General features: G+C 71.8%; 62 protein-coding genes and 1 tRNA gene (2 of these 63 running past the window's edge). 27 read left to right on the top strand and 36 right to left on the bottom strand.

All coding sequences use genetic code 11. The features are described from left to right. Positions 1 to 412: the beginning of a hypothetical protein gene (locus tag DEJ04_RS09710; protein WP_111046949.1), read on the bottom strand. The gene continues 449 nt to the left of window position 1, outside the view; 412 of the gene's 861 nt are visible here — the first part of the coding sequence; the start codon lies at positions 410 to 412; its stop codon lies off the left edge, out of view. Then, positions 412 to 1,056, bottom strand: coding sequence for a SatD family protein (locus DEJ04_RS09705; protein WP_111046948.1), 645 nt, complete (start codon positions 1,054 to 1,056; stop codon positions 412 to 414). Before DEJ04_RS09705 ends, DEJ04_RS09710 begins: the two co-directional genes overlap by 1 nt. Positions 1,057 to 1,141: 85 nt before the next feature. Here DEJ04_RS09705 and DEJ04_RS09700 point away from each other — a divergent pair. From DEJ04_RS09700 to DEJ04_RS18410, 6 genes are all read left to right on the top strand, one after another. After that, a tRNA-Val gene (locus tag DEJ04_RS09700) sits at positions 1,142 to 1,214 on the top strand. 258 nt (positions 1,215 to 1,472) lie between these two features. Then, on the top strand, positions 1,473 to 1,664 hold the full coding sequence (locus tag DEJ04_RS18610) for a hypothetical protein (RefSeq protein ID WP_220035561.1): 192 nt from the start codon (positions 1,473 to 1,475) through the stop codon (positions 1,662 to 1,664). 194 nt (positions 1,665 to 1,858) lie between these two features. Next, positions 1,859 to 2,101, top strand: a complete 243-nt coding sequence (locus tag DEJ04_RS09690; RefSeq protein WP_111046947.1) for a hypothetical protein — start codon at positions 1,859 to 1,861, stop codon at positions 2,099 to 2,101. A 119-nt stretch (positions 2,102 to 2,220) separates the two neighbouring features. After that, the gene (locus tag DEJ04_RS09685; protein ID WP_111046946.1) at positions 2,221 to 2,760 is read left to right on the top strand and encodes a GNAT family N-acetyltransferase; all 540 of its coding nucleotides are present in this window, start codon (positions 2,221 to 2,223) and stop codon (positions 2,758 to 2,760) included. Between the two features lie 89 nt (positions 2,761 to 2,849). Further along, positions 2,850 to 3,515: a hypothetical protein gene (locus DEJ04_RS09680; RefSeq protein WP_111046945.1), complete on the top strand. Its 666-nt coding sequence runs from the start codon at positions 2,850 to 2,852 to the stop codon at positions 3,513 to 3,515. Between the two features lie 67 nt (positions 3,516 to 3,582). After that, complete coding sequence (locus tag DEJ04_RS18410) at positions 3,583 to 4,122, top strand: hypothetical protein (protein ID WP_181437786.1); 540 nt, start codon at positions 3,583 to 3,585, stop codon at positions 4,120 to 4,122. Positions 4,123 to 4,265: 143 nt separating this feature from the next. Here the strand turns inward: DEJ04_RS18410 and DEJ04_RS09670 are convergent, their stop codons facing one another. Next, positions 4,266 to 6,437, bottom strand: coding sequence for a phosphocholine-specific phospholipase C (locus DEJ04_RS09670; RefSeq protein WP_111046944.1), 2,172 nt, complete (start codon positions 6,435 to 6,437; stop codon positions 4,266 to 4,268). Positions 6,438 to 6,676: 239 nt separating this feature from the next. Between DEJ04_RS09670 and DEJ04_RS09665 the strand changes: the two genes are divergently transcribed. After that, positions 6,677 to 7,438, top strand: coding sequence for a GntR family transcriptional regulator (locus DEJ04_RS09665; protein WP_111046943.1), 762 nt, complete (start codon positions 6,677 to 6,679; stop codon positions 7,436 to 7,438). Positions 7,439 to 7,522: 84 nt separating this feature from the next. Here the strand turns inward: DEJ04_RS09665 and DEJ04_RS09660 are convergent, their stop codons facing one another. Continuing rightward, positions 7,523 to 8,851, bottom strand: a complete 1,329-nt coding sequence (locus DEJ04_RS09660; protein ID WP_111046942.1) for a nucleotide disphospho-sugar-binding domain-containing protein — start codon at positions 8,849 to 8,851, stop codon at positions 7,523 to 7,525. Between the two features lie 234 nt (positions 8,852 to 9,085). On the opposite strand from DEJ04_RS09660, the gene DEJ04_RS09655 reads away from it, so the two are divergent. From DEJ04_RS09655 to DEJ04_RS09635, 5 genes are all read left to right on the top strand, one after another. Next, positions 9,086 to 10,585 (top strand): FAD-dependent oxidoreductase, encoded by a 1,500-nt coding sequence (locus DEJ04_RS09655; protein WP_111046941.1) that lies wholly within the window; start codon positions 9,086 to 9,088, stop codon positions 10,583 to 10,585. A gap of 49 nt (positions 10,586 to 10,634) precedes the next feature. Then, positions 10,635 to 11,882 carry a cytochrome P450 gene (locus DEJ04_RS09650; RefSeq protein WP_220035560.1) on the top strand — a complete coding sequence of 416 codons (1,248 nt, stop codon included), beginning with the start codon at positions 10,635 to 10,637 and terminating at the stop codon, positions 11,880 to 11,882. Between the two features lie 46 nt (positions 11,883 to 11,928). Continuing rightward, complete coding sequence (locus tag DEJ04_RS09645) at positions 11,929 to 12,615, top strand: hypothetical protein (protein ID WP_111046940.1); 687 nt, start codon at positions 11,929 to 11,931, stop codon at positions 12,613 to 12,615. 211 nt (positions 12,616 to 12,826) lie between these two features. Further along, a complete protein-coding gene (locus DEJ04_RS09640) occupies positions 12,827 to 13,813 on the top strand; it encodes an endonuclease/exonuclease/phosphatase family protein (RefSeq protein ID WP_146248687.1) in 987 nt (328 codons plus the stop codon). Between the two features lie 127 nt (positions 13,814 to 13,940). Continuing rightward, the gene (locus tag DEJ04_RS09635) at positions 13,941 to 15,299 is read left to right on the top strand and encodes a cation:dicarboxylate symporter family transporter (protein WP_111046938.1); all 1,359 of its coding nucleotides are present in this window, start codon (positions 13,941 to 13,943) and stop codon (positions 15,297 to 15,299) included. 15 nt (positions 15,300 to 15,314) lie between these two features. Here DEJ04_RS09635 and DEJ04_RS09630 read toward each other — a convergent pair whose 3' ends face one another. Next, complete coding sequence (locus DEJ04_RS09630; RefSeq protein WP_146248686.1) at positions 15,315 to 15,827, bottom strand: hypothetical protein; 513 nt, start codon at positions 15,825 to 15,827, stop codon at positions 15,315 to 15,317. Between the two features lie 100 nt (positions 15,828 to 15,927). On the opposite strand from DEJ04_RS09630, the gene DEJ04_RS09625 reads away from it, so the two are divergent. Further along, positions 15,928 to 16,803 carry a hypothetical protein gene (locus DEJ04_RS09625; protein ID WP_146248685.1) on the top strand — a complete coding sequence of 292 codons (876 nt, stop codon included), beginning with the start codon at positions 15,928 to 15,930 and terminating at the stop codon, positions 16,801 to 16,803. 45 nt (positions 16,804 to 16,848) lie between these two features. Here DEJ04_RS09625 and DEJ04_RS09620 read toward each other — a convergent pair whose 3' ends face one another. Continuing rightward, positions 16,849 to 17,505 (bottom strand): TetR/AcrR family transcriptional regulator, encoded by a 657-nt coding sequence (locus tag DEJ04_RS09620; protein ID WP_111030226.1) that lies wholly within the window; start codon positions 17,503 to 17,505, stop codon positions 16,849 to 16,851. A 188-nt stretch (positions 17,506 to 17,693) separates the two neighbouring features. Between DEJ04_RS09620 and DEJ04_RS09615 the strand changes: the two genes are divergently transcribed. Then, positions 17,694 to 18,851: an alpha/beta hydrolase gene (locus DEJ04_RS09615; protein ID WP_181433111.1), complete on the top strand. Its 1,158-nt coding sequence runs from the start codon at positions 17,694 to 17,696 to the stop codon at positions 18,849 to 18,851. A 74-nt stretch (positions 18,852 to 18,925) separates the two neighbouring features. Here the strand turns inward: DEJ04_RS09615 and DEJ04_RS09610 are convergent, their stop codons facing one another. The 4 genes from DEJ04_RS09610 to DEJ04_RS09595 all read right to left on the bottom strand — a co-directional run bounded on the left by DEJ04_RS09610 (position 18,926) and on the right by DEJ04_RS09595 (position 21,840). After that, the gene (locus DEJ04_RS09610) at positions 18,926 to 19,192 is read right to left on the bottom strand and encodes a hypothetical protein (RefSeq protein WP_111046934.1); all 267 of its coding nucleotides are present in this window, start codon (positions 19,190 to 19,192) and stop codon (positions 18,926 to 18,928) included. A 152-nt stretch (positions 19,193 to 19,344) separates the two neighbouring features. Beyond that, complete coding sequence (locus tag DEJ04_RS09605) at positions 19,345 to 20,304, bottom strand: aldo/keto reductase (RefSeq protein ID WP_181437785.1); 960 nt, start codon at positions 20,302 to 20,304, stop codon at positions 19,345 to 19,347. 167 nt (positions 20,305 to 20,471) lie between these two features. Beyond that, positions 20,472 to 20,897, bottom strand: a complete 426-nt coding sequence (locus tag DEJ04_RS09600; RefSeq protein ID WP_111039627.1) for an OsmC family peroxiredoxin — start codon at positions 20,895 to 20,897, stop codon at positions 20,472 to 20,474. 49 nt (positions 20,898 to 20,946) lie between these two features. Continuing rightward, positions 20,947 to 21,840, bottom strand: coding sequence for an enoyl-CoA hydratase/isomerase family protein (locus DEJ04_RS09595; protein WP_111046932.1), 894 nt, complete (start codon positions 21,838 to 21,840; stop codon positions 20,947 to 20,949). Positions 21,841 to 21,939: 99 nt separating this feature from the next. Here DEJ04_RS09595 and DEJ04_RS09590 point away from each other — a divergent pair, with 99 nt between their 5' ends. After that, a complete protein-coding gene (locus DEJ04_RS09590) occupies positions 21,940 to 22,545 on the top strand; it encodes a TetR/AcrR family transcriptional regulator (protein ID WP_111046931.1) in 606 nt (201 codons plus the stop codon). Positions 22,546 to 22,822: 277 nt separating this feature from the next. Here the strand turns inward: DEJ04_RS09590 and DEJ04_RS09585 are convergent, their stop codons facing one another. From DEJ04_RS09585 to DEJ04_RS09570, 4 genes are all read right to left on the bottom strand, one after another. Then, a complete protein-coding gene (locus DEJ04_RS09585; RefSeq protein ID WP_258371343.1) occupies positions 22,823 to 24,031 on the bottom strand; it encodes a glycosyltransferase in 1,209 nt (402 codons plus the stop codon). Positions 24,032 to 24,151: 120 nt separating this feature from the next. After that, entirely contained in the window at positions 24,152 to 25,489 is a 1,338-nt protein-coding gene (locus DEJ04_RS09580) for an ABC transporter substrate-binding protein (RefSeq protein ID WP_111046929.1), read from the bottom strand. 56 nt (positions 25,490 to 25,545) lie between these two features. Beyond that, positions 25,546 to 26,376: a carbohydrate ABC transporter permease gene (locus DEJ04_RS09575; protein ID WP_111033542.1), complete on the bottom strand. Its 831-nt coding sequence runs from the start codon at positions 26,374 to 26,376 to the stop codon at positions 25,546 to 25,548. Continuing rightward, positions 26,376 to 27,221 carry a carbohydrate ABC transporter permease gene (locus DEJ04_RS09570; protein WP_231495659.1) on the bottom strand — a complete coding sequence of 282 codons (846 nt, stop codon included), beginning with the start codon at positions 27,219 to 27,221 and terminating at the stop codon, positions 26,376 to 26,378. The genes DEJ04_RS09575 and DEJ04_RS09570 overlap by 1 nt, the downstream gene beginning before the upstream one ends. Before the next feature lie 382 nt (positions 27,222 to 27,603). On the opposite strand from DEJ04_RS09570, the gene DEJ04_RS09565 reads away from it, so the two are divergent. Further along, entirely contained in the window at positions 27,604 to 28,503 is a 900-nt protein-coding gene (locus DEJ04_RS09565; protein ID WP_111046928.1) for an inositol monophosphatase, read from the top strand. Between the two features lie 83 nt (positions 28,504 to 28,586). Here DEJ04_RS09565 and DEJ04_RS09560 read toward each other — a convergent pair whose 3' ends face one another. The 4 genes from DEJ04_RS09560 to DEJ04_RS09545 form a co-directional block, all read right to left on the bottom strand. Next, the gene (locus DEJ04_RS09560; protein WP_181437784.1) at positions 28,587 to 28,793 is read right to left on the bottom strand and encodes a substrate-binding domain-containing protein; all 207 of its coding nucleotides are present in this window, start codon (positions 28,791 to 28,793) and stop codon (positions 28,587 to 28,589) included. Then, entirely contained in the window at positions 28,790 to 29,611 is an 822-nt protein-coding gene (locus DEJ04_RS09555; protein WP_181437783.1) for a LacI family DNA-binding transcriptional regulator, read from the bottom strand. The genes DEJ04_RS09560 and DEJ04_RS09555 overlap by 4 nt, the downstream gene beginning before the upstream one ends. Before the next feature lie 2 nt (positions 29,612 to 29,613). Beyond that, positions 29,614 to 30,264, bottom strand: coding sequence for a 2'-5' RNA ligase family protein (locus tag DEJ04_RS09550; protein ID WP_111046926.1), 651 nt, complete (start codon positions 30,262 to 30,264; stop codon positions 29,614 to 29,616). 158 nt (positions 30,265 to 30,422) lie between these two features. Further along, positions 30,423 to 30,887, bottom strand: coding sequence for a DUF2231 domain-containing protein (locus DEJ04_RS09545; RefSeq protein WP_111030218.1), 465 nt, complete (start codon positions 30,885 to 30,887; stop codon positions 30,423 to 30,425). 124 nt (positions 30,888 to 31,011) lie between these two features. Here DEJ04_RS09545 and DEJ04_RS09540 point away from each other — a divergent pair, with 124 nt between their 5' ends. The 3 genes from DEJ04_RS09540 to DEJ04_RS09530 are packed head-to-tail and all read left to right on the top strand — an operon-like array spanning position 31,012 to position 33,777. Further along, complete coding sequence (locus DEJ04_RS09540) at positions 31,012 to 31,731, top strand: VIT family protein (RefSeq protein WP_111030217.1); 720 nt, start codon at positions 31,012 to 31,014, stop codon at positions 31,729 to 31,731. A gap of 1 nt (position 31,732) precedes the next feature. Further along, positions 31,733 to 32,416, top strand: coding sequence for a response regulator transcription factor (locus DEJ04_RS09535; RefSeq protein ID WP_111046925.1), 684 nt, complete (start codon positions 31,733 to 31,735; stop codon positions 32,414 to 32,416). Between the two features lie 50 nt (positions 32,417 to 32,466). Beyond that, positions 32,467 to 33,777, top strand: a complete 1,311-nt coding sequence (locus DEJ04_RS09530; RefSeq protein ID WP_146248684.1) for a HAMP domain-containing sensor histidine kinase — start codon at positions 32,467 to 32,469, stop codon at positions 33,775 to 33,777. A gap of 99 nt (positions 33,778 to 33,876) precedes the next feature. On the opposite strand, the gene DEJ04_RS09525 is transcribed toward DEJ04_RS09530, so the two are convergent. The 4 genes from DEJ04_RS09525 to DEJ04_RS09510 form a co-directional block, all read right to left on the bottom strand. Then, positions 33,877 to 34,896, bottom strand: a complete 1,020-nt coding sequence (locus DEJ04_RS09525) for a LacI family DNA-binding transcriptional regulator (protein ID WP_111046923.1) — start codon at positions 34,894 to 34,896, stop codon at positions 33,877 to 33,879. Between the two features lie 138 nt (positions 34,897 to 35,034). Beyond that, positions 35,035 to 36,126, bottom strand: a complete 1,092-nt coding sequence (locus tag DEJ04_RS09520; protein ID WP_111046922.1) for a tyrosine-protein phosphatase — start codon at positions 36,124 to 36,126, stop codon at positions 35,035 to 35,037. 169 nt (positions 36,127 to 36,295) lie between these two features. Then, positions 36,296 to 37,102, bottom strand: coding sequence for a trypsin-like serine protease (locus tag DEJ04_RS09515; protein ID WP_111046921.1), 807 nt, complete (start codon positions 37,100 to 37,102; stop codon positions 36,296 to 36,298). Positions 37,103 to 37,105: 3 nt separating this feature from the next. Further along, complete coding sequence (locus tag DEJ04_RS09510; protein ID WP_111046920.1) at positions 37,106 to 37,603, bottom strand: hypothetical protein; 498 nt, start codon at positions 37,601 to 37,603, stop codon at positions 37,106 to 37,108. A 189-nt stretch (positions 37,604 to 37,792) separates the two neighbouring features. Between DEJ04_RS09510 and DEJ04_RS09505 the strand changes: the two genes are divergently transcribed. Beyond that, positions 37,793 to 38,446, top strand: coding sequence for a helix-turn-helix domain-containing protein (locus DEJ04_RS09505; RefSeq protein WP_111046919.1), 654 nt, complete (start codon positions 37,793 to 37,795; stop codon positions 38,444 to 38,446). Between the two features lie 45 nt (positions 38,447 to 38,491). Here the strand turns inward: DEJ04_RS09505 and DEJ04_RS09500 are convergent, their stop codons facing one another. Together DEJ04_RS09500 and DEJ04_RS09495 are read right to left on the bottom strand one after the other, a co-directional pair. Beyond that, entirely contained in the window at positions 38,492 to 39,019 is a 528-nt protein-coding gene (locus DEJ04_RS09500) for a hypothetical protein (RefSeq protein ID WP_111046918.1), read from the bottom strand. A 129-nt stretch (positions 39,020 to 39,148) separates the two neighbouring features. Beyond that, the gene (locus DEJ04_RS09495) at positions 39,149 to 39,661 is read right to left on the bottom strand and encodes a hypothetical protein (RefSeq protein ID WP_111046917.1); all 513 of its coding nucleotides are present in this window, start codon (positions 39,659 to 39,661) and stop codon (positions 39,149 to 39,151) included. Positions 39,662 to 39,794: 133 nt separating this feature from the next. On the opposite strand from DEJ04_RS09495, the gene DEJ04_RS09490 reads away from it, so the two are divergent. Then, positions 39,795 to 40,166 (top strand): tRNA-dihydrouridine synthase, encoded by a 372-nt coding sequence (locus tag DEJ04_RS09490; protein WP_258370571.1) that lies wholly within the window; start codon positions 39,795 to 39,797, stop codon positions 40,164 to 40,166. Beyond that, positions 40,166 to 41,470, top strand: a complete 1,305-nt coding sequence (locus DEJ04_RS09485; RefSeq protein ID WP_111030207.1) for a glutathionylspermidine synthase family protein — start codon at positions 40,166 to 40,168, stop codon at positions 41,468 to 41,470. Before DEJ04_RS09490 ends, DEJ04_RS09485 begins: the two co-directional genes overlap by 1 nt. Positions 41,471 to 41,476: 6 nt before the next feature. On the opposite strand, the gene arr is transcribed toward DEJ04_RS09485, so the two are convergent. The 6 genes from arr to DEJ04_RS18405 form a co-directional block, all read right to left on the bottom strand. After that, positions 41,477 to 41,899 carry an NAD(+)--rifampin ADP-ribosyltransferase gene (gene arr / locus DEJ04_RS09480; RefSeq protein WP_071244431.1) on the bottom strand — a complete coding sequence of 141 codons (423 nt, stop codon included), beginning with the start codon at positions 41,897 to 41,899 and terminating at the stop codon, positions 41,477 to 41,479. 20 nt (positions 41,900 to 41,919) lie between these two features. Next, positions 41,920 to 42,312 carry a hypothetical protein gene (locus DEJ04_RS09475; protein WP_111046916.1) on the bottom strand — a complete coding sequence of 131 codons (393 nt, stop codon included), beginning with the start codon at positions 42,310 to 42,312 and terminating at the stop codon, positions 41,920 to 41,922. Continuing rightward, complete coding sequence (locus DEJ04_RS09470; RefSeq protein WP_111046915.1) at positions 42,309 to 42,881, bottom strand: TetR/AcrR family transcriptional regulator; 573 nt, start codon at positions 42,879 to 42,881, stop codon at positions 42,309 to 42,311. The genes DEJ04_RS09475 and DEJ04_RS09470 overlap by 4 nt, the downstream gene beginning before the upstream one ends. Continuing rightward, positions 42,874 to 43,722, bottom strand: coding sequence for an alpha/beta fold hydrolase (locus tag DEJ04_RS09465; RefSeq protein ID WP_111046914.1), 849 nt, complete (start codon positions 43,720 to 43,722; stop codon positions 42,874 to 42,876). The genes DEJ04_RS09470 and DEJ04_RS09465 overlap by 8 nt, the downstream gene beginning before the upstream one ends. A gap of 73 nt (positions 43,723 to 43,795) precedes the next feature. After that, the gene (locus tag DEJ04_RS09460; protein WP_111046913.1) at positions 43,796 to 44,638 is read right to left on the bottom strand and encodes an SDR family NAD(P)-dependent oxidoreductase; all 843 of its coding nucleotides are present in this window, start codon (positions 44,636 to 44,638) and stop codon (positions 43,796 to 43,798) included. Positions 44,639 to 44,709: 71 nt separating this feature from the next. After that, on the bottom strand, positions 44,710 to 45,057 hold the full coding sequence (locus DEJ04_RS18405; protein WP_181437782.1) for a cyclophilin-like fold protein: 348 nt from the start codon (positions 45,055 to 45,057) through the stop codon (positions 44,710 to 44,712). Between the two features lie 353 nt (positions 45,058 to 45,410). Here DEJ04_RS18405 and DEJ04_RS09450 point away from each other — a divergent pair, with 353 nt between their 5' ends. Continuing rightward, the gene (locus tag DEJ04_RS09450) at positions 45,411 to 46,610 is read left to right on the top strand and encodes an MFS transporter (protein WP_258371342.1); all 1,200 of its coding nucleotides are present in this window, start codon (positions 45,411 to 45,413) and stop codon (positions 46,608 to 46,610) included. 53 nt (positions 46,611 to 46,663) lie between these two features. Further along, positions 46,664 to 47,239 (top strand): GrpB family protein, encoded by a 576-nt coding sequence (locus DEJ04_RS09445; protein WP_111046910.1) that lies wholly within the window; start codon positions 46,664 to 46,666, stop codon positions 47,237 to 47,239. Positions 47,240 to 47,264: 25 nt separating this feature from the next. On the opposite strand, the gene DEJ04_RS09440 is transcribed toward DEJ04_RS09445, so the two are convergent. Beyond that, a complete protein-coding gene (locus tag DEJ04_RS09440; protein WP_111046909.1) occupies positions 47,265 to 48,224 on the bottom strand; it encodes a nuclear transport factor 2 family protein in 960 nt (319 codons plus the stop codon). A gap of 239 nt (positions 48,225 to 48,463) precedes the next feature. After that, on the bottom strand, positions 48,464 to 48,934 hold the full coding sequence (locus tag DEJ04_RS09435) for a MarR family winged helix-turn-helix transcriptional regulator (RefSeq protein ID WP_017885670.1): 471 nt from the start codon (positions 48,932 to 48,934) through the stop codon (positions 48,464 to 48,466). A 63-nt stretch (positions 48,935 to 48,997) separates the two neighbouring features. Between DEJ04_RS09435 and DEJ04_RS09430 the strand changes: the two genes are divergently transcribed. Next, entirely contained in the window at positions 48,998 to 49,525 is a 528-nt protein-coding gene (locus tag DEJ04_RS09430) for a phenolic acid decarboxylase (RefSeq protein WP_017885669.1), read from the top strand. 2 nt (positions 49,526 to 49,527) lie between these two features. Then, positions 49,528 to 50,352: an alpha/beta hydrolase gene (locus DEJ04_RS09425; RefSeq protein ID WP_111046908.1), complete on the top strand. Its 825-nt coding sequence runs from the start codon at positions 49,528 to 49,530 to the stop codon at positions 50,350 to 50,352. Here DEJ04_RS09425 and DEJ04_RS09420 read toward each other — a convergent pair. Together DEJ04_RS09420 and chrA are read right to left on the bottom strand one after the other, a co-directional pair. Continuing rightward, on the bottom strand, positions 50,330 to 50,722 hold the full coding sequence (locus tag DEJ04_RS09420; protein WP_111046907.1) for an arsenate reductase ArsC: 393 nt from the start codon (positions 50,720 to 50,722) through the stop codon (positions 50,330 to 50,332). The two genes, DEJ04_RS09425 and DEJ04_RS09420, sit on opposite strands and share 23 nt — an antisense overlap. A gap of 14 nt (positions 50,723 to 50,736) precedes the next feature. Continuing rightward, positions 50,737 to 51,957 carry a chromate efflux transporter gene (gene chrA, locus DEJ04_RS09415; RefSeq protein ID WP_111046906.1) on the bottom strand — a complete coding sequence of 407 codons (1,221 nt, stop codon included), beginning with the start codon at positions 51,955 to 51,957 and terminating at the stop codon, positions 50,737 to 50,739. Positions 51,958 to 52,002: 45 nt separating this feature from the next. Between chrA and DEJ04_RS09410 the strand changes: the two genes are divergently transcribed. Continuing rightward, positions 52,003 to 52,671 carry an ArsR family transcriptional regulator gene (locus DEJ04_RS09410; protein ID WP_111046905.1) on the top strand — a complete coding sequence of 223 codons (669 nt, stop codon included), beginning with the start codon at positions 52,003 to 52,005 and terminating at the stop codon, positions 52,669 to 52,671. 165 nt (positions 52,672 to 52,836) lie between these two features. On the opposite strand, the gene DEJ04_RS09405 is transcribed toward DEJ04_RS09410, so the two are convergent. Continuing rightward, entirely contained in the window at positions 52,837 to 53,994 is a 1,158-nt protein-coding gene (locus tag DEJ04_RS09405; protein WP_146248682.1) for a glycosyltransferase family 4 protein, read from the bottom strand. Between the two features lie 538 nt (positions 53,995 to 54,532). Further along, positions 54,533 to 54,660 carry the 3' portion of a hypothetical protein gene (locus DEJ04_RS09400; RefSeq protein ID WP_110863897.1) on the bottom strand. The gene runs 370 nt beyond the window's last position, so only the last 128 of its 498 coding nucleotides appear in the window; its start codon lies off the right edge, out of view — the gene reads right to left on this strand; it ends in the stop codon at positions 54,533 to 54,535.

Raw genomic sequence — 54,660 nt, 5'->3', positions numbered from 1 at the left:
GCGGCACGGCTCCGACGAACGACGGGCTGGCGTCACGCTGCCAGTCGACCACGAAGCCGGACGCGTCGGCAGCCGGTGCCCAGAGCAGCAGCACGGCGACGGCGACCGCGAGCAGGACGGCCGGCCAGGACCCCGAGCGACGGAGCCAGGGGAGTGCTCGATCGCGACCGCCGGGCGCGCCACCGGAGCGCACCGGGATCGTCGTCGCGACCCACAGGGCCGCGAGGACGACCGCGACCAGCACCGACCAGACGGCGAGGCCGAGGCCGAGCACCGCCACAGTCGCCACGGCGGCCCAGAGCAGGACGATCACCGTGGTGGTCAGCACGCGCCGAGGTGCCGCGTCGGTCCCGGTCCGTGCGCGGACGACGTCGGCGAGCCCGACGAGGGTCAGGAGGACTCCGGCGAGCATCAGCGGCCCCCGTCCCCGAGGACTCGCAGGCCCTCGACCAGGGCGGCGACGCCCGACTTCTGCACGGACTGGGACACCGCCGACGGGGTGATGCCCTCGTCCGCGGCGATCTGCGCCTGCGTCCGGCCCTGCACCAGACCGAGTGCGATCCGGCGGGCGCGGGGTGCGAGTCGCGAGACGACGTGGTCGCGGCTGAGGAAGTAGGCGTTCACGAGTCGCTCCGTCGTTCCGTGGCGGTCGTCGGCGTCGTGGTACCAGGACCGCAGGAACGCGGTCCGGCCGTCCTCGCGCCGGTGGGTCTCGTTGATGGCGTCCCGCGCCGACCACCAGCCCGGACCGTCCTGCAGCGGGCCCGCGCCGCCGGTGCCGATCGTCCGGACCTGCCCGCGGCCGATGCCGAGGCGGATCTGCACGGTCGGGGGGAGTGCGAGGGTCGCGGCCGTGGTGGCCAGGAGTGCGTCGGTGAGCGTGGCGTAGATGACCTGGAACTCGTCGCCGACCGTGGCGCGGAGGGGGTCGAGTGCGGTGACGTCCGCGGTACTGTCGAACGCGCGCTCGACGTCCTGCTGGGCTGCGGAGCGGTCCTCGAGCGTGCGGGAGTCCACCAGGTCGACGATCACGGCGATCACGGGCTCGGGCTGCATGGGTTAAGCGTAGAGCTTCATATCGTCGAAAGTAAGCCTGGGGCTAAACTTCATCGACTGCCGTGACGCTCTAGGATCGTCGTGAGGGCCTTTAGCTCAGCTGGTAGAGCGCCACGTTTACACCGTGGATGTCGTCGGTTCGATCCCGGCAGGGCCCACCGAGAAGACTCGGATTCAGTGCGTGGCCGGTCCTCCACCGGGACCGGCCAACGACCCGTCAGTCGCCGAGGGGCCACAGCCATTCGGCTTCGAGGTGGCCTTCGACGAGGTCCGCGAGCTTGCCGAAGTAGTTGCGCCTACGACGTCTCGCCCACGGCGGCTGTCTACTGCGGCACGAAGGTCGCAGCACGGGCGATCACCGAGGGGCTTCACCAGGAGTCACCGCGCGGGATCCGTGTCACCACCGTGTCACCACCGTGTCACCAGGAGTCACGGAGTCCGAGCTCGCCGAAACGATCACCGACGCCTCCGCCGCCGCCGCGATGGTCGTCTACCGTGCCGAGTCGATCTCCGCCGACGCGATCGCCCGCGCCGTCTCCTACGCGGTGGCCGAGCGACCCGACGTCGACGTGAACGAGATCGTCGTGCGGCCTGCGGCCCAGCGTTGAGTTGCTCCGCAGTGTCGCAGCGAGCCGCCGGGCGAGGCGTGGCGGGTGGCCGTCACCCCGGAGGGGCTACGACGCAGGTCACGAGTGCAACAGCGCTCAGGGCGATCGCCCACCGGCGTGAGGCTGTTCGACGCGTCATTGGATCACGGTGGCGGTCCTCGGCGATCACCCTGGCGTCCGGTAGCGTCAGCGCCATGACGGAGATGCAGCGACGCAGTCTGCTGGAACGGCTGACCGGCAAGCCCCTGCCGTGGCTCGCCTGGGTGTGGGCGGTCATCGCGCTGGTCTGGCTCGTCCTGGCCGTCGTCGAACCGTCCCGGTTCCACATGCAGATGGCGGTCCTCTGGATCATCCTCGCCGCCGTGCAGATCGGCTCGGTGTCCTACGCCCGTGCGCAGGCGCGGAAGCGTGCTCGGAACGCAGGCGACAACTCGTAGCCGGCCCGACGCAGGCGCCCAGAGCACGCCCGCGCCCGGAGCACGCCCACGCCCGCCCAGTGCATGAGCGTGCGCAGAGCTCGGCGAGATGCCTGTGTGCTGCGTGAGAGCATGCGGTCGTGACAGACGAACCCCTGCTCGAGATCCGGTCGGCGTCCGAGACGGACGCGGCGTCCGTCGCTGCGGTCGTCGTCCGTGCGTACGCTAACGAACAGGGTTGGGTCAGCGACGCCGAGCTGGTGACCGGGGAGCGGACGACCCCGGACCAGGTGCGTGCGATGATCCGTGCCCCGCGGTCGGTGGTGCTCGTCGCGGTCCACGACGCCACCATCGTCGCGACCTGTCACCTGCGGGCCTCCGACCGGGCGACCGCGCACCTGGGGATGCTCGCTGTGGACCCGGCGTGGCAGTCCCGAGGCATCTCCCGGCGGCTCCAGACCGCGGCGATCGCGTACGCCGAGGAAGTCTTGGCGTGCGAGTCCGTCGAGCTCGAGGTGCTCAGCGTGCACGAGGGACTGCGACGCGTGTACGAGCGAAGCGGGTTCATCGCGACGGGGGAGACCCGACCGTTCCCGGCACACGTCGCTCGCGTCGCGGGGCTGCACTTCGTCGTGCTCAGGAGATCGCTCGGCGCGTCTGGACAGACCCCGGACGTGTGACCCGGGCGGCGCGCCGCCGCCGGGACCCGTAGGCTCCAGGCGGACCCACCGGTGCACGGGGCGCACGGCGGGATCCGAGGGGGAACCACATGTCCATCACATCCAGGATCACCACCGCGGGGACGGCGACCGTGATCGTCGTGCTCGCGCTCTCCGGCTGCGCCGGGACCGGCACCACGGCACCGGGGACGGAGCGGGCGGCAACGCAGTCGTCGACACCGACGCAAGCGCCGACCCAGGCACCGACGGAGACGCCGACCGCGCCGGCCACCGTCGACTCGGCAACGAAGGACCTCACGTTCGAGGACGGCGACGCGCTCTCGGCGAGCACGCTGCCCGCCTTCGGGCTCCAGGTCTCGGCACTCGACGGCTGGGAGCAGACCGGCGAGGACCCGACCACCGGGTCGCGGGAGTACACGAACGCCGACGGCTCCGTGGCGACGATCACGCAGCAGCGGCTCACCGACCTCGACCCGACGATCGGGGACCGTGCCGCCACCGAGCAGCTGTTCACGGCTGCGGGGCTCCCGGCCGACCGGCTCGAGGAGCAGCTGCTGCCGACGATCACCGGCGGCACCGCGCAGTTCCTGTCGATCGCCGGGCACAACACGGACGGGTCCTGGTCGGCGACGGTCGCACGCGCCTTCGCGAAGCCCGGAGCGGCGCTCATCGTGAAGGTCCGGACGACCTCGCAGGATGCGCTCCGTCCCGACCTGCACGACATCCTGGTCAACGCGCAGGTGGTCGTCGCCTAGCGAGTCGAGCTGGTGCGTCGGGGGCGCCGCGACGGGCGCCCCCGACGGGTCCCTATGCTGAGTCCTCGTGCGTCGCTCCGTCCGTCTCCTGACCGTCATCGTGATCGTCGCCCTGTTCGCCGTCGGGGTCCTTGCGGCAGTGGTGTTCATCCAGCGTGTGCTGGCGGATCCGGCAAGCGACGTCGCGTGGGTCGGCACCGTCCGGGCGATGGGGTTCATCGTCATCGGGGTCATGCTGACACTGCTCGGACGGCGAGGGCTGCCCGCGGCCGTCGACGCGATCAACTTGCTCGCCGACGCCGGTCCGGTGCGGCCGCTCACGGTCGTGGTGTGGGTCGTCCTCGGCGCCACCATCTACTCGATCCTGCGCGGCTGGACGGTGATCGTCCCCGTCGCGGCCGTCATCGGTGCGATCGTGGTGGCGTTGCCGTTCGTCGAACGCTTCCTGGACGCGGCGCTGGCCCGACAGGCTGCGCGAGCCGACGCCGACGCCGACGCCGACGCCGACGCCGACGCCGACGCCGACGCTGACGCCGACGCCGCCGACGCCGACGCCGCGACGCCGGTCACACCGGTGGCACCCGCCGGGACCGCCGCCGACGCGTGAGACGGCAAGCGAGACGGCACGCGGGACGGACGTGTGACGGTCACGAGACGGGACGGGAGGCCCGGTGCCAGCTGGCACCGGGCCTCCCGTCTGTCGTGGACGCGGCCTGACCGCCCCTGCCGACCCACGCGGGTCGGCCCGCCTCAGCGCTCCGCGCGCCCGGCGAAGCGGTACCGGAACCCGGGCACACCGTCGGCGGTGACGACCACGTCGTAGTACCCCCACTCGTCGAGCGGCCAGTGCATCGTCTTGTGCCCGGAGCCGCGGACGTGTGCGGTCTCGCGGTGCTCCACGAAGTCGTTGGCCACCAGCACGAAGCGGAGCACGCCCCTGCCGGTGTTCTCGAGCAGGAGCTGCAGGGTGCGCCGACCGCGGGTGTCCCGGACGACTGAGACGTGCGGGACGCCGCCGGTCGCCGGACCACCGACGGCGACGGTGCCGGCGAAGCGCCGGAGGAACCGGTCGGGTCCGTAGACGCTCACGTCGTAGGCGCCGGCGGTCGTCGTGGTGTCCCATGCCCAGTCGGCGGTGGCGCCCACCGGGACGGTCTTCGGGTGGGCGGCGAACGGCATCGCGGTGTTCGGGTACACCAGGAAGTTGACCCCCTGGCGACCGTCGTTCGCGAGCGTCACGGTGACCCGACCGGTCCGGTGGTCGACGGTCGCGTCCGCGTGCTGTCGGTAGGGCAGGCTCCGGCGGCGGACGGTGCCGGGCTCCTGGACGGGCACGGTCTGCGCGCCGATCGCGGGTTCCTCGATGGGCGGCTTCGCCTGGTCGGCGTCGGCGGCCGCGACCAGCGCGCGGGTCTGCTCGATGCCGGGGACGACGTCGGCGCCGGGGATGCTCGCGTCGGGGGCGCTGAAGTCGAAGCAGCTCGTCAGGTCCCCGGAGACGGTCCGCCGCCAGTCGGAGATGTTCGGCTCGCGGACGCCCGTGACGTGCTCGAGGAACTGGATCACGGACGTGTGGTCCGCCACCTGCGAGTTGACCCACCCGCCACGGCTCCACGGGGACACCACGGTCATCGGCACGCGGGCGCCCATGCCGATCGGCAGACCGTCGACGTACTCGTCGGGGGTGCCGGGTTCGGCGAACGGGGGGACGACGTGGTCGAAGTACCCGTCGTTCTCGTCGTAGTTGACGAGCAGGACGGTCGAGGCCCAGGTGTCCGGATTGCTGAAGAGGGCCTGCACGACGGCGTTCGTGTAGTGGGCGCCGTAGTCCGGGCTGGCCGCCGGGTGCTCGCTCCAGCCGTAGGGGGCGACGACGTACGACACGGTCGGCAGGCTGTTGGTCGCGCAGTCCTGCCCGAACTGGCTGAGCAGGTGGGTGACGTCGAGGCCCTTGCCGGAGTTCGGCTTCCACCCGTCGTGCAGCCCGGCACGTGCGGCGAGGTCCTGCTGGGCGGGGTCGGAGGACGCGAGCGCGCGGTGGTACTGCTCGAACAGCCAGAGCGGGTTGTCGCCGTAGTCGCCGACGTACGGGTCGGCGGAGCTGTCGCCGACCTCGTCGTTGGCGTAGGTCTTCCAGGTGACGCCGGCCGCCTGCAGTCGTTCGGCGTAGGTGGTCCAGGCGAACACCGGTTCGTAGTCCGCCGGGTTGTCGGTCGCCGGTCCGCCCTGGGCGCCGCGGGGGTCGATGGTGCCGGACCACTGGTACAGGCGGTTCGGCGTCGTCGGACCGTTGAGCGAGCAGTGGTAGTCGTCGCAGACCGTGAAGGCCCCGGCGAGTGCGCGCTGGTAGGGGATGTCCTCGCTGGTGAAGTAGCCCATCGTCTGGGCGCTCTTCGCGTCGACCCACCGGTTCCAGGCACCGCCGTTCCAGGCGGTGTGCCCACCGCCCCAGGAGTGGTCGAGGCCGTCGGCGTTCTGCGCGTTGAACCGGGTGGTGTCGAGCCGGAACGGCAGCATCGCGCCACCGTCGGTGCGGGCCGCCGCCGGCTGGTGGAAGACGTCGTGTCCGGTCGGCAGCTCGAGCGCCTGCTTGTCCGAGAACCCGCGGACCCCGGGCATCGTGCCGTAGTAGTGGTCGAACGACCGGTTCTCCTGCATGAGCACGACGACGTGCTTCACGTCGGCGATCGTGCCGGTGGGGACGGCACGAGCGGTCGCGGCGCTGGCGCGGTCGGCCGCGCCCGGTCCGAACGCCGACCCTGCGGCGACGCCGGCCATGATCGCTGCTGCGCCGCCGACCAGGACCGTCCGGCGGCTCAGGCCGGGGCGGACCGCTGCGGTGTACGCCGCGTCCGGGGTCAGCGGTGGTGCGGCGTCCAGGCTGACGTCGGGTGCGCCGTGTTCGGGCTTCCTCGTGCTCATCGCGGGCCTTCCAGGTCGTGGGAGTGCGGGCGCTGCGGGGGAGGAGCGCCCGTCAGCATGACAACGAGGTGCGCTGAACCGTGCCTTGCCCGGCCGTGGCGGCGGGGTGAACGCGTCCGGTGGAGTCGGGATCGACCTGTCCAGGTGCGCCGCGCATCAGGGCTGTGGTTCCGCGGTCGCTGCTCCGTGGACTCCGAAGCACCTGGACAGCTCGTGCCGCGGCGGGGGAGGATCACCGGGTGCGACCACTGTTCCGGGACATCGCCGAGGACCTTGCCGACCGGGTGCTCCGCGGTGAGTTCGACGCCACGGGTGTCCTGCCGGCCGAGCACGACCTGGCGGCCGACTACGCCGTCGCGCGCGGCACCGTGCGGAACGCGCTCGAGCTGCTCCGCGACCGGCAGGTCCTGACGGCACGTGCCGGTTCCCGCTGGCGCGTGCGCACCACGACGCTCGGCCACGACGCGGGCGCGCTCGAGTCCTTCGGTCAGCTGGCCAGGGCCCGGGGGCACGAGCCCGGCGGGCGGGTCGTGGCGGTCGAGGAACGGCCGGCCACCGTGCGCGAGCGGCGCCTGTTCCGCGCCGCGCACGACGAGCCCGTCCTGCACGTCGTGCGGGTGCGCTCCCTCGACGGTGTCGACGTCATGCTCGAGCGCACCGCCTACGCGCCGTGGGTCGCCGCCGTCATCCGGACGATCCCGGGCGGGCAGACGTCGGTGTCGGCGACCCTGGAGGACCGGTTCGGCATCCGGGTCGGTGCCGCCGTCACCACCGTGGACGCGCTGCTGGCCGACGACGCCGACGCCGCGCTCCTCGGGGTCCGGCCCGGCGCGGCCCTCCTGCAGGTACGTCGGTCCAGCACCGCCGAGGACGGCCGCCCGCTCGAGGCGGGCGACGACCGGTACGTCGCCGGGACGGTGCCGCTCCGGATCCGGACGGCGTCCGCAACGGCAACGGCACCGGCACCGCGGACCGGCACCGGGCACGACGACGCGGGATGAGACGGACGGGAGGCCCGGTGTCGGCTGGCACCGTGCCTCCCGTCCGTCTCCACTCGACCGCGCAGCGTGGGTCGGCAGGCGGGATCAGCGTCGCTGTGAGCCGTCCGCGGCGGCGGCCGCCGCCAACCCTGCTTCGATGACGTCGACGGGGTCCGGCAGGGCCGCGATCGACGCCGCGACCTGACGGCTGCGGGCGCGGTGGGTCGGCGTCGCCAGGACCTCGCGGACCGCCCGACGGATCGCCGCCGGTCGTGGCGTCCCGGAACGCAGGTTCCGCCCGCAGCCGGCCCACGCGACCCGGGTGGCGACCTCCGGCTTGTCCTCGGTGGAACCGGCGACCACGAGCGGCACGCCGTGTGCGAGGGCACGCTGCACGCCGCCGAACCCGCCGTTCGTGACGACGACGCTGCACCGCGGCAGCAGCTGGTCGTAGGGCAGGAAGGTCGCCACCCGGGCGTTGGCGGGCAGTGCCGTGCCGAGCGCGCGGTCGACCTGGTCGACGGGGCGGCCACCGGTGGTCGCGACGACGAGGACGTCCTCGTCCGCCAGCGCGCGGAGCGTCGGCGCGATGAGCCGGCCGAGGTCGACGGTGTCGATCGTGCCCTGGGTCACGACCACCACCGGAGTGTCGGTGTCCAGGTCGCCCCACCACGCGGGCAGGTCGGCCGCGGGCGTCGGTGCCGCGCGGGCCACGACCGGACCGACGAACCGGACCGAGTCGGGGAGCTCGCGCCGGGGGTACTCGAGCTCCGCGACGCTCAGCTGGAACAGGGTGTCGAACGCGCGGTACGCGAAGTCGAAGGTGTCGATCGTCGACGGCGGTGCCCCCACCTCGGCGAGCACGGCGTCCACCGCTCGACGCAGCGGCCGGGTGAGCACGGGGTGGATCGCGGCGGTGAGCAGTCGGTTGCGCGCGCGAGCCACCGGCCCGCGTCCCGGGGAGAGCGCAGTGCCGAAGGGTGCCGCGTCGACGCTGGTGAGCGTCACCGGGGTGGTCGCGATCCCGAGCACGGGCAGACGCTCCGCGGACGGCAGGGCCAGGTACGGCGCGAGCCCGGTGAACGACGCCTCGCCGAGCACCGCGTCGAAGCGCCCCGCTGCCAGCAGCGCCGTCAGCGCGCGGTACTGGGACGGGATCGCGCGGACGAACATGGCGATGATGCCCTCGCGGACGACGGCGATCCCGCGTGCCGCACTGGCGTCGGCGAGCCGCTCCTGCAGATCGGCGTCGTCGAAGTCGACGTCGGCGGGCAGCGCCACGAACCGGAGCCCGCTGCCGACGACGAGCTCGCGGTACTTGGACCCCGTCAGCACGGTGATCTCGTGCCCGCGTTCGGCGAGGTCGCGGCCCACGTCGACGAGGGGCGCGAGGTGGCCGTAGACGGGCGGGGCGCAGAGCAGGTACGAGGACACGGGGGCCGCTTCCGTCGGGGGATGGCCGGACGTTCGGAGCGTAGGCGCGGCGAGCAGGCGCGTGGCGCGGCACGGACTGGGAGTGGGTGAGAGTCCTCGAGCACACGACGGCACACACGTCGGCGCCTGGCTGACGTACTGCGTCCGCAGTAGCCGGGGCGCTCCCGCTGCAGTACCGCTCGCGCTCCGGATCGGCGCACGCTGAGGACCACCGCACCCCGACGAGAGGACTCCATGGACATCGCAGTCGACATGACGAAGTGCCAGAGCTACGCCCAGTGCTGCTTCCTCGCACCCGGCGTGTTCCGGTTCGAGGGGGAGGAAGCGTTGGTCTACAACCCGAACCCGAGCGACGAGGAACGCTCTCGCGTGCTGGAGTCCGCGGCGGCGTGTCCGGTGCAGGCGATCCGTGTCGGGGGAACGCGCCTCCCGGTTCGGCATGCCGACCCTGCCGTGCGCGGTGCCGCGCCGTTGACGTCCAGCGACGCGGTCGTCATCGTCGGTGCATCGCTCGCTGGCCTCCGAGCCGCAGAGACGGTGCGCGCAGCGGGGTTCACCGGCCAGCTGACGATCGTCGGGGACGAGCCGCACCGGCCCTACGACCGCCCGCCGCTGTCGAAACAGGTGCTCACCGGCGTGGTCGGCACCACCACGACGACCCTCCCGCACGCGGCCGACCTGGACGTCGACTGGCGCCTGGGCCACGCAGCGGTCTCGCTGGACACGTCGGGCCGGGAGGTCGTCCTCGACGGTGGGGAACGCATCCGGTACACCCGGTTGCTGATCGCCACCGGACGTCGCTCCCGGCCGTGGCCCGTCGAGTCCGAGGCCGCCCTGGACGGCGTCTTCGTGCTGCGGACGGCAGACGACGCCGCACGGATCCGCACCCGGTTGGAGGACCGACCTGGTCGAGTGCTGGTGATCGGCGGTGGGTTCACCGGCGGCGAGATCGCGTCGTCGTGCAGCACGCTCGGCATCCCCGTCACCGTCGTCGATCGCGGGCCGGCTCCGATGGTGAAGGTCTTCGGGACCGCGATCGGACGGATGATGGCGGATGTCCAGCGCGAACACGGTGTGGACCTCCGGACCGGCACCGGCGTGGTGTCGTTGCTCGACGACGACAGCGGACGGCTCTGCGGTGCTCGACTCACCGACGGTTCCACCGTCGACGTCGACCTGGCGGTCGTCGCTGTCGGGGCCGTTCCCAACAGTGAATGGCTCACCGGGTCCGGTGTCGCACAGGACGCCGGTGGGGTGCTGTGCGACGTCGCGCAGCGGGCGCTCGACACCGACGGGCAACCGATGGACGACGTCTTCGTCGCCGGCGACATCGCGCGGCACCCGAACCCGTCGGCGGGCCCCGGCCCCTGGACGAGCGAGCACTGGGGCGCCGCGGTCAGCCAGGCCGACGTCGCAGCGCGGAACCTCGTGCACGACGGCAACGTGCCGCACGAGAGCACCGCGGTCTTCTGGACGATGCAGTTCGGCAACGTCCTCAAGGCCGTCGGAGAGCCGTCCGTCGCGGACTCCGCGCAGGTCGCGCAGGGTTCCCTCGACGAGCGATCCGGCGTCGTCACGTTCGGCCGGGACGGACGCCTGGTGGCCGCCGTCGCCGTCAACCAGGCGAAGTGGCTGCCGTACTACCGCGCGCAGATCGCCGCTGGTGCGTCCTTCCCGCTCGAGGACCCGACCGTCGACCCGTCACGGAACCCCGGAGTGGCCGCAGCACGCTAGCGGACCGCTCCCGACACCACCGATCAGAGCCAGACGACAGGAGCAGAACATGATGACGAACAACCCGCACACCGCGTCGACGACGTGGGACACGTTGCTCGAGCAGGACAACCGGCACGACCCCAACCCCCTCTACGCGCAGCTGCGCACCCACCCGGTGCAGCAACTCGACAACGGTGCGTTCCTCGTCACCGGGTACGACGAGGTCGTGCAGCTCATGCACGACCCGCGGATCAGCTCCGACCCCATGGCGAAGCACCGCGCCGAGGGTGCTGATCCGGGCGAACCCGCGCTGACGTCGGCGTTCGTCATGACGGACCCGCCCGTGCACGACCGCCTGCGCCGGCAGACGATGCGCCACTTCGGACCGCCGCACGCCGCCGACTACATCGACGGGCTCCGACAGGACATCGATGCCATCACGAACGACCTCATCGACGGCTTCGCCGGTCGCACCGAGATCGACGTCGTGGAGTCGTTCGCGTACCCGCTGCCCGTCGCGATGATCTGCGACGTGCTCGGCGTCCCCCCGGAGGACGAGCCCCGCTTCCACGCCTGGAGTTCAGCCATCATCGCGCCGCCGGAGGCCACGGACGACGCCGACGCCGCGGTCAAGCGGCGCGAAGCAGACGAGGCCAGCCGTGAGCTGGCTGCGTACCTCGGCGCACTCGCCGAGTCGCGGCGCGGCACACCGCAGGGCGATCTGCTCTCCGGACTCGTCAACGACCACGGCCCCGACGGCCCGATGTCGCAGACGGAGGTGCTCAACACGTCGATCATGCTGCTCGTCGGCGGGCACGAGACCACCGTCAACATGATCGCCAACGGCACCCTGACCATGCTGCGCCACCCCGACACCATCGAGCTGATCCGCGACAACCCGCACACCATCGCGCAGGTGTTCGAGGAGCTCATCCGAGTCGAACCGCCGGCGCAGGTGACCCCGAAGTACATCGCCCTCGCCGACGTCACCGTCGCAGGCGTCACCATCCCCGAGGGCGCACCCGTGTGGATCGCCTGGGCTGCAGCGAACCGCGACCCACGGCACTTCCCCGAGCCGGACCGGTTCGACCCGCACCGCGCGGGCAACGACCACCTGAGCTTCGGCGCCGGGATCCACGCGTGCTTCGGCGCCCCACTGGCCCGGTTGGAGACCCAGATCGCCCTCGCCACCCTGTTCCGGCGGCTCGTCAACCCGAGGCTGGTGCTCGACCCGCCGCCGTACCGCCGCAACGCGCTCCTCCGGGGTCCGAGTGAGCTCCGTGTCACCTTCGACGGAGTCCTTCCCGCCGCCTGACCGGAGCCGTGTCGGCGTCGCGGAGCCCGGGGGCTAGGGTCGCTGCATGACCACACCCGCGGGGGCGAGTTCGGGCAACGGCTACTGGCGCGGCCAGATCGGGGCGACGGCCCTGTTCGGCGTCGGCCTGGTGGCGTGCAGCGTGGTGCTCTTCCGGGTGGACCCCGACGAGCCGGGGCGGGCGGTCCTGCTCGCGTTCGGGGGCCTGCTCTTCCTCACCACGCTCGGCTGGGCGGTCGACGCCGCGACCCGCTCGGACCCCCGACAGCGCGCGCTCTTCGCGTGGGCCATCGCCCAGCACGAGGCCGCGGGGCACGGCAACGACGCCCTCGCGCTGGCCGATGCCGCCCGTGCCCGCGACGGTGCGCTCGACGCCGAGCGGATCCAGGCGCTGCAGGCGCTCCGCCCCGACAACCCGTACCCGGGCGGCCCGCTCGACGGCGACTCGGACGGCGGGACCGTCGGAACTCGCGAGACGGGAGCGAACCGACTCGGGGTCGCGCTCCTCGCGCTGTTCCTCGCGTTGACCGGGCTGTACAGCAGCTGCTGGCCGTCGGTGTTCGTGCTCGGGTGGCCGTTCCAGTTCATCGCGTCGATCCTCGCGGTGGTCGCGATCGTGCGGCCCGGTCGCGGACGCCGACTCGGCGTCGTCGCGGCGACCGTCTCGGTGCTCGGCACCCTCATGACGGTCGGCATGCTCGTGTGGCGCGTGGTCGAGGCGAACGGCAGCTAGCTGCCCGCGGTCGCGCGTGCGGCCCGCGACGTGCGCGGTGACGGACGGGAGGCGCGGTGCCAGCTGGTGTCGCGCCTCCAGTCCGGTGTCGGCCGGCCCACGGCGTGGGCAGGCGCCCCACGTTGCTGCCACTGCTGTGGCCCAGCAGGATCCTCAGCAGGCGGTCGCTGTTCACCGGCAGCCGCGGGTGGCCGTGCGCGAGGATCCAGGGGTGTCTCGTCGTGCGGCTGCTGTCTCGACCACCGTGGTGGTCGCGACCCTGCTGGTCGGTGCCACCTTCGTCGCCGCTCCGTGGCTCGGCATGGGGCGGGCTCCGGTGCTCGCCGCCGTGCTGCCGGCCCGGTCGCTCGTGACCGCGGGACTGGTCGCTGCCGGTCTCGCCCTGGTGCTCGTCGCTGTCGTCCTGCGACGCACGCGACTCGTGCGGCTGGTTGCAGCGTCACTCGGTGTGGTCCTGCTCGTCGTCGCCGTGGCGAACACGGCGGTGCTCGGCGTGCGGGGATGGGACGTGCGGCCGGGCGACGGTGCCCGGGGTGCGCTCCGGGTGTTCGAGTGGAACACCAACGGAGGACTCGTCGGTCCGCAGAGAATCGCCCGTGCGGCGCTGTCCGCACGGGCGGACGTCGTTGTGCTCCCCGACGCGGGCGACCGACGGGCCGCCGCTGCGGTGGCGCGGGCGATGGGGCAGCACGGTCGGCCGGTGCGTCTTTTCATGGGTGGTGCCGGCACGCAGGTGGCGGTGCTCGTCGGGGCCGATCGCGCGTCCGGCGCCTCGATGTCGCCCGGCGTCGATCCGGTGAAGACGATGACGGTGTCCGGGCCGTCGATCCCCACGATCGTCGCCGTGCACGCTCCGCAACCGATCGGGCGGGGCCTGGCGGGCTGGCGGACCGATCTGCGGTGGGTCGGCGAACAGTGCGGCCGCGGCGCTGACGTGGTCGTGTCGGGGGACTTCAACGGATCGGTCGACAGCTTCGATGACGGGCGTCTCGGTTCGTGCCGGGACGCCGCGTCCACCGTGCACGCCGCGGCGCTCGGTACGTGGCCGACGTGGCTCGATCCGCGGCTGGCGATGCCCATCGACCACACCCTGGTCGGTCCGTCGGTCGGAGTCGTCCGGTCGTGGAGCGTGCTGATGAGCCAGGACGAGTCCGGTGCTCGGCACCGGCCGACCCTGACGGTCGTCGGCGGCAGCTGACCCCTGTTCCGGTGGGCGTGCGGCCCTGTTTCGGTGGACGTGCGGCCCTGTTTCGGTGGACGTGCGGCGCGGCAGGTGGGAACAGACTCGCAACGTCGTCGAAACACGCGCGCGGTGGGGTGGATGCATGGACGTCACCACCACGGATCGTGCTCCCGCTCGCTGGTACCACTCGCTGTTCGTGCAGATCGCGATCGGGGTGGCCCTCGGCATCGCCGTCGGGGTCTGCTTCCCCGCGGCCGCGCCGGTGCTCAACGTGGTGGGGCAGGGGTTCATCCGGCTGATCGAGATGGTCATCGCGCCGCTGGTGTTCATCGTCGTGGTGACGGGCATCGTGCACGTCGGTGACCTGCGCTCCGTGGGACGGATCGCCGGCAAGGCGATGATCTACTTCCTGCTCGCGTCGTCGTGCGCGCTCGTGTTCGGCCTGCTGGTCGGCAACCTCGTGCGCCCCGGGGCCGGCCTGCGGATCGACCCGTCGTCGCTCGACGCCTCGGCCGTGGCGGCGAAGACCGCGGGCGGCGCGGCTCCGGACGCGGGGACGTTCATCCTCGACCTCATCCCGTCGAGCGTCGTGAACGCGTTCGCGACCAACGACATCCTGCAGGTGCTCGTCTTCGCGGTGTTCGTCGGCGCGGCGATCGCCGCCATCGGCAGTGACCGTGCGCGGCCGCTCGTGCGGGGCCTCGACCTGTGCCTCGAGGTCGTCTACCGGATCCTGGGCTGGGTGATGCGTCTGTCGCCGCTCGGTGCGTTCGGGGCGATGGCGTACGTCGTGGGGCAGTACGGCATCGACACCCTGGGTTCGTACGGGCTGCTGATCGCCGCCTGCTACGGCGCAGCGGCGGTGTTCATCGTGGCGCTGCTCGTGGGCGGACGGCTGCTGTCCGGGGTGCCGATCTGGCGGTTCGTCTGGCACACCCGCGCGGAGTTCGGGCTGGCCCTGGGCACCGCGTCGACCGAGGCCGTGCTGCCGCGGATGATCACCCGGCTCACCGAGGTCGGCGTCTCCCGCAGTGTCGCCGGGCTCGTCGTGCCGACGGGGTACTCGTTCAACCTCGACGGGGCGGCGATCTACCTGTCGATCTCGCTGCTGTTCCTGACCCAGGCGTTCGGGGTGCCGCTGACGCTCGAGCAGCAGGTCGCCGCACTGGGGGTGCTGCTGCTGACGTCGAAGGGCATGGCCGGGGTGCCGGGCTCGTCGTTCCTGGCGCTGTCGGCCACGGCGACGAGCCTCGGACTGTTCCCCGTCGCTGGCGTCGCGCTGCTGCTCGGTGCCGACCGGATCATGGACGCGATGCGGGTGAGCGTCAACCTGCTCGGCAACTGCGTCGCGACGCTCGTGGTGGCGCGGTGGCAGGGCGAGCTCGACCGTGATCGGGTGGACGCGGTGCTGCGGCCCGGGCGTGGGGTGCGGCCGTCGTCGGAGCCGGAACCTGCTGCGGGTGCTGCGGGTGCAGCCGCGGTGTCGGCACCGGTTCGGTGAGGGCTCTCGGCGCGGTCAGCGTTCGAGGACGGCGCGCTGCTGGTCGTACTGCTGGCGGGTCCGGTGGCCGCCCATCTTGCGGACGACGGCGCCCGAGGGGTCACGCGTGATCCGCCACCAGATCGCGATGCAGAGCGCGTCGACCGGCAGAGGCGTGCCGAGTCCGACCAGGAGCTGCCTGCCGAGGTCCGTCCGCCACGGCAGACCCGAGACCTCGAGCGCGGTGAAGACGAGCAGACAAACCACGATGGTGATCGGGCTGAGCCAGAGCTTCCGCACGGTGCGTTGACGTGCCACGTCGATCTCCGCCAGCTGCGCCAACGGCAGCGTCGAACCGACGTGCTCGCGGGGCTCGCCACCGACGATGACGGCGGCAGGGCCGGGGGTGGTCGCTGTGTCGTCCGCGTCCGTGGCGGGTCGCCACACCACGTCGTCCAGGTGCTCCAGGTCGTCGTCGACGCGGAACCAGCCGCCTTCGAAGCCGTCGGCAGCGGCGTCGGGATCGGCGCGAGGCGTGGTCGTGGTCACGTCGGTCATCTTGGCAGCAACAGGCGCCGCTGGGACACCACCGCTTCGGGGGTGGGGCGAAGGCGTCGCCCGCGGACCCGGGGCGCGTTCTGCTGGCAGGATGGTCCCCGACACCACGGGGGCGGGGGCCGGCATGGGCACGGAACAGCAGGACTGGCGTGACCAGGGGACGGGCCCGACGACGGGGCGAGGGAACGCGATCGCCATCGCACTCGTGCTGCCGGTGCTGCTCGTCGTGAGCTGGGCGGTCCAGATCGGGGCGTACCTGGCGCGCGACTTCGGGTCGATGGACGACCGGCTCGGTGCCGGGGGCGTGTTGGCACGGCTGGTCATCGGCGCCGTGCTCGCCGTGGGGATCCCCGTGGTCGTGCTCGTCGTGCAGGTCCGGGCTCGGCGGCGCGAACCGCGGCACTCGCTGGCCGCCGTGGTCGCGGCGATCGTCGTGCTGGTCATCGCCGTGCCGTGGAACGGCCTGGTCCTGACGTCACAGTTGCGGAGCATGGTCGCCGATGCCCGGCAGTGGGCGCAGCCCGCGACCGCCGCCGAGCGGCACTTCGCCGACGGCGACGCCCGCGCCACACTCGAGCGGATCGGGGACCGCACGGTTCGGATCCTCGGCGGCGACCGGAAGTCCGCCTACCGCGATGGTGAGCGAGCCGGTGGTGCGTACAGCGAGGAGTGCCAGCTGTCGAACGCCCACCAGGGGGTGCGGTGGATGTACTGGTACGACCCGGGGGAGTACACCGACGAGCAGGGCAACGAGTTGCTGCCCGAGGACCACACGTTGATCGAGGGTGCGAACCGCGACGTGGACGGAGTCCGGGAGTACTGGGCGTCCGAGGGCATCGACGCGCGGTCGGAAGAGGACACGGTGCCCGACCAGATCGCGCCGACCGCCGACTGGCTCGAGAGCGGCTCGTCGTACACACGGCCCGGTCCGGACGTCGACTTCCGCACGATCTGCCTCGTGCGCTGACCCGAGAGTCGTCGGGTCGTCGCTCCGGCGCAGTGGATCGACAGCTCAGGTGGGTCGGTTGTTCTGGCCGTAGCCGGTTCGTGACCCCTCGATTGCGCTGTCGAGCATCCGGGTCCAGGTGGCCCTGGACTCTGTGCTGAGGTCCCCGCCCTCGTTCAGGAGCCAGTGGCTCGAGGCGACCGTGACGCCGCTCATGAGCGATCCAACGAGCAGATCGACTTCGAGACGGCTCCAACTCGGGTAGCGGGTGGAGACATGCTCGGCCAGGTGCAGCGAGGTTCGGTCCATGACCTGTCGGAGCAGGGCTTCGTGCCGGGGTGACGCTTCGTCGCCTCGCCCGACGACTGCTCCGACGGACACGATCACGTCGGGCATGCTCGTGGCGCGCAATGACCGAGACACCTCGTCAAAGACAGCGGCACGAGAACCGTCGGTCCCTGGCGCGGCCGCACTCACTTCGTCGAACGTCGCCCACGCAGTCTCGAACTGCTCGACACTCGCCGTCACCAAGACGTCTGACACCGAAGGGAAGTAGTTGAACACCGTCGCCCGAGACATGTCAGCACGCTCGGCGAGTTCTTCGACGGTGAAGGCGGGGCCACCCCGCTCGGCGACCAACGCGATGGCCGCGTCGAGGATCGCGCGTCGTGAGCGGGCCTTCAACATCTCGCGGCGTCCGCGCGGGATTGCAGGGGAACTCATACGCCGAGTGTAACGCCCAAACGCTAGACGGCGTCGATGTTTAGACGTAGTCTCGATTCACCACGTCTGCTTGCATGAAGGGCACCATGAGCACGAACGAGCAGTCACCCCAGTCCCTACCTCCGCAGGACGAGCGGACTGGCGGAGACCGTCCGGCGCGTTTCCGGTGGGCGCGGACTGTCGCTGCCGTGGTCGGCGCCGTCCTGGGGGGCCTTGTTGTCGTCCTCGCTGCCGGGAACCTCGTTCCCGCGACGAGCAACATCGTGACGCTCGGCGGCTCGATGGCCTGGGGCTATTTCGCGCCACACCTGGTGATCGTCAGTGTCATCGCTGTTCTTCTCTGCGTTCCCCTCTGGCGGGCACGGCGACGACCCGTGATCCGGGGCATCGCCTCTGTTCTCGCCCTTGGGGCGCTGGTCGCCTCGACCGGCATCACCGCAGCCCTGGTGCATTCGGCGACGGCGAACGGCGGTTCCGTGAACTTCGCCCGCACTCTGGCGCTGACGAACACGCCCGTGACCCCGACCAAGATCACGACCTACGTCACGGCTGGCGGCAAGGCCCAGCAAGCGCGCATCTACGAACCCAAGGGCGGCCCGAAGGGCGCGCCGGTGATGATGTACATCCATGGCGGCGGCTGGTACGGCGGTACTGCGGAAGAGTCCGACAGTCTCGCGCAGCGGTGGGCCGATCGGGGTTGGTACGTCGTCAACGTCGACTACCGGCTCGCGGACGCCACGCACGCAACATGGGACGAAGCCCCCGCCGACGTCGCCTGCGCCCTGACCTGGACGGACAAGCTGGCGAAGGACGTCGGCGCTGACACCGGCAAGCTGACCGTCATGGGTGACTCCGCAGGCGGCCACCTCGCCATGCTCCTCGGCTGGTCCGCCGCCGCGGGTGCCGCCCCCTCCACGTGCCCCGGAGCTGGCAAGGTCCCCGTTCCCGACGCCGTCGTGGCCGGGTATCCCGTGAGCAACATCGACTACACGTACGACCACGGCGCCTCACCCCTGCCGAGCTTCAACCCGCAGGAGTTCACGCGGTTCTTCCTCGGTGGCGCACCTGCTGATGTCCCCGACCACGTCCGAGCAGTGTCGCCCTCGACCTACCTCAGCGCCGCGATCCCGGCGACTCTCGTCCTGCAGCCCGAGCGAGATGACTTCATCCCCGCCAAGGGCAACGACGAGGTGATGAAACAGGCGAAACAAGCGGGCGCCGACGCGACGATCGTGCAGGTCCCCTTCGCTTGGCACGGATTCGACGCCACAGAGGACAGCATCGGCGGCCAGGTCAAGATGACCGTCACCGAGAACTGGCTGGAGAAGCGCAACCTCGCCCCCTAGGCCACGCCCCGTAACCCGCCTGCTACTGAGGCGGCGGAGCCGCAGGTGTGCCGCGGCTCGTGCGCCCTAGCGGGCTAGCCGCGTTGGAGTTGCGCAGCGACGCGAGACCACTGGTCGTGCTCCCACTGCGCGCACGCGTGCCGGCGCCCTGAGGAACCGAAGTCGTTCTCGACGTTCGCGCTGGCCGTCATGATCGTCTGGCCGTCGATAGCGCGGACCAGGAAGTCGATGTTCAGCACCGAGCCGGTGCCACCGATGTTCTTGTCCGTCACCGTCGAGATCATGCCCGAGTTCAGGCCGGGCTTCGCCGTTGGGTTGGTGAAGTTGTAGAGGGTGGTCACGCGAAAGCTGTCCAAGGAGGCGGATGCCCGGACGCTGCCGCTTTCGGTGTTTGAGCTTGGTTCGGTCCTCCTCGGTCGATCGCCCGCATGGTCGTCGGCTCACTGATCCTCCGGCTGGTTGTCCGGCGTCCATGGGACAGGAGCGCTGAAGGTCACGAGATCGCGAACAGGGTGTCGAGTGCGTCGTCGAGGTTCGTGTCCCAGTCGAAGGCACGCGACTCGTCGACACTGCGCCAGTGGTGCTCCTTGCTGAAAGCGACGATGGGAGCGGTGACAGCGGCGTGGTTGAGCAACCAAGCGAGGGCGAGTCCGGCGGGTGAGATGCCGTGGTCGGCGGCGAGTGTGTCGAAGCGACGTACGGTGTCCATCAGCTCGGCGTCGCCGAGGCGCCGTTCCGCGTGGGGCGCAGTGCTGGCGCGGCTGCCGGTCTGTGGTCGCTGCCCATCGCTGTAGCGTCCCGCAAGGATGCCGTTCGCGAGTGGGGAGAACGGCGTGTACGCGAGGCCTTCTGCTGTGACCAGAGGCAGGACGTCCCGGTCGTCGCTCCGGTCGAGCAGGGAGTAGGAGTTTTGCACGATCTCGGGTCGGTGGAGTCCGAGGCGATCTGCGGTCGCGAGTGCGTCGGCTAGTTGGATGGCGTTCACGTTGGACAGGCCGTACGCGCGGATCCTGCCGTCGTCGACGGCGTCGCTGAACACCGGGAGCGATCGTTCCCAGGGGGTGGAGGGATCGGTGGTGTGCGCGAGGTAGAGGTCGACGTGCCCGAGGGTCTTCGTGCTGTTTGCGAGTTGCCTCCGGATCCGTTCCGGGTCCAGATCCGGCCCGTTCGCGGTCACACCGGTCTTCGTCTGGGTGAGGGTGGAGCTGTCCGGATGCGTCCGGTTCCACTGTCCGATGACGCGCTCGCTCGTGCCTCCTGTGTAGGCGTCAGCGGTGTCGAACGCCGTGAACCCTTCTGCGACCGCTCGATCGAGCAGGGCGAGTCCCTCGTCTTCGGACAATCCGATGCCGGGGCCTGTCGACATGGCGACGCCGCCGATGTTGCCGGTGCCGAGGATGAACGGTCCGAGTTGTTCGCGGCGGCCGGAGTGGGTGGATTCGATCCACGTCATCAGTGTTCCTTTCGCGGCGGCGTCGGGCTCGAGGTCCGGTCGCTCGCCTGTTGCTGGTCTCATCGGTCCCTACGTACGTGCGAGCGCCGCAGCGGAGGCGCTGACGTGCGGGGCCAGCGGCGCGGAGCGGCATCTTGTGGTGCTGTCCGCGCCGCTGTTCGCAGTGCTCAGTCCACGAGGGTGAACGTCATCTTCGGCTCGACCTTGAGGAACCGTGAGATGAGGCACCCCCGTGCCGCGGTGATCGCGAGTCCCTGGAACTGGCCGGGTTCGATGCCGGGCACCTTCGCGCGCATCGTGATCGTGATCGGTCCCGCCTGGGTGACGTCGAGGCTCAGCTCGTTGTCGACGTCGACGGTCGTCTCGATGAACTCCGCGGTGAAGTTACCCCACCCGAACACGTTCGCGAAGGCCTGGTTCAGGCAGCCGGCGTAGGCGACCGCGAGGAGTTCCTCCGGGATCGCTCCGTCTGCGCCCTCGAAACGGCTGGCGAAGTCGTACGGGACATCAGCGAGGGTGTCTGTGCCGGTCGACAACGACCCACGTCCTTCCTTCCACGACCCGCTCCACTGAGCCGTGCCTGCCGCGATCATCGTGCGCCTCGTGCGGACGCCGGCATGGTGGCGTCGTGCAGCTGGTGGTTCATCGCTGTGCCTGGGTGGCGAGCTCGGCGCTGACAGCGCCCATGACCGCCGGCAGGTCCAGGTCGGTCTGCGTGTCCTGTGCCCAGCCGCGAGCGACGAGCAGTCCGAAGCGCTCCTGGGTCTCGGGGCGAGGGATCGCGTCGAGGATCTCGCGGAACGACTGCAGGAGGTCTCCCGCCGAAGGCGGCGCGACGCGCTCGTTCACCAGACGCTTCACGGTCGCGAGCGCGTGCTTGTCGAAGCTCGCGAGCCGTCCGGCCAGGCGATCGACGAAACCATCGAGTTCGGCGTCAGGGAGCGCTCGGTTGATCCACCCGTACTCCGCTGCGGTGACAGCGTCGTAGTCGTTGCCGGATGCCAGGACCTCAAGCGCTCGGGAACGTCCGACCAGCTGCGGCAACCAGTCGAAGCCCCCTCCGCCCGGGACGGCACCGGAGCCGATCTCCGGCTGTGCGAACACGCCCTTCTCGATGCTTGCGAAGCGCATGTCGAGGGCAAGCGCGAACTCGTCCCCGATCCCGCGAGTGCGGCCACGCACCGAGCCGATGGTGATGACCGGGGCGTGTGCCATCCGTGTGACGAAGTCGTGCCAGGTCTCCGGCAGGGACGCGGCACCGGGCACGTCAGGCACGTCGGACATGTTCTGGACGTCGAGCTGCGAGAGGAAGTAGTCAGGATCCGCGCTGTCGAAGACGACGACCTTGAGAGCAGGGTCCGTCTCCATGCGCTCGACAAGGAGACGCAGTGCCGCGTAGACGCTGGGGCCGAGCATGTTCATGGGCGGGTTCGCGAACGTCGCGCGGACGAAGCCCGGGCTCTCCTCGGTGATGTGCAACGGGACGGTGAAACCGGAGTGGTCGTATCGCGGCGTCAGGGTGACGGCTTCAGTCATGGTTCTGCTCCTCGGGATGGCGAAGTACACCGATCGGTGTGCAACCCCACGAACGTACACAAGCTGGAGCCAAACCACAACGATCGGTATACTTGAGGCATGACGACGGAATCAGCTGCACCCGAGAAGCGGTCGCGGAGCGGTCGCGGGGCTCGCGGACGGATCCTCGAGGCAGCGGCGACGCTCTTCTACGAGGAGGGGATCGTCACCACCGGCGTGGAACGGCTCGCCGAGGTCGCGCACGTGTCCAAACGCACCCTGTACGACCACTTTCCGAGCAAGGCCCTGATCGTCGATGAGTACCTCCGTCAGTTCGAGGAATCCGGCATCGACAGTGAGCGGGTCCTCGACCAGGTGCAGCTGAGCCCGCGCGATCGCCTGTTGGGGATGTTCGCCGATCTTCCCGACAACGCCCCCCTCCGCGGCTGTGCCTTCCACAACGCCAGCGTGGAAGCGGCCGCCACGATGCCGGCCGTCGGGGAAGCCGTGATCCGGCACAAGACCGCGTTCCTGGCGAAGCTCACGGCAACCGCCGCGGAGGCCGGCGCGTCGGATCCGGGTTCGTTGGCGCGCCAGATCTCGGTCCTCTTCGAGGGATCGCGGGCGCTGACGACCTCTCTTCAGTCGCGCGACGTCATGGCGGAGGCCCGCGCCGCCGCAGCGGTGCTCATCGATGCAGCGACCGTCTCGTCCGGCAGCCACTGACTTCTTCCGTCAACCTGCTGACGATCCGAGACGTGAGCGACGAGGTGCCTCGATGGCCGCTTCGCGGTCCTGCATCGGCTGTTCAGCTATGAGCTCGGCGCCGCAGGCATACCGACGGCCGCGGAGGAGGGTCATGCGCGGCCGGACAGCGGTAGCGATGCAGGTTGGGAACTCGCGCCGAACTCGCCCGCCGCCGCAGGCGCCGACAGACCCTCGCTCACCAACGAGCTGACCGTCGGACAGCCGCGCCGCCGTGGTGTGGCGGGACCTGCGCTCCTCACCGCGGGGCGGGCGTCCAGCCGACCAGGCGCTCGACGGCGGCCAGGACGACGGCCGGGGGTTCACCTGTCACGATCTCGGTCCGGACCCGTCCGGCTGCGACGCGGAACGTCGGCTCGGTCAGGAGTCGCGACGCGGTGGTGCGGATGTCCTCCGCGGTCGCCGTCGCTGCGTCGAGGACGAGTCCGGCGCCCAGGGCCTCGACGCAGCCGCCGTTCGGCAACTGGTCCGCACCGAGCGGCAGGACCAGCAGGGGCACCCCGTGCGCGAGTGCCCCGGTCACCGATCCGGACCCGCCGTGGTTCACCACGAGGTCCACGAGCCCGAGCACCGAGTCCTGCGGGACGTACTGCTCGATCCGGATCGCTCCCGGCCCCGACGGCACCGGGAAGGTCGTCGGGTCGACCCAGGGTCCGGTCGTCACGAGGATCCGTGCCGGCAGGGCGGCGAGGGCGTCGATGAGCCGAGCGAACAGGTCGCCTGACTTCGTGTTGAACTCGGTGCCGAGCGTGACGTAGACGCGAGGTCCGTCGCCGGCGGCCAACCACGCGGCGGCGTCCGACGGTGGTGACGACCAGGGGTCCGGTCGCATCCGGATGACCGGACCATGCAGCTCCTGCCCGGATCGCATCGACGCCGGGAACGGGATGACGGTGAGCGCGCCGCCGAGCATGTGTTGCTGCGGGTCGGGTCCGAGTCCCGCGCGTCGGCGGAGCGCCTCGAGCGGCGCTCGCACCGCGTCGCGCCAGGTCCCACCGGCCGAGGCGAAGGCCAGGACCACCACGCACGGCACCCCGGCTCGTTCGGCGGCGGTCATCGCGCCGAAGTCGAACTCCCCGCAGACCACGAGGTCGGCCGTCCACCGAGTGACCAGCCGTCCGACGTCGACGACGGCCCCGGCGGCCGCGTCCCCCAGGAACACCTGGGGAACGCGGGTGAGCACCGTGCTCGGGTCGATCGGGGTCAGGGTGCCGGTGCCCGGCCTGCTCGCCGGCAGCTCCACGTCCCGCGGCTGCCGGTGCGAGAACCCGGTCTGTTCGAGGACGGCCTCGCGCGCGCCACTCAGTGCGGTCCGGTGTCCGGCAGCGCTGGCCGCGCGTGCGAGCGGCAGCATCGGCGCGAGGTGTCCCCGCCCCCGTGGGAACGAGAACACGATGCGCAGGGGTTCCGGAGTCCCGTAGCCGGGCCGGCCGTTCGCAGCAGACACCACAGGGCTCCGATCGTCGCGCGGGCTGCCTGCCCGCTTCGTCAGACAACCGTATGGCGAACGACGGTCGTGCTCCATGAACCCTTGGTCAGCCTCGACGGGGCGTGCACTCGGAGTGGGTCACTTGCCAGCGGCCTCGTTGTAGGACTCGATCTGCTTGCCGGCCTGCTGCTCCGCATCCGTCATGGTCGACTCGACGTCGGCACCCTCGACGATCCGGTTGAAGGCGCCGATGACGGTGGCGCGCACCGTCGGGAACGCGCCGGTGATGCAGCCAGCAGCGGCGACGCTCGTGGGGTCGTCGGCGAGCTGCTGGTACATCGTGGCGATGTTCGGGTCGGACAGGGAGCGCTTGCCCACGGTGGTGTCCTGGGCGTCGGTGTTCATCGCGACGTAGCCGGTCGCCTTCGCCCACTCGGCCTGCACGTCCGGCGTCTGGAGCCACTTGGCGAACGTGTACGACGCCTGCTGCTCGGCGGACGAGTGGCCCTTGCCGGAGATCCACAGCGCGTTGCCGCCGATGACCTGCCCGGCGTCGTCGGAGGCCGACGTGGTGGGGAACCGGGCGACGACGGACTTCGAGCCGTCCGGGTCGACCGTCGTGTAGGCGCCGGACGAGGTCAGCAGCATCCCGACCTTGTTGCTCGAGAACGCCGAGTTCTGGACGGTCGAGTCGGTGCCGGGGTTCAGGGCGGCGCCGTCCTGGTAGAGCTTCTGCAGCGTGGTCATGAACTGCACCTGGGTGTCCGAGGTGAGCGAGACACCGGTGACCGGCTTGCCCTTCCGCCCGTTGTCCGGGGTGCAGAAGGGCTGGCCGCCCGAGGCGCTGAGCTCCTCGAGCATCCACGAGTCGCCCATGTTCATGCTCATGCCGTAGCCACCGGTCGCGGCGTGGATCTTCTCGGCCCAGGTCGCGACCTGCGCCAGCGTCTTCGGCGGCTTGGCGGCGTCGAGGCCGGCCTTCGCGACGAGTGCCTTGTTCAGGTAGAGCACGGGCATCGAGACCGAGAACGGCATCGCCGCGAGTGACTTGCCGTCGCTGTAGTACGTCGCGGCGGCCGGGGCGATCGTGTCGGTGCCCGACGTCGATCCACTGATCTTCGCGGGGGACACCGTCTGGCCGGAGTCGATCATGAAGCCGGTCGACACGTCGTTCATCATGAGCAGGTCCGGCGTCGAGCCGGACTGCACCGCCGCCGTGTACTTCGTCTGGACGGCCGCGTAGTCGCCCTGGAACGACGACTTCACGGTGATGTGCTGGTCGTTCTCCTTGTTGAAGCGGGCGACGAGCGCGTCGAGCTCGGTCGCGGGCGGCCCGGACATGGCGTGCCAGAAGTCGACGGTGACGGGGCCGGAGCTGTCCGACGCGGAGCTCGACGTGGAGCACCCGGTCAGGGCGAGGACCGCGACGGCCCCGGTGGCGAGTGCGGTGAGGGCGGTGGAACGACGTGCGGGCATGGTGCGTCCTTCGGGTGTGGGGCGGGCGGGGGTCGGGGAGGGGATCGAGCGTGTCGTCACTTGAGCGCCCCGGCGGTGAGGCCGCCGGCGAGGAACCGCTGGGCGACGAGGACGAGGACCAGGACGGGGAGGGTCACCATGGCGGCGCCGGCGAGGACCACGCCGATGTCGGCGGCCTCGGCGTCGGACAGCTGGGCGATGCCGACCTGCACGGTGCGGTGTTCCGGCGAGTTGGTGACGAGGAGCGGCCAGAAGAACCCGTTCCAGGCGGCCGTCGCGCTCACCAGGGTGACCGAGACGAGCGTCGGGCGGGTGAGCGGCAGGAGCATGGACCGGATGAACCGGAAGTGTCCGGCGCCGTCGAGCACCGCGGCTTCGCGCAGCTCGTCCGGGAAGCTCAGGAACGCCTGGCGGAACAGGAAGATCGTCAGTGCCGAGGCCACGAACGGCAGGAAGACGACCAGGAGCGTGTCGATGAGGTGCCAGGACGAGACGGTCAGGTAGTTCGCGATCAGGGTCGTCTCGCCGGGGATCATCATGCTGGCGAGCAGGACGAGGAACAGGGCACGGGCGCCCCGGAGCCGACAGAACACCAGTGCGTAGGCGGTGATGATGCCGATGACGACCTGCAGCACCGTCTGGGCGAGGGTGACGACGACGCTGTTCAGGAACTGCTGCCCGAGCGGGACGACCTGCGTGGCGCGGACGATGTTGTCGAGCGTCAGGTGGATCGGCACCAGACCGGCGAGGCCCTGGTCCAGGTACCGGGTCGGGGTGAGCGCGCCCTCGAACACGTAGTAGAGCGGGAAGCAGACGACGACGACCGCGATGACGAGCCAGGCGTAGACGAAGACGCTCCGGAGCCGGCGTGCGGTGACGGGGCGCATCAGTAGTTCACCCGCTTCTCGAGCACGCCGAACTGCACCAGCGACAGCCCGAGGACCAGCAGGAACAGCACGACCCCGAGCGCGGCGGCGAGGCCGAAGTTCGCGCTGCCGGACCCGAAGGCCTGCTGGTAGATCGCGTAGACGAGGGTCTTCGAGGAGTCGGCCGGACCGCCGCCCGTGAGGATCTGGATCTGCCCGAAGGTCGTGAGTGCCTCGACGGTTCCGGTCACGACGACGAAGAAGAGCGTCGGCGTGACGAGCGGCAGGGAGATCGACCAGAGCGTCCGCACGGGCCCGGCACCGTCGAGGTGCGCCGCCTCGATGACGTCCTGGTCGATGGCTCCGAACGCTCCGAGCAGGAGCAGCACGGTGAACCCGAGCGACCCCCAGATCGTCACGACGATGACGCTCGCCAGGGCCCACTGCGTGCTCGTCAGGAACGGCACGGGCGCGCCGCCGAACTGGGTGATCACCGTGTTCAGCAGCCCGTTGCCGGGTGCGAGCATCGCCGCGAACGCGACGGACCCCGCTGACACGGACACGACCATGGGTGCCGTCAGGAGTGCGCGGAAGACCGGCAGGCCGCGGAGCTTCACGGTCAGGGGGATCACGACGAGCAGACCGAACACGATGCGGCCGACGACCACGCCGACGCAGAAGACCGCGGTGGTCAGCATCGTCCGTCCGAACGCGGGGTCGGTGAACGTGCGGACGTAGTTCTGCAGCCCCACCGAGCCCGCCGGCTGACCGAAGATGTCGGTGCCCTGGGTGCTGAGGACCAGGACGCGGCCGAGCGGGTAGAAGACGAAGACCGCGAACGCGAGCAGCGCCGGTGCGAGGAGCACCAGACCGAGCCGGCGGTCCGAGCGCAACGAGGACCGCGTCGTCCTGGTCGCCCGGGGTGGACGCGGCGACTGCGGCGACCGCGGCGACCCTGCGGTACGCGGGGGACCGGCGACCAGGCCGGACCTGACGGGGACCGTCATGGGGCGGACTCCTCCGAGTAGGGAACGTTCCCTAACCGGGAACGACTCCACTGTGCGGCGGGGGTCGAAGACCGGTCAAGGCACGTCGACCACCCGCCGTCACCCGTTCACGCCGCGTTCAACCCCTCCGCCGATCGGGTGGCGACGTTCACCGCCGCACGCCGCGCGTTCACCTCGGGTTCGGCCCGTCGACCGGCGTGGTTCGCCGTCCAGGGGCCTCGGCGTCGTAGAACCGGGGACCATGCGAACCGTTCCTGCTCCCCAGACACTCCGGGCGATCGCCGAGGAGGCCGCGCGCACCGTCGCGCCCGACCTGCTCGCCGTCTTCCGCGCCCCGATGACGATCAGCACGAAGCGCGATGCGCACGATGTGGTCACCCTGCACGACCGCGCCGCGGAAGAGGCGATCACGGCGGTGCTCACCGCGGCCGTGCCGGGCTCGGTCGTGCTCGGCGAAGAAGGCGGCACCACCGGCGGCTCCGGCACTGCCGGCGCCGCCGGTGGCATCGACACCGCCGGCACCGCCGGGGGCGTCGGCAGCACCGCGGACCCCGTGGTGCGGTGGATCGTGGACCCGATCGACGGCACCGCGAACTTCGCCCGCGGACTCGCGTACTGGTGCATCTCGATCGCGGCCGAGGTCGACGGCGAGGTCGTCGCCGGGGTGGTCTTCGACCCGGTCGCCGACCACGTGTTCGCGGCGGACGACGTCGGCGCCTGGCTCGACGGTGCGCCGATGCACTCGTCGTCGGGGCCCGCCGACGCCGCGACGGTGCTGACGAGCTTCCCCGTGCAGCAGGACCTCGACCTGCTCGGCGAAGCAGCGGCGTTCGACCTGCTCCGGGATCTGACGCTCCGGTACCGCCATCACCACAGCCTCGGCAGCGGCGCCCTCAACCTGGTGCACGTCGCTGCCGGGTGGTCGGACGTGACGATGGGCTTCGCCACGCACCCGTGGGACGTCGCCGCCGGGGCACTGGTGCTCGAGCGCGCCGGTGGGTGGTTCCGGGGCTTCCGTCGGGGCGAAGCCGTCGACTGCGCCAACCTGGCCGACGACTACGTCGCCGCCGGCGCCGGGGGATCGCACGCCGAGCTGGTGCGCCGGGTGCAGGAGCTGTCGGCCACGACCGCCACCGACTGAGCCGCTGACCGGGCCGCCAGCCGGCCCGCCGACTGAGGCACGGACCGGGCCGCCGACCGGTTCGACGCGGGCGTCGCGAGCGGTCAGCCGAGCGCGTGCCCGGCGACCGCCTGCGCGGTGGACCCACGCGGCAGCAGGTGTGTCGGGAGCACCTCGTGCCGGTCGCCGCGACGGCCCCGGAGCCGCTCGACCACGAGCTCGACCGCCCGCGCGCCCATCCGGACGCGCGGCTGGTCGACACTCGTCAGGTCGAGCCGATCGCCGAGACCGGTGCCGTCGAACCCGGTCACCGCCGCCATTCGGAGGAGCGCGAGTCCCGCGCCGTCGGCGATCGCCACGAGCCGAGCCGAGCCGCGGTCGCGTCGTTCGTCGCGACGAACGCCGTCACCCCGTCACCCAGGTGCCGGGCGATCCGCGCCGGCTCCGCCGCCAGGGCCTCGACGTCGTCGACGCGGTGGTCGCCCGGTGCGCCGAGTTGCGCGGTGACCGCGGCGTGCGCGACGGCACGACGGGTCGTCGAGGGGTGGTCGGACTCCGCAACGAAGCACGTGCGCCGGTGCCCGAGCGCGGCGAGGTGGAGCACCAGCGCGCGCATGCCCGACTCCTCGTCGGCGCGCACCGTGTCGAGTCCGAGACCGGCGAGCGCCGACCCGCTCGACCCGAGGACCGCGACCGGCAGGTCGCGCGCGACCGCCGCGAGCCGTGCCGGGGCGAGCCGACTGCTCAGGACCGCGACCCCGAGCACGCCGTCGGCCGATCCGTGGGAGGCGTGCAGGGCCTCCAGGCCGTCGGCCAGCCGGGCAGGGTCCCGGAACCCGTCCACGACGCGGAGCGCGAACCCCAGGGTCTGCGCGGTCGCGCGTGCGCTCCGGAGCGCTTCGTCGTGGAACGGGTTGGCAGCTTCGGTGACGAGCGCGCCCAGCACGAGCGGCGCGCCCTGCGCGCGTCGCCTGGCGAGCGAACCGACCGGGAGGCCCAGCTCGTCCGCCGTCCGCACCGCGAGTTCCCGACGTGGCCGGGACACACCGTCGTCGCCCCGCAGGGCGAGTGACACGAGCGATCGCGAGATGGCGCACCGCTCGGCGACGTCGCGGAGGGTCGCGGCCACGGTCAGGCGAGCTTCCAGGTGTGGACGTGCTCCCACGTCATCGTCTGCCACCAGCGACCGGACCAGTCCGGGCTCGCGGTCCGGTAGAGCACGACGGTGTCGCCGCGGAACCCGGTCGGGACGTCGACGTCGAGCTCGCGGATGAACGCGCCGACCTCGTCGTGCAGGTCCGGCCGGCCGTACAGGTCGTGCGAGGCGAGCGAGAGGTGTGCGCGGTACTGCTCCGGGTCGTAGTCGTTCGCCAACGGGACCTGCATCGGCTGCCGGAACGGTGCGACCACGGCCTCGATGTCGGCGGCGAGCCGGACGAAGTCGTCGTTGTGCGAGCCGTCCGGTCGGGTCGCGACGTCGTAGACGAACCCGATGCCCTGTTCACGGACGCCGGCGTTGTGGACGTCGAACGCCGGTCGGCCGTCGAGCAGCGCCGAGACGGCCGCGACGACCTGGTCCTCGTGGCTGCCGAACGGCTGGCTGCCGACGAGCGTGGCGTGCGGCGGGAAGGCGCCGGCCGACAGCAGGCCGTACTGCGCCCGGAGCTGGTCGGTGACGACCGTGACGGCCCGGCAGGTGCGGGCGTCCGGGCGCAGGTAGATGCCGTGGCGGTACGGGTCGCTCGGGTCGCGCGGCAGCTTGGCGGTGACGTTCTGGGGCATGGGTCCGTCCGTGGTCGGTCGATGGGGAACGTTCCCGATGGTCGGGAACGTTCCCCATGATCGACCGGACGGGTCCGGATCTCACCCGTCGGTCCGTGACGGAACGGTGAACGATGGGTGTCGGCGGTGCCGAGCAGGTGCCGTCGCTGTCCGTGCGGTCAGCCCTTCCAGACGGACGCGGCGCCCGCGTGTCCGATGACGATGACCTCGATCATCGACACGACGCCGGCGGCGAGCAGCAGCACGGGACCCACGACCGCGACCGCGCGCAGCGCCCCGCCGCTCGTCACCCGGTCGGTCGCGAACCTGTGCCAGGCCCACCACAGCAGCAGGAGCGCGAAGACCGCGATCGACCACGGCAGCAGGCCGTCGGCGAGTTCGGTGTGCCGTTCGAGCAGTGCGCTCTCGCGCTCTCGGTGCTCGAGCCACTCACCCGAGGACGTCGCCAGGGGGACCGAGACGAGGGCGATGAGGCCGATGATCGGTGCGCCGACTGCGAGCCACCGTCGTGCCGCGGGCCACACCGCGACCACGATCGCGGTCAACGCCGCGACCGGGACGGCGACCGAGGTCAGGTGGACGAAGAGGGGGTGGAGCGGTATCCCGCCGAACTGCCAGTCCATGACGGCCTTTCACGTCGAGCGCCCGACGGTGCAGGCGCGGTTCGACCAGACAACAGGATCTGGCGGCTCGGATCGTTCGAAACCTCACACGAACAGGGCGTCCCGGACATGGTTCGCTGAGACCATGAGCACCGCGGAGCCGCACGCCGGAGAAGCGCACACCGGCGACCTCGCGGCACGTCTGAACTGGCTGCGCGCCGGAGTCCTCGGCGCGAACGACGGGATCGTGTCGACGGCCTCCATCGTCGTCGGCGTCGCCGGTGCCTCGTCGTCCGTGCCGGCGATCGCGACGGCCGGCATCGCGGCCCTCGTCGGCGGCGCGGTGTCGATGGCGCTCGGCGAGTACGTGTCGGTGAGCAGCCAGAAGGACAGCCAGCAGTCCCTCATCGAGCAGGAACGCCGCGAACTGGCCGACGACCCGGCCGCCGAGCTCGAGGAGCTCACGCAGCTCTGGCAGGCCCGCGGTCTCCGACGAGCAACGGCCGAACAGGTGGCTTCGGAACTGACCGAGCGCGACGCCCTCGCCGCACACCTCACCACCGAACTCGGGATCGACGAGGACGAGGTGGTCAGCCCGTGGCACGCCGCGTTCGCATCCGCCGCAGCGTTCTCGATCGGCGCGCTCCTTCCGCTCCTGGCGATCCTCCTCTTCCCGGAGGCGATCCGGGTGCCCGCGACGTTCGTCGTCGTCCTCCTCGCGCTGGCCCTGACCGGAGCCACGGGAGCCCGCATCGGCGGAGGCTCGCTGCGCCGCGCCACCGCCCGGGTGGTCGTCGGTGGAGCCCTGGCCCTCGCGGCGACCTTCGTCATCGGGTCCCTGCTCGGCACGAGCGGGGTCGTCTGAGATGGCGAACATCCTGGTGGTGGAGGACGACCCGGAGATGGGTGCCCTCGTCGAGCGCGGCCTGACCGGTGAAGGACACGTGGTCACGGTCGTGACCGACGGCATCGCCGCACTCGTCCAGGCCCGGGCCCAGTCGTTCGAGGCGGCGGCGATCGACGTCATGCTGCCCGGGATGACGGGCTTCGAGGTCTGTCGGCGGCTCCGTGAGCTCGGCCAGGACTTCCCGGTGATCCTGGTGACCGCACGGGACGCCGTCGACGACCGGGTGTTCGGGCTGGACTCCGGGGCGGATGACTACCTCACGAAGCCGTTCGCGATCACCGAGCTCAACGCGCGGATCCGGGCGCACCTGCGGCGTCGCGCCGCGGGTGGGGTGACCATCGTGGAGGCCGGGTCGGTGCGGCTCGACACCCTGGCCGTGCGTGCGTCGGTGCGCGGGCGGGACCTGCCGCTGAGCGTCAAGGAGTTCTCGTTGCTGCGGTTCCTGATCCAGGGCGCCCCTGACACGCGCACCAGAACCGAGGTGCTCGAGGAGGTCTGGGGGAGCCCCGAGCACTTCGATCCGACCATCGTCGACCAGTACGTCAGCTACCTCCGCAAGAAACTGCAGGCCTCGGGCGCTGACGTCGTGATCCGGACGGTGCGCGGCGTGGGGTACGCCCTCGAGGTCGTGTCGGCGAGGTGAGGTTCCTGCGCCGTCTGTCGATCCGTGCCCGGATCACCCTCGGGAGTCTGATGGTCGGTGCAGTCGTGCTCTCCGGGGTCGCGGTCGTCCTGCACGTGCAGATCGAACGCGCGACGCTCGCGACCGACCGGTCCCTCGCCTCCGGTGACGCCGCGCCCTTCGTCTCCGATCTCCGGCGCAACCCGGACGAGGCGCCGGACCGTCCGGCAGAGGACGTCCTGGTCGGGATCCGGTCGTCGTCCGGCGGATGGGTCGTGGACTCCCTGCCGCGCGACGTCCGTGCGGCGCTGCCCTCGACGGTGCCGGATGACGGCGACACGCTGAGACTCCACACCGCACACCGGGTCGTGACGGTCGTCGGTGTGCCGGTGCGGAACGCCGCCGGGTCGTTCGTCGTCTGGGCCGCGCACGACGGTCGGGCCGGAGAGGAGACGGTGGCGCGGGTGGACCGGTCACTGGTCGTCGGCACGGTCTTGGCGCTGCTCGCCTTCGCCGCGACGGCGTGGTTGCTGTCGACGCTCGCCCTCCGCCCGGTGGGGCGGATGCGCCGGATCGCCGAGCACCTCAGTGCCGGGAACGGTGGTGGACACCTGCCCGTCGGGGCGTCCGACGACGAACTCGCGGCACTCGCCCGGACCCTCAACACCTTCATCGACCGGCAGCGCGAGAACACCGAGCGTGAGCGGCGGATGGTCTCCGATGCGAGCCACGAACTCCGCACGCCGCTGGCGGCACTGACCGCGCGGCTCGAACTCGCGCATCGCTCGTCCGGCGATGCCGTGGCCCTCGAACGTGCGCTGCGCGCAGCCGAGAGCGATGCCGCCCGGTTGGTCGCGCTGGCGAACGCCCTGCTCGAACTCAGTCGACTGGGTGAAGGCGGCGCCGTTCCGTCGACTCCGGTCGCTGCGCTCGTCACGGAACTCATGGGATCGATCGACCGTGCTCGCGCCGTCTCGTCCGTCGGTCTGCGCGACATCGACTTCGCCGTCCGCCTGACTTCGCCGGACGAGCACTACGGGATCGAGCCCGCGGCGTTCGCCCGGGTCGTCGACAACCTCGTGGCGAACGCGATCGCAGCGGGGGAGGACGGCGGCGTGATCCGGGTCACGCTCGAGCAGTCCGCCGACGGGCGGCTCGAGCTGCGCGTCGTCGATGACGGACCCGGCGTCCGGGACGACTTCCTCCCACAGGCCTTCGACCGCTTCACCCGGGCGGACAGCGCACGGCGTGCCGTCCTCGGCGGGAGCGGACTCGGGCTCTCCCTCGTACGAGGCATCGCCGAACGTGCCAACGGGACGGCGGACCTCCGCAACGTCCCCTCCGGGGGTGCCGTCGCCAGCGTCACGCTCCCCGCGTGCTGACCGTGTTCGCCGACCACATCGTCACTCGGACTCTCGAACGACCGAACGTCGCGGCTGAGGAGCGGGCCGGGCAGGCCAGGGGTGCGTTCTGCAAGGGGGTCAGACCCGGGCGGCGGTCCGGCCCGGTACCAGGCTGCCGTCGACCGCGTTGTGGGTGACGCCCGTCGAACGGCCGTCGATCTGGTCGACCACGTCGTCGACGGACAAACGACCGATCAGACTGAGCGGCTGTCGCCACGAGGTGATGCCGAGCAGCTCGGTGGCGAGTGGGGCGACCCCGTCGTAGCCCGTGACCGACAGGTCGTCCGGTGCTCGGAGGCCGCGGCGGCGCATCGACTCGAGCACACCGACGGCCCAGCGGTCGCTCGGTGCCATGATCGCCGTCACGCCGCCGGCCCGCAGGACCTGCTCGAGGAACGAGTCGAGGTCCTCGGGGTCTGCTCCGTGGTCCTCGGAGCGGATCCGGAGCACCTCGGCGCCGCGCGCACGGAGCCGACGCACCATCGCGTCGGTGCGTGCCGACTGCGTCAGTGACCCGGACGGTGTGACCGTCAGCACGGCGACGCGACGGTGTCCGAGGTCGGCGACGTGGTCGGCGAGCCCGCGTCCGCCGCCGCGTTCGTCGCAGTACGCGCTGCTCACCGCGTCGTTCGTCTCGGGGCGCCCGGAGACCACCGTCGGGATGCGTCGGGCGAACGGCAGCACGTCGGCGATCGGCAGGGCGCCGCTGCAGACGATGAGCCCCTCGACGCGCAGGGAGACCAGGGTCTCCAACGCCCGGCGTTCCTCGCTGACCGGGAACGACCCTGCACCGGTGGCGGTGACGACGCGGTACCCGCGCGCCGCGGCCTGCAGCTGGAACGCGGTCAGCAGGTGCCCGTAGAAGGGGGTGGAGGCGTCGCGGACGAACACCCCGAGCGTGTGCGTGCGGTGTGCCGACATGCCGCGGGCGTTCGCGTTCGCGACGTAGCCGAGGTCGAGCGCGGCCCGCTTGACCCGCTCGGTCGTCGACGGAGCCACGCCGTACGCGCCGGCGAGGGCGCGGGAGACGACCGACTTCGACACACCGGCCAGGGCGGCGACGTCGTGGATGGTCGGGACGGCGGGGTGTCCGGTCACCGCGGGCGCCGTTGTCTGGAGGACTGCACGACTGTCACGGTAGCCGGAGGGACGCCCGGACCGGGCGACGGTGGTGGTGAACAGTTGGTCACGCCGACCGCCCGGCGCGGGCCGCGGGCGGTCGGCGTGGGTGCCGGGCTAGCGCTTCGTCGCCGGGCGACGGAGCGTCAGGCGGTACTCCTTCGTCGTGGTGCCGTCCTGGGCGGTGACCGTGATGCGTGCCGTCCGGCCGGACACGTGCACTGCGGCGGCCGCGTTCGGGTTCGTCGTGTGCACGTGGACGTCGGCGACGCGCAGCGTCCGGACCGGGGCGGTCACGGTCGCACCGTGCGACGAGGCAGCGGCGGGCAGGTGGACACGCACGCCGGCGACCGCGATCGAGGACACGGTGGCGTCGTTCGACACGAGGAAACGCTCCCGCAGGGCGGCAGCCTCGTGCTTGGTCACGCCGATCGTGTCGGTCAGGTAGGAGCCCATGCCGCCGTACTCGGTCGCGATGTCCTGCTCGAAGGTGCCCTGCAGCAGCTGCGGGGTCGCCCAGGTCACCCCGAGCTGCGTGTTCGAGAGCAGGTAGTCGTGCAGGATGTCCGCGCTGTCCACGCCGAGGACCCGGTCGAGCAGGTCAACGACGGTGCCGGTGCGGTCCATGCCGTGCGAGCAGTGGATCAGGACCGTGCCGCTGGTGTGCGTGGCGAGGATCCGGAGCACCCGGCGGTACGCGGTGATCATCGACCCGGGTGTCGCCTGGTCGACCCGGCCCTTGTCGACCAGGTCGTGGTACATCGCGGTGTCGTCGCTGTAGTCGCCGTCCGCGCCGAACATCGAGATGTCGACGTGGCGCGCACCCGGGATCGCGACGTCCGGCTTCGCGGCGATCTGGGACGGGGTGCGCAGGTCGACGACGAGGTCGACGTGGTATTCGTCGGCCAGGGTCGTGGCCCCGGCGGCGGTGATCTTGTCGAGTGACTCGGAGCGGATCAGGCGCGGGGCGTTCACGGTCTGCCCCGACCGTCCGTGGACCGCGGCGAGTTCGCGGCCGTTGACCAGACCGGGGACGTCGGCGATCGGGTGGTCGGCGGCGGTGAACGCCGGCTGCAGGGTGTCGTCGGCGTGGGCGGCCGTGACGGAGAACGCGGCGGAGGCGACGACGGCCAGGCCGGCGAGGGCGGTCGTGGCGACGCGGGTGGTGCGCTGGGAGTGGGTGAGTGGGGAGCGGCGGAGCGGGGACACGGGGCAACCTCGATCTGATCAGGACCCGGGGGTCGGGGGGAGCCGGACGTGGTGGTGTCCGGCTCCCCGCAGGATCGCGGCGCGGGTCGTCGGCGGTGTGGCGGCGAGGTGGCCGGGGCGTGTCCGGGTCATGAGGCAGCGCTCAGCCGCTCACCCAGCGGCCAGCGGCTCAGGACGCCGGGGCCAGCCGGTACCGGAACAGCTCGGTGAGGACCTGCCGGGCGGGCGTGTAGAGCAGCACCGTCGAACCCGTCGTGCTCGTCGTGCTGCTCGAGATGATCCCGTACAACCGGTTCGTGGCGCTCATCACCGGTCCGCCGGCGTCGCCCGGCTCGATGCCAGCGCCGGCGCTGGCGGCGGCGAGGTGCTGCACGCCGGGATGGCTCCCTGCCGGCACGCGTGTGGCCGTCCAGGAGCAGTGCAGCCCGCTCGCCGCCCCGCTGGTGCAGAAGGGATCGGCATCTGGCTTGCCGATGCCGGTGACGGCGGCGCGTACCAGGCCCCCGTCCACCCGGTTGAACACACGACCCGATGCCCGGGGTGTCCAGGTCGCGACCGATCGGTCGCACGACCCGGTCGCCGTCCGCGCCCGGGTGCACGCCAGGGGCGGGACGACGGCGAGTTCGAGGTCCGAGTCCGCGGACTGCCAGACCACGTTGCCGACGGTCGCGCCGGCGAGCTGCACGGGTGCCTGCAGCGGCGCGCAGTGCTTCGCGAGCACCACCCAACGGGTCGCTCGCTGGTACTGCTTCAGCTGACTCCGGAACCCCTTGGCGGCCAGCACGGCACCGACCGTGCAGGTGCCGCCGGGGACCCCGACCTCGGTGCCGGCGATGATCGGCGCTGCGACCCGGTCGGGGTCGCTCGTTGTGGCCGAGGCTGACGGAGCCCAGGTGAGGGTGGCCCCGACGACGGCCGCCAGGGACACGGCGACGGCCAGGGTGCGGACGAGCGCCGGTTGCGCGTGGCGGGTCACGGGTCAGCCGAGCGTGCGGGTGCCGTTGACGCGTCCGATCACCGACAGGGTGTCCGGGTCGCTGAGACGGGCGTGCCAGTGCAGTGTCGTGGTGCCGCGCGGCAAGTCCGGGAACGCTGCGGTGAAGCGGTAGTGGCCGCTGGCGCTGACGACGTCGTCGCCCGAGGTGACCTCGGCGATGTGCTTGTTGAACAGGCCCCGCGGCTTGCCCGGTGCGTCGTAGTAGACGATGACCAGGGTGCCGGGCTTCCCGGTCCCGGCGAAGGTGATGCCGGTGAAGCTCTTCCGGTCGGGCCCGCCGTGGGTCTTCGCGGTGAACGCCACGGCCGCAGCCCGGGTCGAGGTGTGTGTGGCGTGCGCCGTGTGGGAGATCGTGGCGGCTCCGGCCTGCGCGGGGACCAGGATGCCGGCGGCGAGCGCACCGCCGAGGGTGACGCAGGTCGCGAGCACGGTCAGTCGGCGGACCGACGGGAAGCGGTGGCTGGACGGGGTCGAACGCATGGGGACTCCTCTGGTTCGTGGGGGTGCGGGCCGGGGTGGCCCGGTGTGCGTGAACGCTAACAACGCGCCAGACGATCGTCTAGCGAAATCCTGAAGCTGAGGGGATCAGAGGCATTGCGCCCGGCGTGACCGCTGCCGACTCCTGGCCAGACGTTCGTATGATGAACCAAGACCCGACCGAGGAGTGCGATGAACCAGCGGCAGCAGGCGAAGACCCGGACCCGCGAGCAGATCATCGAGGCTGCGGCGGCGGTGTTCGCGAGCCACGGCTACGCGGGGACCTCGTTCGCACGGGTCGCCGCCGCGATGGACCGCCCGAAGTCGGCGATCGGCTACCACGTGTTCTCGTCCAAGCACGAACTGGCCTTCGCGGTCATCGAGCGGCAGCAGGCTCGCTGGGCGGCGATCGACTCGCTGATCCGGCAGCCCGAGGGGCTCGAGCACTTACTCGGCATGCTGACGTCCGCCTGTTCCGACGCCATACGGTGCCCGGTGGCTGCCGGGGCGATCCGCCTGAGTCACGAACTCCGCGGTGCGGGGGAGGTGATTCCACGGGTCTTCACGTGGGACGACTACGTCCGTCGGCACCTGTCGGCTTCGAGCGGTGGCACCGGACCGGCCACCGACCCCGAGTGGGCACGTGCGGCGGACCTCGTGCTGACGTCGACCTTCGGGGTGATGTGGGCCCGGACGAGCGCCCGGCTGACGCGGGACACCGAGGGGCAGCTCCGGGATCTGTGGGCGGCGCTGTTCACCGGGCTCGGTCTGCCGGGTGTGCACGCGCTGCTCGAGCAGGTGGAGCCCGTGCGCGTGGGCGGGCACCCGGCAGAGGCCGAGGACTGACCCCGGCGGGCGTGGCATCCCTGCCGTCCCGCCGGGGTGCCTGGCCTACTTCTTCTGCTCGGAGCCGTCCGGGTTCACGACGTACCAGACGCCCTTGTCGCCCTGACCCGTCACGTCACCGGCCTTCTTGTCCCCGATGAAGGTGTAGATCGGTCGGCCGTCGATCGTGATCTGCCGTCCGCCGTCCACTCCCGTGATGGTGCCGACCTTGCCGGTGATGCCGGACACCTTCGGTGTCGTGGTCGTCGCCTCGATCGCGGGCCACGCGGTCGCGCAACCACCGGTGCAGGTGCTCTTCCCGGAGTCCTTGACGTCGGCGTCGAAGTAGTAGGCGGTCATGCCCTTGCCGTCGACGACGACCTTGCCGAGTGTCGTCGCGGCGACGGTCACGTCGACCGACGGTGACGAGTCGGTCGTCGCGGGAGCGTCGCCCTGCGCGGCGGGGGACGGAGAGGGTGATGGCGCTGCGGATCCGGCCGTGGAGCAGCCGGCGAGGCCGAGGGTCAGGAGCAGTGCGGCCCCGAGTGCGATGGACGCGGGTCGGGATGACGGGGTGCGGTGGGGTGTCGACACGGGGGCTCCTCGAGGTCAGGTCTCGCCGCTGACTGCTGGCCAGACGTTCGTCTAGCGAACGTAACCGCAGGACGGGACGGGAGCCAGCACCCTGCGCGCCCTCTCATCGTGCCGGCCGTGGATCGGTGGTCAGTGCTCGGTGTGCTCGACGAGGTGAACGCCCTCGACGCGGCCGAGGACGTCCAGTGACGCGGGGTCGATCAGGCGGGCGCTCCAGGACGCCCGGTCGGCTCCACGGGGCAGCTCGGGCAGCGCCGCCGTGAAGGCGAACCGGCCGGTCGAGCCGACGGCGCTGCTGCCCGGCTCGATCTCCGCGACGCGCTCGTTCCCGGAGTCGTCCCCGGGGCTGCCGTAGTGGACGACGACGACGGCACCGGGGGTGCCCAGTCCGGCGAACCGCACCCTGACGACTCCGCTGGTGCCGACCGTCCGTGGTGGGCGGATCGCGAACCGGTGTGCGCCACTCGTCACGGTCGGTGCCCCGAGTGCGGCGCCGAGTGCGCCGGATGCGCCGAGGCCGATCGTCTCGGGGCCCGGCGTGGTCGGTGACGGCGCGGGCAGGGCGATGGCGACGGCGAGCGCAGCGATCCCCACGGCGAGGATGATCGGAGACGCCCGGACCCGATCGGTGCTCCGCGGCATGGTCGGCCCCTTCGTGGACGGTGTGCGGCGGCTGCCGCCACCGCACACGCTACCGGTTCGCCAGACGATCGTCTGCGCTGGTCGAGGTGCCGACGCGGACACCGGTCCATGGGGAGCGGTACTGTTCCCCTTCGTGAGTGTTCGTCGCCGTGCTTCCCGTGTCGTCTCCATCGGGGTGGTCGCAGCCCTGGCAGCGTCGTTGACCGGGTGTGGCGAGGGAGCCGGCGTCGACAGCGACTACGCGAAGATCTGCCGCGACAACGCGACCGAGAAGCGGTTGCCGGACGACGACTGCAACAACCACGGCGGGCACGCCGGCTGGTACTTCCTGCCGCTCTTCGCCAACCGTGCCACGAGGGTCCCCGGCGTGGGGGACGCGGTCTCCGGCGGCACGAGCGCCCTGCCCGCCGGGAAGACCGCGAAGGCCGGCCTCTCGTCCGGTGGGAGCTCCGTCACCAAGGGCGGCTTCGGCGGAGCCGGCGGTCACGGTGGGTTCGGCGGCTGATGGAGCGCATCGAGTTCCCCGAGCGTCCGGACTGGCGGCGCCGGATCCAGCAGACCGGGTTGATCTACTCGCGGTCCGTCCGCGACGACGGCACGCCCGTCGAGTACTGGAACGACACCGCCGCGTACGTCTTCACGCTGCCGGAGGTCGAGGCGCTCGAGCGGCAGACCGAGGAACTGCACCGGATGTGCCTCGAAGCCGCCCGGTACCTCGCCACCGGCGCCCTCGGCACGCTGGGCCTGACGCGAGCCGGGTTCGACCTCGCCTCGTGGTCGCTCGAGCACGATGAGCCCGACTTGTACGCGCGGTTCGACCTGGCGTACGCCGGAGACGGTTCACCCGCCAAGATGCTCGAGTACAACGGGGACACCCCGACCGGGTTGATCGAGGCATCGGTCACGCAGTGGCACTGGATGCAGGACCGGCTCACCACCGGCGAACTGTCCGCCGAGACCGACCAGTGGAACGGCATCCACGAGGCGATGGTGGCGCGCTGGCGGACACTGCTGCACGAATCCCTGCGCGCCGAGGACGGTGGCCGACTGTTCGTGGCGCACTCCGACCTCGACACGGCGGGCGAGGACTGGGACACCGTGGCCTACATGCGCGACCTGGCGGGGGAGGCCGGGTGGGAGCACACCGGCATCGAGATGAAGGACATCGGCTGGCACCCGACGGCCCGCCAGTTCGTCGGCGACCAGGAGCCGGCCGGTTCGTCGCGGAGCGTGTTCACGCTGCCCGGGGACGAGCCGGGGACCCAGTACCCGGTGATCCGCAACCTCTTCAAGCTGTACCCGTGGGAGGACCTCGTCTCCGGGGACGACCGGGCGCAGGGCGACGAGGAGTTCGGCGCCTTCCTGGTCAGCGACCGCGGGCGGCTCGGCCGCTGGTACGAGCCGGCGTGGAAGATGTTCCTGTCGAACAAGCTGCTGCTCGTCGCGCTCTGGCGATTGTTCCCTGGCCACCCGAACCTGCTGCCGGCCTTCGCGGACGGTCCGAACGGCATGCGCGACTTCGTCGTGAAGCCCGTGTTCGGGCGCGAGGGCGACGGCATCGCGGTGCACCGAGCCGACGGTTCGGTCACGACGAACGGTCGCGAGTACCGGCGCCCCGGCACCGGGGCCGAACGGGTGTGGCAGCAGTACCACGAGCTCCCGGACTTCCCGGGGTCGAACGGACACAACCACCCGGTGCTCGGGTCGTGGGTCGTGGGCGGCGAGTCCTTCGGAGTCGGCATCCGCGAGTCCGACGGGCCGATCACGGACTACTGGTGCCGGTTCGCCCCGAACATCATCGCGGCCTGACGTCGGTCAGTTGACGATCTCGCCGCGTTCCTCGGGCGGGAGCGCGACGAGTCGTTCCCGCCACTGGCGCAACGCCTCCGGGGTGAGCCGTGTCCACCCGGTCTCCTCGCCGACCACACGGAGCGGGAGGGCACTGCGGTACGACCGGGTCGGGTTGCCGGGGAACTTCTTGTCGGTCACGTTCGGGTCGTCCTCGAACGGACCGGTCGGCTCGACGCGGTACACACGCGGCTCACGGTCGCCGGGCACGAGCTCGGCCGCGAGTTCGGCCGCGAGCCCGGCTCCGTCGCGGGTCGCCGTGAAGTACACGTGGTTCATCACGACGTCGGGGCGGTAGTTCGAGCGGAAACCGGGGGAGAGGAACTCCCCGGGTCGCAGGGCCGCCACGGTGCCGTGCCAGAACGGACCGGTCTCGTCTGCTGCTGCCATGGCGTCAGCCTACGAACGGCTCAGCGCCCGCGTCCGACCAGCGCGCGCCACCGCGGCTGTTCCGAGACGACGACGGCGACGCACAGCGCGGTGACGACGATCGCGACCGCCGTCGGCCACAGGACCCAGGCTGCAGCGACCGCCCCGACGAGGTGCGCGAGGACCGACGCGATGGTGACCGCTCCCGGTGCCGCGACCGGCGGGTCACCGCCGGGGCGGTCACCAGGGGTCCCGAACACCGCCGGCGGCACGACGAGGACCAGGACGGCGGCGATCGCGAGCACCGGCGAGTGGGGCCAGAGCGCCCACGGCACGCCCACCCACGCGACGAGCTCCGCCAGGAACCGCAGGCCGCCACGGAGCGGGTCGTGACCGACGGGCCTCGGCGGGCGCGCCGCCGTGGTGACGGTCACCGTGTCGTCGCGGCACGGAAGCCGCGATCCAGGAAGTCGACCATCCACGCTGCACTCGCATCGACGTCGGTGTCCATCTGGAACCCGCCGGACGCCTCGATCGTGGCGAACCCGTGCAGGACGCTGCGGAGCACCCGGAGCGCGTGGACCTCGTCGGCCGGGTCGAGCGGGTAGTCGCGGAGCGCCGCGGCGAAGGACGCCAGGGTGCGGCCGAGTGCGACCGCCAGGGGGTCATCGGCACCGGTCGGCCGGACGCTGACGGCTGCCTGGTACCGCGCCGGGTGTTCCCGGACGCTCCGGCGCACGGTCTGCACCGCCGCCTCGAGCGCACTCCGACCGCTGCGCCCCTGCATGGCGTCGCGGAGCGCGTCACCGAGCTCGTTCGCACCGAGGATCGCGATCCTGCGCGTGAGGTCGCCGAGCCCGTCGACGTGCTTGTACAGCGACGGTGCCTTCACCCCGAGGCGGTCGGCGACGAGGCTCATGCTCAGCTGGGCCAGGCCGATCTCGTCGGCCAGCGTCGCCGCGGCCTCGGTGACGGTCGCCGGGTCGAGCCCCGCCCTAGGCAACGGGACCTGCGACGGGCAGCGTGCGGGCGAGGAACGGCAGCAGCAGGGCGAGGAGCGCCGCCGGCGTCTCGGTGTGGGGGTAATGGCCGGCGCCGTCGATCACGGCGAGTTCGCCGAGGCCGTCCGGCAGGTCGGCGAGGATCCGCTCGCCCTCGGCGCGGGGCACGGCCCAGTCCGGATCGGCGCTGCCCTCGACGACCAGCACGGGGCACCGGACGGCACCCAGCTGCTCGCCGGCGTCGGCGGGCGACGTGCGGGTCATGGCGCGGAGGGCCGCCATCCGCTCCGGTCGCCGCAGGATCGTCTCGATGCGGCTGCGTTCCGTCGCCCAGTCGGCGGGCTTGGTGGGCACCGCGATGTCGAGGTACGCGAGCCAGCCGGGCAGGCTGCCGCTCGTCATGACCCGCGCGAGCTGGACGGTGCCGGCGCGGTGTCGACGGTTGCGCAGGAGTCCGCCCACGTCGACGGACTGCTTGCGCGTGAACGGCGCCAGCTCGACGATGCCCGCGACCAGGTCCGGTGCGGTTGCTGCGGCGATCGTCGCCGCGCCCCCGCTGATGGACTGCCCGACGACCACGGCCGGGCCACCGAGGTGGCGGGCCACGGCGACGAGGTCACGTGCGATGTCGGTGCGCTGGTAGCCGTCCCACCCGGTGCTCGAGTCGCCGCAGCCGCGGAGGTCGACGTTCGCCACCCGGTAGCCGGCCGCGACGAGCTCCGGTACGACGAAACGGTAGGCGTGCCGGCTGTCGCCCATGCCGTGGGCGAGGACCACGAGTGGGCCTGCTCCGGAGAGGTCGTAGGCGATCGTGCCGCCCTCGGTGTCCAGGTTTTCGAGCATGACGTGGCTCCTTCGGCTACGGGTAGTAACTCAGAGGCTAATACCCGTAGCCAAACTTGGCAAGGGGCAGTCGTCACGCATCCAGGTCGAGCGTCGTCGACAGCGCGGGGAACGCCTGCGCTTGGTCGACGAGCTGCTGTCCCTTCTGCACGATCCCCGCCACGCTGTCCGCACCGGCGGCGAACCGCAGCGGCGGCTCGGGCATCGCGATCAGCGTCAGCAGCACCTGCGCGAGCTTCGCGGGGTCGCCGGACTGGTTGCCCCGCATGCCGCGGAAGAACTCCTTCGACCCGGCCGAGAGCGGGGCGTAGTCGTCGATCGCGACGTCGCCCCAGAAGGTCGAGTCGCCCTCGGCCAGCAGGTCGGTGCGGAAGAAGCCGGGCTCGACCACGGTGGTGTGGATGCCGAAGGGCGCCACCTCGTCGTGCAGGGCCTCCATCCAGCCCTCGAGCGCGAACTTCGACGCCGAGTAGGCGCTCCCACCGGCGCCGGCGACGATGCCCGCGGTGGAGCTGATGCTGATGACGTGCCCGGAGCGCTGCCGTCGCATGACCGGGAGCACGGCACGCGTCACCGCGAGTGCTCCGAAGAAGTTCGTCTCCATCTGCGCGCGGAACTGCCCGGCCGAGATCTCCTCGAAGTACCCGGCCTGGAAGCTCCCGGCGTTGTTCGCCAGGACGTCGACGCCGCCGAAGCGGTCGGTCGCGGCGTCGACTGCGGCTCGGACCGACTCCTGGTCGGTCACGTCGAGCGCGACGGCGAGCAGGCGCTCGTGGTCGCCGAGGACGGCGCGGACCCGCTCGGGGTCGCGTCCGGTCGCCACGACCCGGTGCCCGGCGTCGAGGGCGGTCCGGGCGAAGTCGGTGCCCATCCCGCGGCTCGTGCCGGTGATGAGGAAGGTGCTGGTTCCGGTCATGGGGTGTGATTCCTGTTCGATGGAAGGGACGCGAGGGGAGGCGGGGACGCGGGGAAGGGGGCGGACGCCCGTCAGCCGCGCAATCGGATGGTGGCGGCGCCGGACGGCAGGTCGCGCACCGCTCCGAAGTCGTCGACGGTGCCGATCGGCACGATCCCCGAGAAGCTGCCGACGTCCGTGTAGTACAGGACGATCGACTGGTCCGGCACGTAATACGCGATGGTGCCCGCCGGCGCATCGCTCGTACTCGGGGCGCTGGTGGTGTCGAGCGGCGCGGGGAGCCGGGCGATCTGCTCCTGCCCGCCGTAGTCGGCGAAGGTCAGCGTCGCCGGCAGCCGGGCGGCCAGCGCGCGCGCCGTCGCACTGTCGGTCAACCGGCCGGTCAGGGTCTCGCCGTCGAGCTCGATGGTGATGTGCACGGGGTCGGCCTCCGTCGGGGTGGTGATCGTGGGAGCTGCGGACGCAGTCGGCGCCGCCGTCGCCGACGCAGGCGCAGGCGCACGCGCCGACGCCGGCGGCTCCGCGCGGTCGACGCCGCTGCACCCGGCGAGCGCCCCCACCACCAGCGCGACGACCGGAGCCAGCGCGAGCGGACCCAGCGCTACGTGCGGACCCACGGCGGGACGGCGTCTGGTGCGGACGGGCATCGGGGCTCCCTCTGTTCGTGGACACCACCATCGAAGCCCCACCACCACCCGCCCAGTGAGGCTCCGGCGAAACGGGGTCCAGCCGAACCTCCCTGTCCGCCGGACCATGCCCCTACCGTCGGTCCGTGACCACGACGACCTCCGACCTCCCCACGACCGACCGGGCCACCGACGGTCGACTGCCCTGGTTCCCGCTCGCCCTGCTCGCCGCGATCGGGTTCCTCCTGGTCGCCATGGAGACGATGCCGGCCGGGCTGCTGCCCGCGATCGCCGACGGGATGGGTACGAGCGAGGGCACGGTCGGCCTGTTCGTCAGCGCGTACGCGATGGGCACGGTCATCGCCACGGTCCCGGCGATCGCCCTGACCCGCGGGTTCCGCCGCAAGCCGCTCATCGTCGCCGCCATCGCCGTGCTCCTCGTCGCGAACACCCTGACCGCGTTCGCGCCGAACGTCGCGGTCGCGCTGGTCACCCGGTTCGTCGCCGGCGCGATGTCGGGGACGATCTGGGGCATGTTCGCCACCTACGCCCGGCGGATCAGCCCGGCACGCTTCGCCGGGGTGTCGCTCGCGATCGTGTCGACGGGCGCGCCGGTGGGGTTCGCGCTGGGCACCCCGCTCGGGTCCTTCATCGGCAACGCCCTGGGCTGGCGGTCGTCGTTCATCGGGCTGAGCCTGGTCGGCGTGGTGGTCCTGGCGCTGATCGCGCTGTTCGTGCCGGACGCCCAGGGGCAGACGAGCGGCGCGAAGCTGTCCGTCGTGCAGGTGTTCCGGATCCGCGGCATCGCGGTCATCCTCGCGGTGATCGCGACGTGGATGGTGGCGCACAACACGATCTACACGTACATCTCGCCGTACCTGCGGGCGACCGGCACCGACCTGAGCGCCGGGCTGGTGCTGCTGGTCTACGGGATCGCCGCGATCCTCGGCGTCGTCGTGACGGGCGCGCTGCTCGACCGGCACCCCCGACCCCTGCTGCACGGCAGCGTCGGCCTGTTCGTCCTGGCCGGGGTGGTGCTGCTCGTCGGCCACACGTCGCCGGTCGCGGTCCTGGTGGCCGCGGGTCTGTGGGGCATCGGCTTCGGCGGGTCCTCCACGCAGCTGCAGGCCGCCCTGACGACCGCCGGCGGCGAGGACGCCGACGTCGCGAGCGCGTTCCTGCCGGTCGCGTTCAACATCGCGATCTTCGCGGCCGGCCTGTTCGGAGCCGCCCTGCTGACGGCCTTCGACGGGCTGGTGCTCGCCGTGGTGATGATCGTGTTCGGGGCGGTCGCGGTGCTCCTCACCGTCATCGGCCGCGGATCGGCGTTCCCCGCGAAGCTCTGACGCGATCGACGACCGCGACCGCGACCACGACCACTGGCTGCGATCATGTCCGGGTGCAGCACGACGAGGACCACCCCCGCCTGGACGTCACGACCGTCGAGATCATCGGCGGCCCGGAACCGGTCACCGTGACCCTGCACCCCGCCGACAGCGCGTGGGCTGCGGTTTTCGCCGACCACCGGCGACGCATCCTGGAGGCCCTCCCCGGCTCCGGCACGGACGCCCCGGTCGTCGAGCACATCGGCTCCACTGCCGTCCCCGGCCTGGCAGCGAAACCCATCGTCGACATCGTGGTCGTCGTCGCCGACATCACCGCCGAGGCCACGTACCTCGACCAGCTCCTCGCCGCCGGGTACGAGCTGCGTGTCCGCGAGCCGGGCCACCGCCTGGTCCGGACGCCGGCCCGCGACGTCCACGTGCACGTCTACGAGCGGGGCGCGACGGCGGTCGACGAGTACCTGCTCCTCCGCGACCACCTGCGTGCCGATGCCGACGACCGGGCGCTGTACGAACGGACGAAGCGGGAGCTGCTCGATCGGAGCTGGGACGACATGAACGCCTACGCCGAGGCGAAGACGGCCGTGATCACCGCGATCAAGGAGCGGGCGCGACGGAGCCGCGCGTCCTGAGACGCGCGGCTCCTTCGGCCGAGCCTCAGCTCGTCGGGACGACGTCCCAGTGCTCGCGGATCAGGTTGTCGTCGACCCGGAACAGGTCGGCCGCGCCGAACGGGGCGTCGGCCTTCGCCCCGACCGGCTTCGAGAACGTCCACACCAGGTCGCCGTCGGCGAGCGAGATGACGGACTCCTGCTTCGGCAGGCTCTGCGCGGCGCTGCCGGCGAAGAACTGCTTGAGCGCGGCCGTGCCGTTCGCGGCGACCGAGTTGTGCTGCAGGTAGGCGGGGTCGAACTTCTCGTCGAGGACGGACACGTCGTGGTCGCGGAACAGTCGGTCGTACGCGGTCACGGCGAGCACCCGGTTGTGCTCCTCCTGCCGCTCGGTCAGGTGACGGTCACGCTTCGCGGCCGGGTACAGGTCGCTGAACATGCTGTTCGTGTTGCCGCTGGCCGGGGTCCCCGTCGGCACAGTCTGACGGAGCGCCCACCACTCGCTGATGCGCCCGTCGCGCATGCGGAACAGGTCGACGGCAGCGTCACCGGTGCGTTCGTCCTTCGGCTTCGCGGTGATCTGCCAGTGCACGGCCACCAGGTCCGCATCACCGGCGATGTGCTTGATCACGGCGTGGGCGCCGGGCACCCGGGACCGGTCGGCGGTGAACTCGGCGAGCAACGCGGACGGACCCGAGGCGCTCGTCGCACCGTGCGCGACGGCACCGGTCGCGACGGCGGTCCGTGCAGCCGCACGGGCCTTCGCGGACGCGGGGGACCGGAACGCGCACCGGAACAGGTGCCGGACCGTGGCCTCGTTGCGCTGCTCGGCGCGACGGTCGAGCCGCGAGACCGCCGTGCCACCCGAGGTCGTCCGCGCCGCACGGTCCACCGTGTGGTGCGCGGAGGTCGCCGTGGTGACGGAGGTGGTGGTGGAGGTGTGGAGTGGGGCCGCCACGGCCGGACCGGCCACGAGCGACACGGCGATGGCGACCGGAGCTGCCACCGCACACGCCTTGGCGATGATGGGGAGAAGTGATGTCGTCTGCACGGCAGAACGATGGAACCGGACCCTGGAAGCCCACGCGCGCCCTGGAGCCGTCACTCGCTCGACCGTGACCGGCTTCTCAGTCGCGGTGCGCGCCTCCAGGGCGGCCTGTGCACGCGCTGCCAGGGTGACCCGTTCCCGCTGGTGATCGACGGTCCGGACCTGTGCGACGGCTCACCCGCACTGTCAGCCGATCCCTACGCTCCGGGCTCGTCGATGGCCAGACGGAGCTCGGCGAGCACGGGCAGCGCGGCGCGCAGCGCGTCGACCCCGTCCGGGCCCAGGCGTTCGAGCGCGCCGACCAGGACGTGCTCGGCCGAGGCGTCGTAGACCCGGAGCCGCTCGGACGCGAGCTCGGTCAGGGCGATCTCGGTGCTGCGGCCGTCACCGGTGGCGAGCCGCCGGTGGACGAGCCCGCCGCGTTCCATCGCGGTGACGAGGTTGCTGACCGTGGAGCGGGCGAGGCCGAGGGACCGGCCGAGCGCCGTCGGCGTGAGCCATCCGGCCTCGTCGAGTCGTCGCAGGACCTCGATCTGGGCGTCAGGCAGTTCCGGCAGTGCACCGTCACGGCGTGATGCGTTCAGCAGGGTGCGGCGGAACGGGCCGACCTGGTCGCTGAGCCGCCGGGCGATGTCCCGGAGTCCTGCGGTGTCGTGCTCGCTGCCCATGTCCTCAGCTTAGGTCCTCGAAAAAGGTTTGCAACAAAACTATGTTTGGCGCAGGATGGGTGCATGACGATCACCACCTCAGTCGCACAGCCCGTCCCGTCGCAGGACCTCTCCGGCATCGTCGGACACCGGTTCATCTACACGTACGCCAACGGCTGGCAGTACGAGATGTACGTCAAGAACGCCACCACCATCGACTACCGCATCCACTCCGGCATGGTCGGCGGGCGCTGGGTCAAGGACCAGCAGGTCGACCTCGTGGTGCTCACCGCCGGCGTCTACAAGGTGTCGTGGAACGAGCCGACCGGCACGAGCGTCGTCGTGACCGTGGTGCCGGGGGAGCGCGTGCTGCACGGCACGATCTTCTTCCCGCACTGGGTCGAGGAGGACGGCAGCAAGACCGTGCTGTTCCAGAACGACCACCTGGACCGGATGCGCGAGTACCGCGACGCCGGCCCCACCTACCCGATCTACGTCGTCCCCGAGTTCGCCCACATCACCCTCTTCGAGTTCGTCGGCCAGGACGACGAGACCGTCGTCGACACTGCGCCCGCCGACCTGCCGGCCGGGTTCGCCGACCGGAGCAACTGAGCATGACCGCGAAACGTCCGCTGGAGCGTGCCCTGACGAGCATCCGGCTCGAGCACCGGGGCGGGGCGCTCCGGGGGTGGGAGTACCGCCCGGCGTCGGCGTCGGCGTCGGCGTCGGCGTCGGCGCCCGCGGCTGCCGGCGGCGCGGTGCTGTTCGTGCACGGGTTCGGTGACTCGTCGATCGGTCCGCGCCAGCTCTTCGTGCAGGCCGCGACCGCCCTGACCGACACCGGTCTGACGGTCCGCTCCTACGACCGTCTCGGGCACGGCACGAGCGACGGACGGTTCGCGGACATCTCGATCGGCGACGAGGTCGAGCAGGTCGTCACGATGATCCGGGCGTTCTCGGACGACCAGGGGGCACCGATCGACGTCGTCGCCCACAGCCTGGGCGCCGTCGAGTCGGCGATGGCGGCGGCGAGGGTCCCCGACCTGGTCCGGAGCCTGACCCTGTGGTCGCCGGCCGGGGTCGTGGTCGACGACATCGCCGTGCACGACACCATCCAGGGGCAGCCGCTCGCACCCGTCCGTGACCGCGGCTGGTTCGACTTCGGTGGGACCGCCCTCGGGCGCGGGTTCGTCGACGAGGTCCGGGACGGACTCGACGTCTACGCCCAGGCACGCGGGTACGACGGGCCGGTCGACGTGCTGCACGGCACCGCCGACGAGATCGTCCCGGTCGAGTACGGCCGGCGCTACGGCGAACTGCTCAGCGGGGCGACGTTCACCGCGGTCGAGGGTGCGGACCACGTCTGGTCGTCGGTCCCGTGGCGCGAGCAGCTCGTCGACCGCCTGCTCGACCGCGTCAGGGAGCGGTCCGGGCGATGAGGTCCTGCACCCGCGCGCGCACGTCGTCGCGGATCGGCCGGACGGCGTCCAGGTCGAGCCCCGCGGGGTCGGTGAGCTCCCAGTCCTCGTAGCGCTTGCCCGGGAACACCGGGCAGGCGTCCCCGCACCCCATCGTGATGACGACGTCGGCGGCACGGACGGCATCGGTGCTGAGCAGCGCGGGCTGCTCGCTCCGGATGTCGATGCCCTCCTCGAGCATCGCCGCGACGACCACGGGGTTGAGCTGGTCGGCCGGTTCAGAGCCGGCGCTCCGGACGTCGACGCGGCCACCCGCCAGGTGCTGCAGGAAGCCGGCGGCCATCTGGGAGCGGCCGGCGTTGTGGACGCAGACGAACAGGACGGTGGGCATGCGGAGTGCTCCGATCAGAGGACGACGGCGCCGAGCAGGCCGGCTCCGATGACGACGGCCCACGGGGGAGCGGACCAGCGGGTGAGGGCGGTGAAGGCGGCCACGGCGAGCGCCAGTGCGGGTGCCGAGCGGATGCCCTCGGTGATGACCGGGTCCCAGAGCGCCGCGGCGAGGAGCCCGACGACCCCCGCGTTCACACCGGCCAGCACGCGCCGGGCCCACGGCAGGGCACGGAGCACGTGCCAGAACGGCAGCGCGCCGATGACCAGGAGTGCCGCAGGCAGGAAGATCGCGACGAGTGCCACCGCAGCGCCGAGGAGCCCGCTCGGACTGCCGTCGGCGACGGCGCCGAGGTAGGCGGCGAAGGTGAAGAGCGGCCCGGGCACGGCCTGTGCGGCGCCGTACCCGGCCAGGAAGTCCGCGTGGCCCACCAGGTGCGTGGCCACGGTCTGTGACTCGAGCAACGGCAGGACGACGTGGCCGCCGCCGAAGACGAGCGAGCCCGCCTGCGCGAAGACCCCGAACAGGCGAACGGCCCCGGTGCCGCTCGCGGCGACGGGTGCCGCGACGAGCAGGGCGGCGAACGCGACGAGCGCCGACACGGCGACCCAGCGGGGGAGGCGCACGGCGATCTGGGAGCCGGCGTCCTCGGTGTCTCCGACATCCTCGACCGAGTCGACCACCCGACCGAGCCACAGCACGCCGACCACACCGCACACCGCGATGACCGCGACCTGCGGCCCCGGGCCGGGGACGAGCAGCACCACGATCGCGGCGGCGGCCGCGATGGTCGCCCGACGGCGGTCCGGTGTGAGCGAGCGTGCCATGCCGAGCACCGCCTGCGCCACCACCGCGGCTGCGGCGGCCTGCAGCCCGAGCAGCCACCCGGCGCCGGCCAGGTCGGGCGTGCCGGAGACCAGCAGGGCGAACGCGACGAGCAGCACCGCGGACGGCAGGGTGAACCCGCACCACGCGGCGAGGAGCCCGAGCAGTCCGGCGCGCTGCAGCCCGAGTGCCATCCCGACCTGGCTCGACGCCGGTCCGGGCAGGAACTGGCACAGCGCGACGAGGTCGGCGTAGGCGTCGTCCCGCAGCCAGCGGCGACGCACCACGAAGGCTTCACGGAAGTACCCGAGGTGTGCGACCGGCCCGCCGAACGAGGTCAGCCCGAGCCGCAGGAACACCAGGAACACCGATGCCGCGGACGACCGCAGGGGCTCAGGGCTCGTCGTCACCCGCTCATCTTGACGACGGCAGATGGTTCAGTCAACATTGAACCGATGAACACCGGGCGGCAGGACCTCGAGCGGCGTGCGACGCAGCACGCGGCCCTCGGCGACGTCGCCCGCCTGGCGATCGTCGACCTGCTCGCCGCGTCCGACGCCAGCCCGAGCGAGGTGCGGGCCGCCCTCGGGATCTCCGGGCCGCTCCTGGCGCACCACCTGCGCGTCCTCGAGCAGGCCGGTCTGGTCACGCGACGCCGCTCCGACGGCGACGGGCGCCGCAGCTACCTGCACCTCGAGCTGAGCGGCGTCCCGCACGGTTCGGCAGCGGTGCGCCGACCGGTGTCCCGCGTGCTGTTCGTCTGCACCGGCAACTCCGCGCGCTCCCCGCTGGCCGCGGGCGTCTGGGCGCAGGTCAGCGAGATCGGCTCGCTGTCCGGCGGGACGCGTCCCGCGGCCGCCATCGCCCCCGGGGCGGTCGCCGTGGGGGAACGCCACGGCCTGGACCTCGGCCGCCACGTTCCGCGAGCCTTCCGCGACCTCGTCGCCGACGGCGACCTGGTCGTCACGGTCTGCGACCGTGCGCACGAGTCGATCGACGACGGCGACAGCCTTCACTGGTCGCTGCCGAACCCCTCGCGCGTCGGCACGCCGGACGCGTACGAGGCCACCTACGCGGACCTCCGGTCCCGCGCCACCGCGCTCGCTGCGCGCCTCGCCGCCTGACGCGGCCCCACGAACGGAACGCCCCGATGAGATCCCCCCTCCTCATCGGGGCGTTCTCCTTGCTCGACCGCCTGCGGACTGGAGGCCCGGGGCGGGCCCGCACCGCGCCTCCAGTCCGTCCCGTGGTGCGCCCAGGGCGGCGCGCGCTCGCGGGGGAGCCGTCACTCAGGGCCGGCAGCTGCCGGCGACCAGCCGGAGGACCTGATCGGTGTGCCGCTCCGCCGTCGCGAGCCGCGCGTGCTCGACGGCGGCGGCGGTGTGCGGCCGCAGCAGCGTCCGGTCCGAGGCGAGTTCGATGATCGTCGTGGCGAGCCCGAACGCGGTCTCGTCGTCGGTCAGGACGGCGGCGGAGCCGAACTCGCTCGCCAGGCGGATGTCGGACACGATGACCGGACGGTGGTCCCGGAACGCCTCGAGCGCGGTCATCGGCTGGCCGTCGTGCTCGAGCGAGCAGACCACCGCCGCGTGCCCGCACAGCAGCAGGTCGTGGACCGCCTGCGACGACAGGCGGCCGTGGACACGGACCGACACCGGCGTGCGGGTCGGGGGGACGGTCCCGCCGGCGACGTCGACCCGCACGGCGTGTGCCCCGAGCCGGATCTCCACCAGCCGGATCGCGTTGAGGAGGACGTCGAGGCGCTTGTCCGGGGTGAACCGCGACGCCCAGACGAGCCGGAGCGGGCCGAGTTCCGGCGCCGGCGGCGGTTCGACCGGCCGGCGGCCGAGTGCGTTGGGCACGACGTGGACCGGGCCGACGCCGGCTTCGCGGAGGACACGGGCCTGCCGCGTCGTCGGGGTGACGACGACGTCGGCCGCCCCGGAGACGGCCACGGCCATGTTGCGGCGCGCGTCGTCCATGGGGTGCCCCGTGAAGCGGTGCCGTGTGGGCCGGATGCCGGTCACCACACGGTGCGCGTGCCGTGCGAGGGGCGCCATCGCCGCAGCGGTCCGGCCCCGGACCGGCGCCGAACCGTGCACGGTGTGGATCGTCGGCAGCTCGAGGGAGCGCGCCGTGGTCAGCGCCGCCGCGGCGAGGCCGAAGTCCGAGTGGGTGACGACGAGGTCGATCCGTTCCTCGAGCATCAGCGTGCCGAGGCACCGGCGGACACGGACCGAGTTGCGGACCACCGGCAGGTCGCTCTCCGGCGCGCTGATCGACGGTTCGACCTCGAACAGGCGGACGCCGTGCTTCCGCAGCTCCGCGGTCTCGCTCGAGCGCGGAGTCGCCACCCAGACGACGTGACCGGACTCCGCGAAGGCCTTCGCCTGCTCGACCAGCGCGGCGCGTTCACCCCGCATCGCCGACAGCGGGAAGTCGCTCACGAGCAGGACCGTCGCCTTCGCCGCCGCCACGTCAGCGGCCGGTCTCGAGCACGGTGGTCTGGCGGGGGCTGCGCATGCGGTCTCTCACGGTTCGGGAGCGGAACGGGGTGCTGGGAACCGTAGGCGTTCAGAAGACGATCGTCTAGTGAACCGCCGTGCTGCTGAGCGGGCCTTCACGACTCCCCGGGCCGACGCTCAGCCGGGCGCGCGGCGGACGGTCGGGCACTGTCCGGTTCCTGCGGAACATGGACACGTCTGAGCCGTGGTCGACGTACAGTCTCCGGAAGCTACCCCGCCGGACCCTACCGGCGGGTGCCCGACCCCCCGTTCCCGGGCTGGCCTCGTCATGACCACCGCGTCGAACCCGACGGCGTCGTAGCGCGAGGACGTCTGCTCCTGACCCGAACTCGTGCAGACGTCCTCGCACCTTCCCGCTGTCGTCGAGCGGACGGCGGGTCCCCGACCTCGGGCGCCGCGTAGGACGTGGAAGTGGCCGACCAGCCCAAGGACTGATCGGCCACTGCGCGGTGTCCGACGACTAGCGGTCAGACGCCTCGACGACGCAGCTCTCGACCTGCTCGGCGGCCTTCGAGTCGTCGGCGAACGGCGTCGGCGCATCCGAGGTGGTGGTCGTCTCGTCGGCGACGGCCTGCTTGGCGACGTCGT

Source organism: Curtobacterium sp. MCLR17_044 (genome assembly GCF_003234435.1).
Classification (GTDB): Bacteria; Actinomycetota; Actinomycetes; order Actinomycetales; family Microbacteriaceae; genus Curtobacterium; species Curtobacterium flaccumfaciens.
The sequence above is the reverse complement of the archived record's forward strand: the minus strand, read 5'-3'. Positions and strand labels throughout refer to the sequence as shown.

Bases quoted from the DNA above. Each gene is read 5' to 3' on its own strand.
- DEJ04_RS09705 (WP_111046948.1), bottom strand. From the start codon at position 1,056: ATGCAGCCCGAGCCCGTGATCGCCGTGATCGTCGACCTGGTGGACTCC.
- DEJ04_RS09690 (WP_111046947.1), top strand. From the start codon at position 1,859: ATGACGGAGATGCAGCGACGCAGTCTGCTGGAACGGCTGACCGGCAAG.
- DEJ04_RS09680 (WP_111046945.1), top strand. From the start codon at position 2,850: ATGTCCATCACATCCAGGATCACCACCGCGGGGACGGCGACCGTGATC.
- DEJ04_RS09670 (WP_111046944.1), bottom strand. From the start codon at position 6,437: ATGAGCACGAGGAAGCCCGAACACGGCGCACCCGACGTCAGCCTGGAC.
- DEJ04_RS09655 (WP_111046941.1), top strand. From the start codon at position 9,086: ATGGACATCGCAGTCGACATGACGAAGTGCCAGAGCTACGCCCAGTGC.
- DEJ04_RS09650 (WP_220035560.1), top strand. From the start codon at position 10,635: ATGATGACGAACAACCCGCACACCGCGTCGACGACGTGGGACACGTTG.
- DEJ04_RS09645 (WP_111046940.1), top strand. From the start codon at position 11,929: ATGACCACACCCGCGGGGGCGAGTTCGGGCAACGGCTACTGGCGCGGC.
- DEJ04_RS09635 (WP_111046938.1), top strand. From the start codon at position 13,941: ATGGACGTCACCACCACGGATCGTGCTCCCGCTCGCTGGTACCACTCG.
- DEJ04_RS09625 (WP_146248685.1), top strand. From the start codon at position 15,928: ATGGTCCCCGACACCACGGGGGCGGGGGCCGGCATGGGCACGGAACAG.
- DEJ04_RS09620 (WP_111030226.1), bottom strand. From the start codon at position 17,505: ATGAGTTCCCCTGCAATCCCGCGCGGACGCCGCGAGATGTTGAAGGCC.
- DEJ04_RS09605 (WP_181437785.1), bottom strand. From the start codon at position 20,304: ATGACGTGGATCGAATCCACCCACTCCGGCCGCCGCGAACAACTCGGA.
- DEJ04_RS09600 (WP_111039627.1), bottom strand. From the start codon at position 20,897: ATGATCGCGGCAGGCACGGCTCAGTGGAGCGGGTCGTGGAAGGAAGGA.
- DEJ04_RS09595 (WP_111046932.1), bottom strand. From the start codon at position 21,840: ATGACTGAAGCCGTCACCCTGACGCCGCGATACGACCACTCCGGTTTC.
- DEJ04_RS09590 (WP_111046931.1), top strand. From the start codon at position 21,940: ATGACGACGGAATCAGCTGCACCCGAGAAGCGGTCGCGGAGCGGTCGC.
- DEJ04_RS09580 (WP_111046929.1), bottom strand. From the start codon at position 25,489: ATGCCCGCACGTCGTTCCACCGCCCTCACCGCACTCGCCACCGGGGCC.
- DEJ04_RS09575 (WP_111033542.1), bottom strand. From the start codon at position 26,376: ATGCGCCCCGTCACCGCACGCCGGCTCCGGAGCGTCTTCGTCTACGCC.
- DEJ04_RS09565 (WP_111046928.1), top strand. From the start codon at position 27,604: ATGCGAACCGTTCCTGCTCCCCAGACACTCCGGGCGATCGCCGAGGAG.
- DEJ04_RS09550 (WP_111046926.1), bottom strand. From the start codon at position 30,264: ATGCCCCAGAACGTCACCGCCAAGCTGCCGCGCGACCCGAGCGACCCG.
- DEJ04_RS09545 (WP_111030218.1), bottom strand. From the start codon at position 30,887: ATGGACTGGCAGTTCGGCGGGATACCGCTCCACCCCCTCTTCGTCCAC.
- DEJ04_RS09540 (WP_111030217.1), top strand. From the start codon at position 31,012: ATGAGCACCGCGGAGCCGCACGCCGGAGAAGCGCACACCGGCGACCTC.
- DEJ04_RS09535 (WP_111046925.1), top strand. From the start codon at position 31,733: ATGGCGAACATCCTGGTGGTGGAGGACGACCCGGAGATGGGTGCCCTC.
- DEJ04_RS09530 (WP_146248684.1), top strand. From the start codon at position 32,467: ATGGTCGGTGCAGTCGTGCTCTCCGGGGTCGCGGTCGTCCTGCACGTG.
- DEJ04_RS09510 (WP_111046920.1), bottom strand. From the start codon at position 37,603: ATGCGTTCGACCCCGTCCAGCCACCGCTTCCCGTCGGTCCGCCGACTG.
- DEJ04_RS09505 (WP_111046919.1), top strand. From the start codon at position 37,793: ATGAACCAGCGGCAGCAGGCGAAGACCCGGACCCGCGAGCAGATCATC.
- DEJ04_RS09495 (WP_111046917.1), bottom strand. From the start codon at position 39,661: ATGCCGCGGAGCACCGATCGGGTCCGGGCGTCTCCGATCATCCTCGCC.
- DEJ04_RS09485 (WP_111030207.1), top strand. From the start codon at position 40,166: ATGGAGCGCATCGAGTTCCCCGAGCGTCCGGACTGGCGGCGCCGGATC.
- arr (WP_071244431.1), bottom strand. From the start codon at position 41,899: ATGGCAGCAGCAGACGAGACCGGTCCGTTCTGGCACGGCACCGTGGCG.
- DEJ04_RS09465 (WP_111046914.1), bottom strand. From the start codon at position 43,722: ATGCTCGAAAACCTGGACACCGAGGGCGGCACGATCGCCTACGACCTC.
- DEJ04_RS09460 (WP_111046913.1), bottom strand. From the start codon at position 44,638: ATGACCGGAACCAGCACCTTCCTCATCACCGGCACGAGCCGCGGGATG.
- DEJ04_RS09435 (WP_017885670.1), bottom strand. From the start codon at position 48,934: ATGGGCAGCGAGCACGACACCGCAGGACTCCGGGACATCGCCCGGCGG.
- DEJ04_RS09430 (WP_017885669.1), top strand. From the start codon at position 48,998: ATGACGATCACCACCTCAGTCGCACAGCCCGTCCCGTCGCAGGACCTC.
- DEJ04_RS09425 (WP_111046908.1), top strand. From the start codon at position 49,528: ATGACCGCGAAACGTCCGCTGGAGCGTGCCCTGACGAGCATCCGGCTC.
- DEJ04_RS09420 (WP_111046907.1), bottom strand. From the start codon at position 50,722: ATGCCCACCGTCCTGTTCGTCTGCGTCCACAACGCCGGCCGCTCCCAG.
- DEJ04_RS09410 (WP_111046905.1), top strand. From the start codon at position 52,003: ATGAACACCGGGCGGCAGGACCTCGAGCGGCGTGCGACGCAGCACGCG.